This window comes from Dactylosporangium sp. CS-047395 (assembly GCF_050942185.1).
Classification (GTDB): Bacteria; Actinomycetota; Actinomycetes; order Mycobacteriales; family Micromonosporaceae; genus Dactylosporangium.
Genome location: NZ_CP192015.1, coordinates 4,238,381 through 4,296,051, shown reverse-complemented (window position 1 = coordinate 4,296,051; position 57,671 = coordinate 4,238,381). Strand labels below are relative to the sequence as shown.

The following is a 57,671-nucleotide window of genomic DNA, read 5'->3' as shown; positions in this document are numbered from 1 at the left end:
CTTGTCCGCGGACGGCCCCTGACAACCGAACAAACTCATCGAGTTCGGGCCGATCGAAATACACACGCCCACACGAGGCCCCGTGCAGAACGGCGGGACTGCCACTCGCGTGATCCGTTCAGACGACCGGCAACGCATCGTCAGATCTGACCGCTTGGCCAATTTAGTCCGCGGGCTGCCCCATGAAGTGTTGGTCGTTCTTCGTGCCGGGTGGCGGCAGGCACGAACACTACCGGCACGACGGCCACTGAGGGCGTGCATGCGGTTTGGCGCAAACTGGCATGCGGCCCGATCGTGGCCGGATCGGCGTCGGCAGCCGGGTGAGTGCACGAGGTAGTGGCGGCGCACCCGGCTCGTCGCGTGGCAACGCGTTTACCCTTGTACCAGTCTCGTCTGTCCGCGGGGTGTCATGCGGCGGCACGATGCGACGGTCGCGGCGGTCCGAGCGCGCCACATGACGCGTTGATCGCACCTGTTGGTGATCGGTGGCGGGAAAGGCGGGGTGAGGTGCGGTGACGACGTATGCGTGGGACACCCGGTCCGGGTTGTTGCTGGCGGTGTGGGCGGCCGGAGTCGGTCACCACGCGGCAATGGTGTGCCAGCTCGGCTCCGCCGCCGCTCCGAAGGCCGCAGCGGGGTTGTGCGACGCCCTGACGCAGCTGTCGCGGCACCTGTGGGACACCTACCAGCATCCCGCCGACGACGATCCCGACTCTGCCGACCTTCCCGACCTCTCTGATCTTTCCGACCTCTCCGATGTGATGACGCAGGAACGTGGTGAGGGATTCAGCGGTGTCCTCGCCGCGGTCGGCCGGCCGCGGCTGCCGGACGGGCACGGGCTGCCGATCGTGTCCTACGATCCGCTGCTCGAGTCCGCCCACATGGTCGGCCGGGCATTACACGAGCTCGGCGACGCCGAGGTGACTGTGGCGGTGACCGCGGAGGTCAGGGCTGAGATCGACGCGGTCGACCGGGCAGGGCTGGGCGATCTGTCCGGCCGGGCCGCGCAGGCGGTGTCCCTCGACCGGCTGGACGTGTCGCCGGTCCAGGTCGCCGCCGCGGATCGGCTGCTGCACGCCGATCCGCTGGGTAGCGATGCCCTGTTCACTAGCGTCGACCCGGCCGCGGCGTGCGTGGCCGCCGCGCACTGGCTGGTCGCCGCAGCCGAGTTCACCGCCGCCGCGGCCGGCATCGCACCGGCGGATGTTTTCGCCTACGCCGACGACCTCGAAGCGGTGTCGGTCGAGGTCCCCTCCTACGTCGTGGAGGTGGTCGTCGACCAGTCCGCGACCCCACGGGAGGCGGTGACCGGCCTGCTCAGCGAGGCCGACGCGGTCCGTGCCGGGCGGATCCCGGACCCGACCGCGCTGCTGCAACGGGTGGACGCCGCACGCGAGCAGATCCTGCGGGTCGACGTCGGGCACCGCGAGCACGCCCTCGCGGTCCTGCTGGACCGGTTGACGCCACTGGACCCGCAACGCCCAGCCCGGGACCTGCTCGAACACCTACTCAACGGGCTGCGGGCCTGCCTGCTGGTGTATCGGGCGGAAAAGGCGTGCGCCGCAGGCGTCGCGACCAGCGCCGCCGACGAGGACGATCTCTTCGACACCACAGCTGACCTGGCCGATGCGGCATTCACCGCCGCGATCCGGCACCAGGCCAGCAACGTCGGCAATCGCCTCTCCGGGTGAGAGCCCAGCATGCCTGCAATGGTCTTGCTGATTGAGGCGGGTCGGGCGCTGGGTGGCGGAGCCACCTCGCGCCGGTTCCGCTTCGGCGGCGGTCAGGGGTGCGGCCGGAAGGCGCTGGGCCTGACCCTCGCCGAGGTCACCGACCTCGTCCCGCGCATCGTGCAGGTACGCAGCGCTCAGGTCCCCTTTTCCTCGGATCCGCCGATCCGCCCCGGGGGATGCTCCTAAGGAGTGTCAAGCCGTTTGAGGTTTGATGGACCTGACGGGCGGCGTATCGCTTCATGCACCGGATGACCTCTCGGGAGCTCAATCCCTGCGCTCGTCGGCGTTGGGCGTAGTTCTGAGTCGGTTCGTGATGGCACAGCATGCTGAGCACCACGGTGTGCAGAGCGTTTTTGGCTGCGCGGTCACTGCCTCGTTGAGCCGGTCTCGGTCGGTGCGGCTGGAGCTTGCTGGCAGTGGAGCGACACCACATAGATGAGCGAGGGCGCCGTCGGATCGTAGGCGGCCCGGGTTGTCGCGGCGGTGACAAGCAGCTGGCCGGCGACCTCGATGCTAACGCCCGGCAGCTCGAGCAGTGCAGGTGCGGCCTCGGCGACCAGCTCGCCCAGTGCCTTGTCGGCCTTGCGGATCTCACCGTTCAACCTCTCGTAGCGGCGAGCGAGCGCATCGCCACCTTCGTCACGGTAGCGGGGTCGGCGAGTGTGGGCCCCGGCCGGAAACGAGAACAGGCGCGAATGAGTGCCGCGAGGCTGAGCGCACGCAGCTGTTCTCTGACCTGTTCTGGTGCTGTCACCAGGAGCGCCTTGACCTGATTGACTGTCTGCGTCCGTGCCTTGACGGCGCTGCAGCGGACCACGCGCAGCGCTCGGATCGGCTCGACTATGATCTCACCGACGGCCGGCTAGTGTCCCGCGTCAGAAATTCGTCGGCAAAATCGTGCGAGTGACTCGAGGATCTCTTCGGCGGTCTTGGTCCAGATGAACGGTCGTGGATTGCTGTTCCAGTCGGTGATCCACGATCGGATGTCTGCTTCGAGTGACTGCACGCTCTTGTGGGTGCCGCGGCGGATCTTCTGCTCGGTGAGGAACCCGAACCACCGTTCGACCTGGTTGATCCAGGATGAGCCGGTCGGGGTGAAGTGCATGTGGAAGCGGGGGTGCCGGGCGAGCCAGGCGCGGATCTGCGGGGTCTTGTGCGTGCCGTAGTTGTCGCAGACCAGGTGCACGTCCAGATCGGCGGGCACGGTCTTGTTGATGGTGGTCAGGAACTTCTTGAACTCCGCGGCCCGGTGCTGGCGGTGCAGTTCGCTGATCACGGTGCCGTCGGCGATGTTGAACGCGGCGAACAGGCTGGTGATCCCGTTGCGGTGGTAGTCGTGGGTGCGCCGCTCGGGCATGCCGGGCATCATCGGCAGCACGGGCTGGGACCGCTCGAGAGCTTGGATCTGGGACTTTTCATCGACACACAGCACGACCGCCCGCTCCGGCGGGTTGTGATACAAGCCGACGACGTCGACGACCTTCTCGATGAACTGCGGATCGGTGGACAGCTTGAACGTCTCCGCCAGGTGCGGCTTCAATCCGAAGTCCCGCCAGATCCTGCCGACCGTGGACTTCGACATCCCGGACCGTTCCGCCATCGACTTACGCGACCAGTGCGTGGCGTTGCGCGGCGTCTGCTCCAACGTCGTCACCACAACCTGTTCGATCCGGTCAAGGCCGATCGACGGCGGCCGCCCCGGCCGCTGCTCATCAATCAACCCATCGAGGCGGATCGCCACGAACCGCCGGCGCCACTTGCTGACCGTGTCCGGATGCACGCCCAAATTCGTTGCCACGTCGGCGTTCGAGGCACCTTCAGCACACGCCAGGACAATCCGCGCCCGCATCGCAAGCACCTGCGCCGTCTTCGCCCGCCGCGACCACCGAACCAGCACGGATCGCTCTTCATCAGTCAGCACCAGCGGGGTAGTGGGACGCCCGGTCCTCGGCATCCCACCATCCTACTCACACTTAACCGACGAACTTTTGACGCAGGACACTAGTGCTGGTGACCGATGAGGCCGGGCAGGTGCTGGGCCGCGACGGCACGCGGTGGTGGTCGACCGGGCACAACGAGACCCTCGTCCGGCACAGCCTCGACCTGCGGACGCTCCCCCGCTGCTCGGCGCGAACGTCGTGGCCGGCTCCCTGGCCGGTCCGATCCTCGCCGCCCTCGTGATCGGCGCCTTGGGCAGCCGCGCCCGCGACCGCAACTCGATCATCGGGGTGCTGCTGCCCTTCGGCCTCGGCCTCGGCGTGCTGTTCTTGGCGCTCTATAAGGGTCGGGCTGCGAACAAGTTCGGCCTGCTCACGGGCCAGATTGTCGCGCTGGATACGCCCCAGCTGACCTGGCTGATCGGCACCGCGCGATCGTGCTGCTCGGCCTGACCTTGATGTGGCGGCCGCTGAGCTTCGCCAGCAACGATTCCGACCTCGCCGCCGCCCGTGGCGTCCCGGTCGGCCTGTTGTTGTCGCTGTTCATGCTGCTGCTCGGCCTCGCGGTGGCGATGTCGGTCCAGATCGTCGGGGCGCTGCTCGTGCTCAGCATCCTCGTCGCCCCCGCCGCCGCGGCTATGCGGGTCAGCGCCACACCTGCGGTCGTCACCCTGCTCAGCGTCGTCTTCGCGATCGGCTCGACGGTCGGCGGTATGCTCCTGGCCCTCGGCGGCAGCTCCCGATCAGCCCGTACGTCATCACCACCATCTCGTTCGCCATCTACCTGGTCTGCCGCCTCATCGTTGCCCGCGTCCCGAGCAGACGTGCACGACGGCCGTCTCTTGCATGAATTCGCAAGTCAACATGTGTTGATCATGCCCCTCGCCATTGCCCTACCTCGATCCACCTGGGACATGAGCCGCTTTCTCACCGGTCCCGCGCGTGGCATGTTGAGCACCAGCGCGGCGGCCGTACAGCGGCAATAGCCGCGCTGGCGCAGACCACCTCGAAGCCCCACGGCCGGACACTGCCGGTCGCGGTGCTCCGGCATGCCCGAAAGAGGGACGTATGAATCGACGGAGGTGGGCAGCCGCGACGGCCGTTACGGCGGCGGTCCTGCCCCTGCTGGTCGTGGGCCCGACCGGCCCCGCCGGGGCGGCTCCGGCCGGCACCGGCAAGTTCAGCCTGGTCAAGTCGCTGACGCCCACGGGCGCAACGACCTCGGCCAAGACGACGACCAGCAAGATGGCCAAGACCGACCCGACGCTGCTGAATCGCACCGACTCCATGCCGATCTCGGTCGTGGTCAAACTCGACTACGACTCGGTCGCCACCTACGACGGCAACGTCGCCGGGTACGCGGCCACCAGCCCGTCCGTGACCGGCAAGCCCCTGTCGAGGGGTCAGTCGGAGCAACGCTACGAGCAGCGCATCGCCGGCATCGAAACCAAGGTGCTCGGCGACGTCGGCAAGCAGGTGCCGAACGCCAAGGTCGGCCAGCGCCTGCGCACCGTCTACGGCGGCGTTGCGCTGACCGTCCCGGCGAACACGGTCAGCAAGATCCTGGCCGTGCCGGGCGTCGTCGCGGTGCAGAAAGACGCGCTGAACCAGGCGCAGACCGACGCCAGCGCAGACTTCATCGGCGCGGCAGCCGTCTACCCGCAGCTGGATGGCGCCCCGAACGCCGGCAAGGGCGTCATCTTCGGGTCGCTCGACACCGGCGTCTGGCCGGAGCACCCGTCGTTCGCCGACAACGGCAACCTCGGCGCCCCGCCGGCCAAGGCCGACGGCACGGCGCGGACCTGCGACTTCGGCGACAACCCGCTGACCCCGGCGAGCGATGTGTTCGTGTGCAACCACAAGCTCATCGGCGGTCAGCCGTTCATGGCCACCTACAACGCCAACAACCCGCCCGAGGTTTACTCCACCGCGCGGGACTCGGGCGGGCACGGGACACACACCGCCTCCACCGCGGCCGGCGACCCGGTCGCCTCGGCGCCGGTCTTCGGCGTGGACCGCGGGCCGATCAACGGCATCGCGCCGGGCGCTTGGGTCTCGGTATACAAGGTGTGCGGCGTCAACGGCTGCTATGGCAGCGACTCGGCGGCCGCCGTCCAGCAGGCCATCCTGGACGGCGTCACGGTCATCAACTTCTCGATCAGCGGCGGGTCCAGCCCGTACACCGACCCCGTCGAGCTGGCGTTTCTCGACGCCTATGCGGCCGGGGTGTTCGTGGCGGCGTCGGCCGGCAACTCCGGCCCTGGTGCGGCCACGACCGACCACGTCAGCCCGTGGGTGACCACGGTGGCGGCGGCGACCCAGAAGCGGGAGTTCGACTCGACGCTGACCGTCGCGTCCAGTGACGGCACGTCGGCGACGTTCACCGGCTCGTCGATCACGGCTGCCGCCGGGCCGGCGCCGGTGGTTTCGGCGGCGGCCGCGCCGTACAGCGACATCCTGTGCGCGCACCCTGCTCCGCCCGGCCTGTTCGCCGGGAAGATCGTGATCTGCCAGCGTGGCGGCACGGTAAACGGTGCGGCGGTCGGCCGGGTGCAGAAGGGATTCAACGTAAAGCAGGGCGACGCGGCGGGCATGATCCTGTATAACTCGACGCTGGCTGACACCGAGACCGACAACCACTTCCTGCCGGCGGTGCACCTGGCCGACGGCACGGCGTTCCTCGCGTACGTGGCCGCCCACCCGGTGCTCACGGCCACGTTCACCGCGGGCCAGAAGCAGCAGGGCCCGGGCGACATCATGGCCGCGTTCTCCTCGCGCGGCCCGGGCGACCAGTTCATCAAGCCCGACATCACCGCGCCCGGCGTGCAGATCCTGGCCGGCAACACGCCCACCCCGGACGAGGTCGCCAGCGGCCCGTCCGGGCAGTACTACCAGGCCATCGCCGGCACCTCGATGGCCTCGCCGCACATCGCCGGCTCGGCCATTCTGCAGCGGGCCCTGCACCCGGACTGGACCCCGGGGCAGATCAAGTCGGCGCTCATGACCACCGCGACCACCTCGGTGGTCAAGGAGGACGGTCATACGCCGGCGGACCCGTTCGACTTCGGGGCCGGACGGGTTCAGGTCAACCGGGCGGCGAACCCCGGTCTCACGTTCGACGAGACCGCGGAGCGCATGTACGACCTCGGCAACGACCCGGTCAGCGGCGTCCAGCTCAACACGCCCGCGATCGGCGCCCCGGTCATGCCGGGTGCGCTCACGGTGACCCGGACCGCGAAGAACGTCTCAGGCCGGGCGCAGACGTACCGCACAGAGACCACGGCCCCGGCCAACAGCTCCATCACCGTCTCGCCGCCACTGTTCACGGTCAAGGCGGGCGCCACGGTCACGCTGAAGGTCACCATCAAGTCGAACGCGCCAGCCGGGCAGTACTTCGGCCAGGTGCGACTGGTGCCGGTCGGCGGCTCGCTGCCGACGCTGCACCTGCCGGTCGCGTTCGTGCCCAAGCAGGGCGGGATCAGCCTGGCCCAGTCCTGCACCCCGACGACAGTGAACTGGCTCGCCACGACCACGTGCACGGTCACCGCCGCCAACACCACGTTCACCGACACCACCGCCGACTTCGTCAGCGGCCCGACCGGCCTTAACACCCTGGTCGTGTCCGCGAACAGGGCTACGGTGAAGAACGCGCTCCAGGTGGAGAAGAAGGGCGTCGCCCTCACCGGCGCCGTCCCCGGCACGCCCAACGTCGCGCCCGGCGCCAGCCCAGCCGGCTACCTGCCCCTCGACCAGTTCGGCGGCACGATCATGACCCCAGTCGGTGACGAAGAGCAGCAGCAGTACACCGTCCCGCCGTTCCTGTACAACGGGATCACCTACAGCTCGATCTCGGTGGACAGCAACGGCTACCTGATCCCGGGCGGCAGCGGCGCCTCGACCGACAACGAGTGCTGCACCATCCCGGACATCCCCAACCCGGCCCCGCCGAACAACATCCTGGCCCCGTTCTGGACCGACCTGAACGGTGCAGGCGCGGAGGGCCTCATGGTCAACGTGCTCAGCGACGGTGTCAACAGCTGGACCGTCGTCGAGTGGCGGGTCAACGTGTTTGGCACGACCAGCGTCCGCAAGTTCCAGGTCTGGCTCGGCGGCAACGGGGTGCAGGACATTTCCTTCACCTACGACCCGGCCACCCTGGCCCTCCCGGGCGGCCAGCCCTTCCGGATCGGCGCGGAGAACATCTCCGGCACCGGCGGCAGCCAGCTGCCGGTCGGTACCCTGCCCGCCGGGGACCTCGTGGTGACCAGCACCACTCCGGTGCCGGGCGCCTCGGTCTCATACAGCTACACCATGATCGGCATCCTGCCCGGCTCCACGTCGGCCAAGACGTCGATGACCAGCCCGATCGTGCCCGGCACAACCGTGGTCACTACACCGCTGACCGTGACGAACCACCGGTAGCCGCATTGATGGACGGCCGGCCCTCGATCGGGGGCCGGCCGTTCGGCAGCCGGAAGCCGCTGACCGTCTCCCGCAGGCCGCTCGCCATGCCGGCCAGGTCGGCGGCCGCGGCCTTGGTGTCCGCGGCCGCCGCACTCGTCTCGTCCGACGCCTGCCGCACCGTCGCGATCCGGGCCGTGGCATCGGCGGTACCGTCGCCGGCCCGCAGCGCATCGCCGCGGATCCGGTCCCGGATGCCGTCCTGCTCCCCCACCGCCGTGGTGATCGCGTGCTGGGACGCGGCGATCCGCTCGATCGTCCCGGCCACCAGCGCCAGCGCGTCGGCTGCGCCAGCACTGTCGTGCTGGATCGCCGCGAGCCGCTGCCCGATGTCCTCAGTGGCCTGCGCCGTCTGGTTGGCCAGCTCCTTGACCTCGCCCGCGACCACGGCGAAGCCCTTGCCCTGCTCACCGGCCCGGGCCGCCTCGATGGTCGCGTTGAGCGCCAGGAGGTTGGTCTGCTCGGCGATCGTGGTGATCACCCGGGCGACCTCGCCGATCCGGGCCGAGGACTGCGCGAGCTCGGTGATGGTGGCGTTGGCCCCCTCGGCGTGCGCGACCGCCTCCCCCACGATGCCGGTCGCGTCGTGCGCGCTGCGGGTGATCTCGGCGATCGCGGACTGCAACCGGTCACTGCCCTCGGCGACCGATCGAACGCCGTCGCCGATCTGGGTCACCCGCTCCTGCGCCGCGGTCGCATCCGCCGCCGCCTGAGTCGCCCGCCCGGTCAGCGTGTCGCTCACCTGGGTCAGCCGCCGGGAGGCGTCCTGCAGCCGCTCGGCCTCGCCGGCCATCCGGTGCAAGGCAGCCCCCACCAAGTCGATCGTGCTGTTCACCGCGATGCCCATGTCAGCTAGGTCGTCGCGACCCCGGACCGGCAGCCGGCCGGTGAAGTCGCCGGCCGCGACCTGCTGCAGCACCCGCTTCGTCCGCGTCACCGACCCGCCGATCACCCGGGCCACCACGACGGTCGCCGCCGCGACGGTCAGCAGCACCAGTGCGGCCACGACCAGGATGCTCAGGCGGGTCTGCCGCGACCGCTGCTGCGCCGCCGAGCTCTCCCGGGCGGCGGCTGCGTCGACGACCCCACCGAGCTCGTCGCTCGCCCCGTCGAACGTCCCCCACTCGGCGTTGACCTCGTCGAGCGCGGCCGGCGCGACGACGCCGTCCGCGGCCACGATCGTGGCGGCACTGGCCAGCACCTTGTCGATCGCGGGAAGGAACGCGGTCGCCAGCTGCCGGTCGGTCGCGGCGTCCACATGCGCGGCCCGCAGCTCCTCGGCGTGCTCCCGCAGCTCGCCCGCGTGCTCCCGCAGCTCGTCCACGACCGGCGCCCGCCCGGCCGGATCACCGGCGTGGGCGAGGATGTTGGCGTCGGCGTAGACGACCGCGACCGTGTGCTGCGCGTCCAGCACCGTGGCCCGGGTCTCGGCCACCGCGAGCGCGGTCGCCGACTGGTCAGCCGCCCGGCCGGCCTGGACGAAACCGATGCCGCCGACGACCAGCGTCGCCAGGACGCCGAGGGCGCCCAGGGTTGCCAGCCGCCGGCCGATGCTCCATCGCATGTGCCACTCCCCCGCTCGAACTCCACCCGCACTATCGGCAGCCGCCATCGCGAGCTGAACCTTCCGAAACCCGAGCGGGCGGGTGGACGGCGACGTCAGACCTTCTTGACGCTCGTCAACTGGCCGGCGAGCTCCGAGCAGATCTTGGCGTAGGAGGCGTACGAGTACGGCGCCGCCCCCCACCATGATCAGCCGGGCCCGACACCAAAGATCAACAAGTAAACCCCAAGCTAAGGGGTGTTTGGTCAGCCCGTCTGTTCGTCGGTGTGGCGGTGGTCGATAGGGAGCGAGGCCTCCGGTAACTGGGTTAGCGACCAAGCAAACCTTCATGCGGAAACCTCGTGGCCAGCGTAGCGGTGACGAAGCGGCACGATCTCACCGACGCGCAGTGGGCGGTCCTGGCCGGTGGTGCTTCCTGCGGTGTCGGTGCGTGGGCGGCCGCTGAAGAGGTGCAAACGCCAGTTGACCGACGGGACCCGGTGGCGGATGCGGGCGGGCTCGCGTGGCGGGATGTGCCCGCGGTGTATGCGCCGTGGCAGACGTTGTACCGGCTGTTCCGCACGTCGCAGCGTGATGGGACGTGGCAGGCAGTGCTGACCGGGTTGCAGGCACACGCCGACGCGGCTGGCCGGATCCGGTGGGATGTCAGCGTTGACTCGACCAGTGTCCAGGTGCATCAGCATGCGGCCGGTGCCCGCGGAGACGGTGCCGGGCAGCGGAAGTCACCGGCGGTGTGGACGCCGAGCCCGGCGATCATGCGCTGGGCCGGTTGAGGGGTGGGCGAACCACGAACGTGCACCTGGCCTGCGTAGCAGGGCCGCACGGCGTTGTCGGTGTTGCTGACGGCTAGGCATCGCGGCGACAGCCCGCACCGGTCCTCTGCTTGCAACGCCACGCCGTCACGTGCGGTGTCAGCTCCCTCGAACGCCAACGCGGCATCATCACCCCATACGACTCGCCGTCCGCCACCAGGCCGACTTCACCATCGCCATCATCAGCCAATGGCTCTGAACGGACCATGAAACGCGCCCGAGAAGTCATCTGACGCATGTCGGCCGGCGGTGGCCGCAGCATGATTTCCAAAGGCACCGCATCTGGTGCACGGCACAGGAGAAGGGACCGACTATGCGGCTGTTGTTGATCGCGCCACCTGGGGCCGGGAAGGGCACCCAGGCTGCCCGGATCGCCGGGCATTTCGGCGTACCGCACATCACCACCGGCGAGCTGCTGCGCGACCATGTGCGGCGGGACACGCCGCTTGGCAAGGCCGTGCGCGCCAGCATGGACGCGGGGGCACTGGTGCCGGATCCGATCGTGCGCGACATGGTGGGCGAGGCGATGGCCGATGCCAAAGCCGCTGGCATCGGGTACGTCCTCGACGGCTACCCGCGCACCCGGCCGCAAGCCCGCGCGGCGCACCGGATCGCGGCCGAGCTGGGGATGCCCGCCCACGCCGTGCTGCACCTGCGCGTCGACGACGAGGAAGCGGTACGCCGTACGCTCGCCAGGGCCGTCGCCGAGCATCGCGCCGACGACACCGAGCGGGTGATCCGCCGGCGCCTGAAGCTCTACCACGAGGTGACGCAGCCCGTGGTGGACGGCTACGCGGCGCGGGGCATCCTGATCAGCGTCGACGGCACGGGAACCCCCGACGAGGTCACTGCCCGCGTGATCGAGCGGCTCGAGCGCGGCCAGGATCAGATCGGTGTCACACCGGTCCGAGGTTTTCCACCCGAGAGTCCGGCGAGAGAACACGTCCCGGACGGCGGCCAGCCAGAACACACACTCGCCACACGGAATTGCGGGCAGCGTCGGCGAAGCAGAGCCGGTTCGGTCGCGCCGCGGTGAAGTTGCGGTTGAGCAGTTCGGGCGCTGCGGTGTGCTTGTTTCACCCACTGGTGGGAGATCGACCCGCGATGTTGCGGACCCGTAGCAGGAGCCCGACCGTGAAGTGGTCACGCAGCCGGCAGTTCTGCTGGGCCATCTCCGTGGTCGGCCAATCGTAACGTTCACCGGCGTCGGCTTCGGCCTGCTGGATCCAGTTACGCCAGTTACGCAGCGCCGCGTGGCACGCCCAACTGCTCAGCCAGGCGCCGGATCGTCGGCTTCGGGACCGACTCGCGATACAGGCGCACAGCACGCGCTCTGAGCTCGTCGGGGTACTGCTCCGGTACGGCCACGGAGCTTCCTCCCCATGATCGTCGACCGATCCACGGGGAGGAAGCTCCGTTGAACCGGGGAACTCAGGTGTGCCGTTCGCCGTGGTCTCGTGGCACCATTGGGTACAACAGTCAGGCCTGAGGAGACGGGATTCGTGCGGTGATCGGTGCCAACGGTCCCCCGCTCGTCGATCAGGGCCCCGTCGACGAGCATGCGGACATCGGGCGTCCGGGACGCTCACGGCCTGTGGTCGATCTGCTGGGCCGCGCCGACGAGCTGGAGTTGATCGACGCATTGCTCACCGGGCGCAGCAGCATCGGCCCGGGCGTTCTACTGCGCGGCGACGCCGGCGCCGGGAAGACCGCACTACTCGATGTTGCCGCGTCGCGGGCGGAGGCGTCCGAGATGTGGGTGCTGCGTGCAACCGGGGCGCGGTTCGAGGCCGGGATCGACTACTCGGCGTTGCACCAGCTGATCTCCCCGCTGAGTGACCGCCTCGATCGCCTCGCCGGGCATCACCGCGACGTTCTTGCCCAGATCCTCGGACTCATACCAGGCTCCTCATCGGATCGGTTGGTCCTCGCGACGGCCGTGCTCGCCCTGCTGCGCGCGGCCGCTGCCGAGCGTCCGATGCTAGTCCTGATCGACGATGTGCCTTGGATCGACCGTGAAAGCGCGACGATCCTGGGGTTCTGCGTCCGCCGGATTGGCAGCGGAGCGATCAGATTGCTCGTCGCCGCGCGCACTGCCACAGGCGGCATCTTCGATCAAGTCGGGTTGCCCGAGCGGCACGTCGGGCCCCTGGCACAGCAGCCGGCCGCCGCGCTGTTGGATACCCGGCACCCGGGCCTGGCATCGCAGGTGCGCCGGCGGCTGCTGGCCGAGTCGGCCGGCATCCCGCTCGCGCTGGAGGAACTGCCCGCGTCGCTCACCGACCGGCAGCGCCGTGGCCAGGACAGGCTCCCTGCGTTCCTGCCGTTGAACAAGCGGCTGAGGGCCTCCTTCGCCGACCAGCTCCGGCCACTGCCGGCACCAACGCGAGAGCTGCTGCTGCTGATCGCGCTGGAAGCCGATGCTGGCCTGGCCACCATCCGAGCCGCCGCATCGGGTTGCATGGTCCTTGACGACCTCGCTCCAGCGATCGCGTCGAACCTGGTCCGCGTGACCACCAACGTCGTGGCGGTGTGCTATCCGCTGCTCCGCTCGGCGATAGCACAACTGTCCTCGGAAGGTCAGCGCCGCGCGGCGCACCTAGCTCTCGCCGCGGCCTTGACCGAGGACCCGTCCCGGCGGGCGTTCCATCTGGCCGCGGCCGCAATCGAGCCGGACGAGGCCGTGGCTCGCACGCTCGAGGATGCCGCTCTTGTCAGCTGGCAGCACGGCGCCCTGTCCGGCGCGGCGACGCAAGCATTGGGCCGCGCCGCCGTCAGCGACCAACTGCACGTCGCCTCCACCTCCGCCGTGGTGGCCGCGCTGGTGCGGGCCGGCGAGCTGAGCCCGCATCCGGCCGATCGGTGCCGGCGGCTGGTCGAGGCGGCGTTCCTGGCTAGTATGACGGGTCAGTTCGACGACGTACCGCGGTTGTTGGCCGCCGCCGGGCAGGCACCGGACTCTCCGACCGGGCTGGTCTTCGCTGTGACGGCATACCTGCTGACGGCGGTCGAGGGCGACGTCGACGCGGCCAACCAGTTGCTGGCACGGGCGCTGGACTACGTCGGCGACGCCCCCCGGACCAACGACTGGGACGCCTACGGAATCCTGTTCACACTACTGCTCGTCGGCGTCTACGGCGCGCGACCAAAGCCGTGGGAGCTGCTCAACGCCGCAATGGAACGGTTCGCCCCCGAGACCGTCGCCCCTTTCCAGCAGTGCTACGACGCGTTTGTGGACCCCGCTCACACCGCCGACACGGTCCGCGAGGGCCTGGCCCGCTCGTTTGCGGCGCTGCCCACTGACGCGGCACCCTGGCAGGTGCTGCCCCTGGCGTACGCGGCCATCGCGGTTGATGCCCTGTCCGACTACCGGTACCTGGTCCGGCGCATGGTCGAACACGAACGCGACGACGGTGCTATCACCATGGTCGTTGCCGGATTGCTGCTGCTGTGCCTCGACTCGTATCACCGCGGGGAGTGGAACGAGGCCGAGGAGCTGGCGCGGGAGGGGCTCGACCTAGCCGCAGCGCACGGCTACCACCTGCTCGAGGGCCAGCATCGAGTGCACCTGGCGTACATCGCCGCTGGTCGCGGGCACGTCCAGCTCGCAAAGACCCTCGATGAGATCACGACCTGGGCGGCGCCGCGGCGGGTCGGGATGACGCAGGAGTGCGCCGGGCACACTCGCGCCCTCGTGGCTCTAGGTCAGGGCGACTACGAGGCGGCGTACGCGCATGCGTTGCGGGTCAACCCGGCCGACGCGCCCAATCTCGGCGTCCCGGGCCGCTGGACACTGCTGGACCTGGTCGAGGCGGCCGTGCGTACCGGACGCACGGACGAGGCACGCACGCACGTCGCCGCCGCCTGGCAGGCCGGCATCGACCGCATCTCCACCCACACCGCGTTGATCACCACTGGAGCCGCGGCCCTGGCCGCGGACGACGAACACGCCGGTCCGTTGTTCGAGGCCGCCCTGGCCCTGCCCGAGGCTGACCGCTGGCCGTTCGAACAGGCCCGCATCCAACTCGCCTACGGACAACGGCTCCGCCGCACCCGGGATACCACCCGTGCCCGGCTCCACTTGCGTGCGGCGCTGGACACCCTCGACCGACTCGGCGCCCAGCCCTGGGCAACCCGCGCCCACAACGAGCTGCGCGCCACCGGAACCATCCATGTCACCGGACCAGACACCAGCGTCGCACTCACCGCGCAGGAAGGACAGATCGCCACGATGGCAGCTACTGGCCTGACCAACAAACAAATTGGCCAGCAGCTGCACCTGTCACACCGCACCGTAGGCGGCCACCTGCACCGCATCTTCCCGAAGCTCGGCATCACCTCACGCGCCGCCCTCCGCGACGCGCTGGAGTCCGGCACTTCGCGCCGATCCTGAACGACGCGTGGCTGGGCGTCGCCGCGCCGGGAGGCGGCGGCCCGGCCCGAGGCGCCCGCGTGCGGCCGGCGTGCAACTTCCACCTCGATCGCGGCGAACCGCAGGCGCCGGCACGGCCGCTCCTGTGCGCAGACCTTCGCGCGGTATCGTTAGCGCATCGACAGTCGCCATGCGCTTGAGCGGATACGGCCGCCGTAAAGACCTTCACGAGGCTCGCGGCCCTGACCGCGTCCTACGTCCTGCTCAGCACGGCCGTCGCCGCTGCCCTCCCCGGACCTCCCTACGCGGCCGCCGGATGCCAGGTGTACTCCCGCGTCGCCTCGTTCAGCCCGCACTCCGGCTCGATCGACATCCTCAAAACGCACCCGTGGTCGCCCTGACCACGCCGGCTCCGGGCCAGGTCTTCGCGGCCGGGACCGCCGTACCGTTCGCCGCGTCCGCCGACGACCCGGACCCAGGCGGGGGCGATCAGCCGCGTCGAGTTCCACGTCGACGGTGTCCGGCGCACCGTCGAGACCTCTGCGCCGTACACCGGCAGCGTTGCGGGCCTGTCCACCGGCCCGCACACGGCCACCGCGACGGCGTACGACAACGGCGCCCCGGCCCGATCGACGACGACAGCGGGCACGTTCACCGTCAGCTGGGACGGTGCATCGCGGGCGATCGGACTGCCGACACCACCGTGTCCGTCCACTATGGATCCTGCGGGGTGCGGGCGACCGTGTCCAACACGCGCCGCCGCCACACACCCGACGCGCCGAGGTCTTGGCCGTCGCCGGGCGTGAGTGCTCGCCGGGTGACCGCAGCCGCCTGCGGCCGGACTGAGCGTCTCGCATCAGGGGGCGGTGCCGAGCAGGGACCGAGTGACGGATTCGGCCTGGGAGAGCATCTCGTCCAGGGCGGTGACCAGGTGGGTGTCGTCCGGGTCGCTGCCGGCCTCGGCGGCGACGAGGACCGCGCGGCGCAGCAGCTCCTTGACGAACGAGGCGGTGACGCCGGACGCGCGGGCGGCCGCGTGGTCGAGGGCGGGCGGGGTGAAGGGGAGGCTCCGGGCGTACAACCGCAGCAGCCGACGGCGGGAATCCTCGTCCGGCAGCGGGATCTCCACCGCGAGGTCGACGCGGCCGGGGCGCTGGGCCAGGGCGGGTTCCAGGACGCTGACGCGGTTGGTGGTGAGCAGGAACGCGACGTCGGCGTCGTCGCCGAGACCGTCGAGGGTCTCCAGGACGCTGAAGAGCAGCGGTTGCGGGCCGTGGTGCAGCTCGCGCGCCTCGGCGACGAGGTCGCAGTCCTCGAGCACGACGAGCGCGGGTTGCAGCGCGCGGGCCATCCTGGCCGCGTCGGCGACGTAGGCGATGGCCGGCCCGGCGAGCAGGATCGCGGTGACGTCGGGCAGCGCGGAGAGCAGGTACCGCACCGTGTGCGTCTTTCCGGTGCCCGGCGGCCCGTACAGCAGCAGTCCGCGCTTGAGATGCTGCCCGGCGGCCCGCAGCCGGTCGCGGTGGCTGGCGATCCCGGCGACGTGCCGGTGCACGCGGTGCAGCACCCCCTCGGGAAGGATGATGTCGTCCGCGCCGAGCGCAGGCCGGCGATGGAAGACGATCTCGCCGATGCCCCGCTCATACTGCGAGCCGCCCAGCGACAGCACCTGCCCGCGCAGCACGGAGCGCTCCACCATGAGCGTGCCGACCGCCTCGATGAGCCGCGCGGCGACGCCCTCGGCCGGGGTGACAATCTCCATGGACGCAGCGGTACGGCCGAAGCGCTGATCAGGCTGCCGCTGGAGCACGGCGACGGGCGTACCCTCGAACGTGAACAGCCGCAGCCCGAACGACACCGCCTGCCGCGCGGCATCCGGCCCGGTCGCGACGCTGGTGTAGTCGACGGCGGCGAGTTCGAACTGCCCGTACCGCCCGGCGCGCTGCAGAATCTCGCTGAGCGAATGATGCTGGCGCTGCTCTCCCCCACCGACCCCGACGACCGTGCCGCTCGTGTCGCGCCGCTGCACCTCGTCGAGCGCGATGTCGAGATCGACGAACTGGTGCGCAGGCACGTTCTCGGTCACGACCGGCAGCCGCCGCGGGTCGGCGCCGAGATGGTCCGCGATGATCGGGACGAGCTGCTCGCCGTCCTCGCCGGCACGGGCGCGGTGCTCGCTGACGACCTCCTCCAGGAAGGTCTTGAAGGTGTCGACGAAGTCCGCAGTGCGTGCATCCATGCTCGCATCATGGTGCTTCCTCGGTACCGCAACGCGCCCGCAACGCCGCCGGCGTGCCGGATTTGTCGAAATCCGCGGCTCCTCCGCCGGGAGTGAGGTGCCCGCAGCGGGCGTCGGCAAGGCTGAGTCGGTCCGTGCGGTGCGACGTCAGGGGGAGGCGCGGCATGGACGATCGACGAGCCGGCGGCCGGTGGTCGCGGCTGCTGCTGCCGGCCGCGCAGCGCCGGACGATGGCCGAGCTGGCCGATGAGGTCGATCTGGACCGGGGCGAGCGGGCCGCGAAGCGGTCGGCGTTCTGGTCGATGCTGACCCTCGCGGCGGTGATCGCCGCCGCCGGGATCCTGGCCGACTCGACCGCGACCGTAATCGGCGCCATGATCATCGCGCCGTTGTCGCGGCCGATCATGGGCATGGCCCTGGGCATCGTGACCGCCGACCGGCGCCTGCTGCGGCATGCGGCCGCGGCCGTCGCCGGCGGGATCGTCGTGGTCGTCGCCATCGGCGTCCTCGCCTCCCTCGCGGTGCCGAGCGGCACGAACCTGCTCGCCAACACCCAGGTGTCCGGGCGCACCGCGCCGCGCCTCGCCGACCTGCTCGCCGCGGTCGCGACCGGCATGGCCGGCGCGGTAGGCCTGTCCCGGCGCGACGTCAGCGACGTGCTGCCTGGCGTCGCCGTCGCCATCTCGCTCGTGCCGCCCCTGGCCGTGGCCGGAGTCTGCCTCGGCCAGGGTGAACTCGCGCTCGCCGCCGGCGCCCTGGTGCTGTTCGCCTCCAACGTGCTGTCGCTGGTCCTGGCCGGCACGGCGGTGTTCGCCGGGTGCGGCTACGCGCGGCAGGGGCGCGGCCTGGTTCGCGCCTACCTGACCATCTCGCTGCTGATGGCGCTCCTGCTCGTCCCACTCGGCGCGAACACCGCTGCTAACCTCACGGTCAATGCCTGGACCAACCGGATAATCGCCGCCGCGACGCAGTGGGTCGCGCCCGTCCCCGGCGCGGAGGTCCGGACGGTCACCATCTCCGCCCACACCGCGGTCATCGACGTGCTGGCGCCGCAGCCGCTGCCGCCGGTCAGCGTCCTGGTCGACACGCTGCACGGGCAGGTGCCGGCCGGGGTCCGGATCGTCGTCACCGTCGCCGACGGCCGGCGCATCGATGCGGGCAGTGTCCGCTGACGACCAGGTGGCGGCCGTCGGCGGCCCGGTGAGCCGGCTCAACGAGTGGATGACGGGTCCGTTCATGACCGTCCAGGCGTTCCGAGCCGTTTCGTCATGATCCATCGACCGAATGGACTGTGATCAGGGCCAGGTGCTGCTCGTTCGCGGTTTGGCGTGGCAGGGTGGGCCGATGCCTTACACCGCGCAGATCAGCCGCTCCAGCCCGACCTGCTTCGTGTTTCTCGTCGACCAGTCGGCGTCGATGGACGACCGGATGGGCGGCGAGGACGCCCCTGGTGGCCAGGGCGGGCAGCGCAAGGCCGACGTCGTCGCCGATGCGCTCAACCGGCTGTTGCTGGAGTTGACGATCCGGTGCACGAAGGAGGAGGCGGTCGTCCGCGACTACTTCCACATCGCGGTCATCGGGTACGGGGCCCGGGTCGGGACGGCATTCGCCGGGAGTCTCGCCGAGCGGGACGTCGCGCCGATCTCGGTGGTCGCCGAGCAGTCGGTGCGCATCGAGCCGCGGACGAAGAAGGTGCCCGACGGGGCCGGGGGCCTGGTCGAGACGACGGTGCGATTCCCGATCTGGGTCGATCCGGTCGCGGACGGGGCGACGCCGATGACGCAGGCGCTGACGTACGCGCGGCACGTGGTCGACCGTTTCGTACAGCAGCATCCGGACTGTTTCCCGCCGGTGGTGCTGAACCTGACCGACGGCATGCCGACGGACGGTGACGCCGGGCCGGCCGCGGCGGCGCTGCGGGCGGTCGCCTCCTCCGACGGTAACGTGCTGCTGTTCAACCTGCACATCTCTGACGCCGGTGGGCAGAAGGTGCTGTTCCCCGATCACGACGGTGCGCTGCCCGACGAGTACGCGCGGAGCCTGTTCGCGATGAGCTCGGTGCTGCCGTCGCACATGCGCGGGTACGCGATGAGCCAGGACATCAAGGCCGGCGAGGCGGCGCGGGGCTTCGGCTACAACGCCGACATCATCGCCATCGTGCAGTTCCTGGAGATCGGCACCCGCGCGTCCGACCTGCGCTGACGATGGAGCTCGAGATCGCCGTACTGCACGTACCCAAGCGGGGGTCGAGCGAGGCCGAGTACGAGGACGCCTGGCACGCGGAGCCGCCGTCGGGAGACGTCGCGCGGCTGGCGGTCGCCGACGGGGCCAGCGAGGCGATGCTCGCCGGCCGCTGGGCGGCCGAGCTGGTCGGCGAGTTCACCGACGACGTGGCCTCGACCGCGGTGCGGGCCGCCGCCAGGTGGGATGCCGTCGTCGCGGAGTACGTGGCCGACCGGGAACAGCGCGAAAAACCGATCCGCTGGTACGAGGAGCCGGGTCTGGAACGCGGCGCCTACGCGACGCTGCTCGGCGTGCAGGTGCGTGCCGACGGTACCTTCGCGGCGTCTGCGGTCGGCGACTCGTGCCTGTTCCAGGTCCGTGCCGGCCGGTTGCTGCTCGTGTTCCCGATCGACGACCCGGCCGGGTTCGGCAGCGCGCCCGACCTGCTGCCGTCGCGGCGCCTGGACGCGGAGAAGGTCACAGCCGTCCAGCGGCAGGTCAGCGGCGGCTGGGAGTCCGGCGACGTGTTCCACCTCGCGACCGACGCCGTCGCCCACTGGATTCTCGCGCACGGCGGCCCGGACGGCGCCGCGGCGCTCACCGAGGGCGACATCGAGGGGCTGCGCGAGCGCGGCGCGCTGCGCGACGACGACGTCACCCTCATTACGGCCGTGGTCACGCAATGACGGCCCGGGCCTTCCCGTCGCGGTCGGACTACTTCGACGCGCTCCAGCACGCCGACAAGGCCCTGCTGGACCCGGTACTGCGAGCCGGTGAACTCCGGGTCGCGGTGGCGACCGGCCTGCCCGCGGTGATGGGCTCCGGCACGTTCGCGTCCGTGTTCCAGGTCACCGAGGCCGAGACGGGCAAGCGGTGGGCCGTGAAGTGCTTCACCCAGCACGCGGCCGACCAGCAGGAGCGGTACGAGCACGTCTCGGCCGCGCTCGCCGGGCTCGACCTGCCGGAGCTGACCGGGTTCGAGTACCTGGCGGAGGGCATCGAGATCCGCGGCGAGCGGTACCCGATCCTCAAGATGGAGTGGGTCGAGGCCACCAGCCTCATGACCTGGCTCGAGGCGAACTACCTGGACCGGGACCGGGTCGCCCGGCTCGCCGACGAGGTGCTCGCGCTCGCGGCGCGGCTGGAGGCGGCCGGGATCGCCCACGGCGACCTGCAGCACGGCAACCTCCTGGTGGCCGGCGACGACGGGCTGCGGCTCATCGACTACGACGGCATGTTCGTGCCCGCCCTGGCCGGCCGCCCGGCCAACGAGCTGGGGCTGCCGGACTACCAGTCGCCGCGGCGGACGGCGGCGGACTTCGGTCCCGGCCTGGACCGCTTCTCGGCTTGGTCGATCTGCACGTCGCTGACCGCGCTGTCGGTCGCGCCGTACCTGTGGGAGACCCTGCGCGCCCAGTACGACGAACGGCTCCTGCTCGGGGCGGCCGACTACGCCGCGCCGGGCGATTCGGCGGCGCTGCGCACGCTGCGTGAGCTCGGCGATCCCCGGGTCACCGAGCTGGCCGGTCGGCTGGCCGAGATGTGCGCCGCCGACCTGGCCGCGCTGCCCGCCCCGGCCGGTGCCGGCCTGCCCGCGGCCGCCGTGCTCGCCCCGGCCCCCGCGGCCCCGGAGTCCGCCGCCGCCGAGCCGATCACGTCGGCCCCGGCCGACGACCCCCTCGACGAGGCGGCCGCGAAGGTCGCCGCCCTGGCCGAGCGGGTCGAGCTGCGCCGGGCCCTGGCCGCCGAGGATCCCGGGCTGTACCTGGCCTCGCTGGCCGCCGCCCTGCACACGTACGGGTACTGGCTGGCCCAGCGGAACCGGCTCGCGGAGGCACTGGCCGCCACGGGCGAGGCGGTCGGCATCCGCCGGGTGCTGCCCGATGCCGCCCCGGCCGACCTCGCGTCGTCGCTGCAGAACCTGGGGGTGTACCTCGCCCGGGCCGGCCGGTTCGCGGAGGCGGCCGCGGCGGCCCGCGACGAGGTGGCGCTGCGCCGCGACCTGCCCGGCGGGGCCGGGAACGCGCTGTTCAACCTGGCCCTGTGGCTGCACCGGGCCGGGCGGCCCGAGGAGGCGATCGAGGTCTCCGGCGAGCTGCTGCACGTCCGGTACGCCAACGCCGAGGCCGAGCCCGACCAGTACGCGTACGCGCTGCGGCAGTTCGGCGCGCTCCTCAACGACCTGGGCCGGTTCGCGCAGGCCGCGCCGGCGCTCGCCGACGCCCTGGCCGCCTTCCGGGTGCACGGTGACGACGACGACGTCGCGGTGACGCTCGATCATCTGGCCTTCACCTACGGCAACCTGTCGCGGTGGGCCGAGGCGATGACGGCCAACGACGAGTCGCTGCGCATCCGGGCGACCCGGCCGGACACCGCCCCGGCCGATACGGCCCGGCAGCTGCACCGGCGCCGGGTCGGGCTGATGCACCTGGGCCGGCCCGCCGAGGCCCTGGTCGCGCAGGAGGCGGCGATCCGGGCGATCCGGCCGGCCGCCGCCGCCGATCCGGGGACGCACTGGCCGGCGCTGGCCCAGTACCTCGCGGCCCGGGCCCAGCTGCTGGCCGACGCCGAGCGGTTCGCGGACCTGGTCGACCCGGCCACGGAGGCCGTCGCGATCGGCCGCCAGCTCGTCGTCGACGATCCCGGGCAGCTCAAGAACCTCGCCTTCGCGCTGCGGATGCTGGCGCGCGGGCTCAGCGGGACCGGCAAGGTGGACAAGGCGGTCCAGGCCGCCTCGGAGTCGATTCTCATCGAGCGCCGGCTCGCCCAGAGCGATCCGCAGGCCGTACCGCGGGTCGCCGAGGCGGCGTGGCGGCTGGCCCTGGTGTACAGCGCGCACGAGCGCTGGGCCGACGCGATCCGGCCGGGCCTGGAGACCATCGCCATCCGGCGCAACCTGGCCGGGTCCGACCCGAAGACGTACCTCGGGCTGCTGGCGATCAACCTGCGGCTGGTCGGGTTCTGGCACGCCAGCCTCAACCGCTGGGGCGACGTGCTGGTCTTCGACGACGAGGCGATCGCGATCCGGCGGATGCTGGCGGTCGAGGATCCCGCCGGGAACCTTCCCGCGCTGGCCGGCCTGCTGGACCACCGCAGCATCACGCTCTGGCGCAGCGGTCGCGTGCCCGAGGGTGTACCGGTGTCGGCCGAGGCGGTCGCGATCTGGCGCCGGGTCGCCGCGGCCGACCCCGAGCACCTGCACGACCTCGGGGTCTCGCTCGGCGTGTGGGCGGACCGGCTGAACCAGAGCCGCCGGTACCTCGAGGCCATCCAGCCCCGGGCCGAGGCCGTGGCCCTGCGCCGGCGGCCGGGCGAGGACCCGCTGGATCTGGCCCGCAATCTGGAGCAGTACGGGTACTCGTGCCTGCGGGCGAGCTCGAACGTCAAGGACGGGCTGCGGGCGACCGGCGAGGCCGTCGCGATCCTGGACCATCTCGCCGCGACCGGGGTGCGGGTCCCCGCCGACCGCCGGCACGCGGCCGTGGAGAACCACGCGTGCCTGCTGGAGAAGCTCGGGCGGCATCGGGAGGCGGCGACCGTACGATCGCGCGGGTGACGGCTCGGCGGTTCGGATGACCTTGGCCCGCCGTTCGGCGTTGCCGCAGGTCCGGACCGGTCCGGCCGGATAACTTGCCCGACGGCAACGATCACCGCTCCCGGCAGAATGCTCGCCAGTTCAGCGGTGCCGGAGCATCGGCGCAGCTACATACGCTGCCGGGGCGGCTCGAGGAGTTTGGAGCGTCCGAGGTTGCCCGACAACGACCCGTTCTACGACCCGATCACCATCGCCTGGAAGCTCACCAAGATGAGCACCCGCGCCATGGTCACCGGGTTCCGGCTGGCGGGCCGGGCCGCGAGCGGCGGGCGCAACCTGTACCAGCGCGGCCGGGTAGCCGGGCAGCTCAACGCGTCCCGGGCGGCGATGGCGACCGGCGTGCTCATGCCCGGCGACCCGCCGCCGGCGCCGAGCGGGCACGCTTTCCTCGACTACCGCGGCATCGCCGGCGAGGCCGAGGCGCGGGCCCTGCCGCCCGGCGGTTTCCCGCTCGGCCGGCTGGTCAGCGACCGGCGCGGGCCGAGCACCCCGGTCGCGGTGCCGTTCGAGGTGCTGCGCCGCCACGCCGCGGTCATCGGGCCCAACGGCAGCGGCAAGACCCGCGGCGTCGTGCTTCCCTGGATCTACGCCGCGCTGAAGGCTGGGCACACCGTCCTCGCCGTCGACGTCAAGGGCGACCTGCTCGACGACGTCGGGCGGTACGCGGCGGCCCACGGCCGGCTCGGCGTCAAGATCGGCAAGTGGGACCTGTCCGACCCCGCCGGTTCGGTCCGCTGGAACTGGCTCGACGAACTCGTCGACGACGGCTCGCTCGACGCCGCCGTCGTGGCCGTCATCGGCCGGGAGAACAAACAGAGCAGCGCCGATCCGTACTTCTACCGCCGCGACGCCGCCCTCCTGCGCGGCCTGCTGCAGCTGCGGCCGCTGCTCGGCGTGCGCAAGCCGACCGTCGCCGACTTCCTGCGCCTGCTGACCGACCACGCCCGGCTGCACGCCCTGCTGCGCCGCAACCCGGCCCACCCGGGCGCGAACGAGGTCCTCACCGCGATCGGCGGCCTCGAACCCGACGAGCACACCCGGGCCGTGTCCGGCGTCGCCACGGCGCTCGCCCGGCTCACCGGGGCCGGTCTCACCGCGCTCGGCGACACGTCCGCCCGCGGCCAGGGCCTGAGCATGTCCGGCTTCCTCGACAGCGGGGCCCTGCTCGTCGTGACCGCCCCGCTCAGCCACGGCGAGCCGGCCAAGGTCGCATCCGCGCTCGCCCTGAACCTCATCGTGCAGCGGTTGTACGGCCGGTTCGGCCGTACCGCCCGCCAGGTCTTCCTGGTCATCGACGAGGCCCCGCGCATCGTGGACCGGTTCGCCTTCGAGGAGGTGCTGTCGGTCTCCCGCTCGGCGAGCACCTCGGTCGTCGTCGCCGCCCAGGACGTGGCCCAGTTCAAGGACGCCAACGAGCGCTCGGCCATCTTCGGCAACTGCGCCACCCTCGTGTCGCTGGCCGGTGCGTCGCCGGCCACGGCCGAGCTGGTCCGCCAGCGGTTGGGCACGCACACCGTGCCGGTGATCGCCACCGGTACCGCATCCCAGTCCGCCGGCGGCATGAGCCTCAACCGGTCGATGGTCAGCGCGCCGGTCCTCGGCGACCGCGAGATCACCCAGCCGCCGTTCGGCCCGCGGGGCGCGATCGCCCACATCGCCGCGCTCGACCGCGGCATCACCAACAAACCACTCGTCGTCGATCTCACCGACAACTAGGCACTGACGGACAACTCTGAGCACAGGAGCCACGCATGTTCGAACCTCGGGTGAACCCGGACAACCCCGAGCCGCGCGCCGCGTGCGCGCTGCTGCTCGACACCTCGGCCTCGATGGGCGGCCGCCCGATCGCCGAGCTCAACGCCGGCCTGCAGGTGTTCGCCGACGACATCAAGGAGAACACCCTCGCGCGCAAGCGGGCCGAGGTCTGCGTCGTCACCTTCGGCGGCCGCGCCGAGCGCGTGTCGGAATTCCAGGAGGCGCAGCACTTCCAGGCGCCGATGCTGACCGCGGGCGGCGCGACGCCGCTGGCCGAGGCGATCCTGCTCGGCCTCAGCGAGATCGAGCAGCAGAAGAACGCGTACAAGCAGAACGGCCTGGAGTACTTCCGGCCGTGGATGGTCATCATGTCCGACGGCACGCCGACCGACAACGACACCACGATCCGGCAGGCGGTCGACGCGCTGCGGGCGGCCCAGGCCCGAAAAGCCATCACCGTGTTCCCGATCGGCGTCGGCGACGAGGCGGACATGGCCTTCCTGTCGTCGCTGAGCACGGCCCGGCCGGCCGCGGCGATGCGCGACGTCAAGTCGTTCGCGAAGTTCTTCGAGTGGCTGTCGGTCAGCATGGCCCAGGTGTCGGTGAGCAACACGCAGGTCAGCAGCGACGCCGGGCTGGAGCAGTCCGTCCAGGTCGCCCTGCCGCCCACCGACGAGTGGCGATCGGCGTGACCGACGCCGTGGCGGACCGGGTGTGGACGGTCGTCGGCGGCACCGCCGCCGGCACCTCCCACCTTCGTTCCGGGCTGCCGTGCCAGGACGCCGTCGCCTGATGGCAGGGGCCGCCGGGGATCGTCGCGGCGCTGGCCGACGGCGCCGGCAGCGCGGCCGCCAGTGAGATCGGGGCGGCCGCCGCGGTACAGGCCGTCGTCGCAGCGTTCGAGCACCTCGGCGGCCGGGGCCGGCCCGGCGGGCCGCGGCTCGTGCGGGTCCTGCTGCGCGCCGCCCGGTTCGCGGTCCTGCGCGCGGCCGCGGAGCACGAGCGCCCGGCCCGCGACCTGGCCTGCACCCTCGCCGTGCTGGTGGCCGGGCCGGACGGGGTGCACGCCGGGCAGATCGGCGACGGCGTCGTCGTGGCCCGCACCGCCGCCGGACTGGACATCGCGGCACCGCCGTTGCGCGGGGAGTACGCCAACGAATCGACGTTCCTCACCACCGGCCCGGCGCTGCCGGACATCGAGATCACCTCGCGGCCCGAGTCCGACGTCGACGCGTTCGCCCTGTCCAGCGACGGCCTGCGGCTGCTCATCACGCACGCCGGCGGGCGGCCCTACGAGCCGTTCTTCGCCGACGTGTTCGTGCAGACCACGGCCGGCGCCACCGAGGAGCATCTGCGGCGCTTCCTCGGCGAGGTCGACGACCGTACCGGCGACGACAAAAGCCTGATCGCAGCGGTCCGCGCGGTGCCCGATGGCCGTTGACCACCCCTCGCTCGCCGAGGTCAACGCGACCCGGCGGGCCGGCGGCGGACGCATTCAGGCGACCCGCTACATCGCGTCCGGCGGCGAGGGCTGGGTCTACGAGCTCGCCGACGGAACCGCCCTGAAGTGGTACCGGCCGAAGGTGCTCAACGAGCGCGGCGCGGAACGGTTCGCGAAGCTCACCACCATGGTCGTCAACCCGCCGCGCGACCCCACGGCGAACCTCGGGCACGCCACCATCGCCTGGCCGACCGACGTCGTGGTGACCCCCGCCGGCGAGTTCCGCGGCTTCGTCATGCCGCTGCTCGACCGCTCCCGCAGCGTCGAACTGCACCGGATCGTCAACCCGTCCGACCGGCGCAGCCGCAACCGCGAACCGGACTGGCTCGGCGCCTTCGAGGACTGGGAGCGGCTGCTGCAGACCGCGATGAACCTCGCCGGCGTGACGGCCGCCCTGCACGATGCCGGCTACGTCATCGGCGACTTCAACGAGAGCAACGTCCTCGTCGACGACCGGGCCCTGGTGACCGTCATCGACTGCGACTCGATGCAGGTCCCGTCGGCCAACGGCGCGCCGTTCCTGAGCCTGGTCGGCAAGCCGGAGTACCAGGCGCCCGAGGTGACCTCGTTCAAGCGGCCGCGCACGACGCAGTCGGACGGGTACGCGCTCGCCGTGCTCATCTTCATGCTCCTCATGGAGGGCAAACACCCGTTCGCCGGCGTCTGGCACGGCGTGGGCGAGAAGCCGTCCCCGCGCGAACTCGCCCACCGCGGCCTGTACTTCGCCTCCGGCGACCCGACGCTCACCGCCCCGACCCGCACCCCCGACACCGCACTGCTACCGGCCGAGCTGCAACTGCTGTTCCGGCGGGCGTTCGCGGAGGGCGCCCGCAACCCGCGGACCCGGCCGACGGCCGCGGAATGGCGCACCGCGCTGGACGGCGTGCGCCGGACGCTGACCAGGTGCCAGGTCAACCGCACGCACAGCTACCCGGGCCACCTGACGTGGTGCCCGTGGTGCCGTCTCGACGCCGAGCGGAACAGCACGGGTTCGTTCAGCACGTCGCGGTCCTCCAGCACGTCGCAGTCCTACAGCACGGGCTACAGCACGGGCTCCTACAGCACGGGCACCTACAGCAGTCCTTCGCCGACCTACAGCGTTCCCCAACCCTCGGCACCCGCGCCGACACCGATCGCGGCACCGGCCGACAACAGCGTGCTCATCATGTCGGTGGTCTCCTTCGCGGCGAACTGCTGCTGCCCGATCATCTCGATCGTAGTGGCCGTCCTCGCCATGCGCCGGGCCCGCCAGTTCGGCGGATCGGAGCTGCTGCCGAAGATCGCCCTCGGCGTCGGCATCGTCTTCACGCTGTTCCTGCTCTGCTCGTACGCCGTCGGCGCCCTGAACGACACCGGCACCACCGGGAGCACGCCATGACCGCCCCGGTACTGCTCCCCGTCGGCTTCGGCCTCGGCATCTGGACCCCGGCCGGCGAACCCGAGTACTGCATCCGCCTCGCCGGCGAGGCCGTCGCGGTGTCCCCGGCCGAGTACGACCTGTGGTGGCAGAGCCGCTTCCACCCGACCGCCGGCGCCCTTCTCGACCAGGCCCGCACCGACGGCGTCCCCAGCCCGGGCGCGGCCGTCGAGGGACTGTTCGCCGCCGGCCTGCTCGCCGAACCCGACCCCGCGTTCGCCGCCGCGCACCGCCTCGTCACCACCGGGCTGGGCGGCGGATACGACGAACAGTCCGCCGACGGCCTGCTCGCCATCGCCGACGCCGCGGGCCGCCCGCTCGTGCGCGTCGACCCGGCCACGTACCTCTGCTGGGCCCTGAGCGACGGCACCGTGAGCCTCGCCGACGCCACGGTTGCGACCGGCCTCGACCCGGCCGCCCTCTGGCCGGCGCTGGCCGGGCTGCTCGAGGTCGGCGCCGGCTACCTCGATCGGATGGTGCCCTGATGCGCCGGTACCGCCTCGCCGCCTTCGCCGCCGGCCGCGCCTCCGACACCGCCCGGGCCGGGGAGTACCTCTCCTACGCGGTGGCGGCCGGCGCGGCGACCCGCGACCCGCGCGTGGCGGCACCGGCGTTCCTGGCCGCCGTCTCCCTGCGCCGCGTGGCCGACACCGCGGCGGCCGCCCAGAAACGGTTCCGCGACCGCGACCTGCAACAGGCCCGCGCCGCCGTCCTCCAGGCCCAGCGCGACCGCATCCGGCAGCAGCAGCAACGCCGGGAGCCGGCCCGCCCGGAACCGGCCCGCCCGGAACCGCCCGAACGCCGCCGCGACGACCGGCAACGCCCGGACCGCCGCTGAGCGCGGAGACACCGCCGCAACGACCCGCCGACGCCCGGACCGCCGCTGAGCGCGGAGACACTGCCGCAACCGGATGATGACGCCCATCCGCTCGCGGTCCGGCGCCGAATCCCGGTCATGGCAGTCGACGGCGGAGCGCGGGAAGAGGTCGCCGCCATCACCGGCACCTCCGGATGCCGGCGGGCGGCCCGGTCCAATGCCCACCGCGCGCCGGCCACCGGGTGCCGGCCGGGCTCGTACCAGCCGCGGTAGCGGTACCGCAGCCGCCAGACCGCCCTTCCGGCGCGGCGCCCACCGCAGCCCGTCCGAACGGCCGCTCCGTGGCCGTCATCGGCGCCGGTACCTCGTGTTCGCGCCCCGGCCGCCACGCCGCACCAGCCGGCTCGCTGTCCCGATATGCCAGGACACATCGCGATGTACCCGAAAAGTCATGGCGATTCGACCCATCCGATCCTCGCGCGGCCCCGAATCACCGGTGACCGAACCGCAACTGAGGGGATCACCCATGTACCGCACGAAGCTCGCCGCCATCGCCGCCTGCGCCGCCGTCGCATTGTCCCTCGCCGCCTGCGGTGACAGCAGTGACGACAGCACCCCCGCCACGACCTCGGCGCCGATGACGACCGCCGCCCCCGCCATGTCGAGCGCGCCGGCCATGTCCGGTGACCAGTTCGGGGCCGGGTGCGCGTCGGTGCCCTCCGATCCGGCCAACCCGGGCAGCTTCGACGCGATGGCCAAGGTGCCGGTCGCCACGGCCGCCTCCGGCAACCCCCTGCTGTCCACCCTCGTCACCGCGGTCAAGCAGGCCAACCTCGTCGACTCGCTCAACTCCGCCCCGGCGGTGACCGTGTTCGCGCCGACCAACGACGCGTTCGCCAAGATCCCGAAGGCCGACCTCGACAAGGTCCTGGCCGACCCCAAGACCCTGACCTCGGTCCTCACCTACCACGTGGTCTCGGGCAAGCTCACCCCGCAGCAGCTGGCCGGCACCCACAAGACCCTGCAGGGTACCGACCTCACGGTCACCGGCTCCGGCACCGCGTTCACCGTCAACGGCACCTCGATGGTCGTGTGCGGCAACGTCCAGACCGCGAACGCCACCGTCTACATCGTCGACACCGTCCTCATGCCGAAGATGTGACCCCGTTTCGCCGCGGACCGGGCCTGCACCGCCCGGTCCGCGCCGCCCCCGGCTGGAGGTGAAGTGGTGCGCAACCGTCTCCGGGCCGCCCTGTCCGGGCTGCTGGCCGCCGCGACCGGCGTCGCCGTCGCCGAGCTCATCGCGGCGCTGCTCAACCCGGCCGCAGGCCCGGCGGTCGCGGTCGGCTCGGTGCTCATCGATGCCGCCCCGACGCCGGTCAAGACGTTCGCGGTGCGCACCTTCGGCACCGCCGACAAGCCCGCCCTGCTCACCGGCATCGCTGTCGCCCTGGCCGCCGTGGCGGTCGCCGTCGGGCTCCTCGCCGCCCGCCGCCGCGCGTACGGCCTCGCCGGTGCCGCCGTCTTCGCCGCCGTGGGTGCCGCGGCCGCCCTGTCTCGGCCCGCCGCCGTCGCCGCTGACGTCCTACCCTCGATCGCCGGGGGTCTCATCACCGCGGCTGCACTGATCCTGCTCAACCGGCGCCCGGCCACGCCCGACCCGGCAGCGTCCGAACTGGCCGAGCCCGACCCGGCCATGCCCGAACCGGCCATGCCCGAACCGGCCATGCCCGAACCGGCCACGGTCGACCCGGCCACGGTCGACCCGGCCATGCCCGAACCGGCCACGGTCGACCCGGCCATGCCCGAACCGGCCATGCCCGAACCGGCCATGCCCGAACCGGCCATGCCCGAACCGGCCATGCCCGAACCGGCCACGGTCGACCCGGCTACGCCTGAACCAGCTACGCCCGAACCAGCCACGTCCGACCCGGCCACAGTCGACCGGCGGCGGTTCCTGGCCACTGCGGCGCTCATCGGTGCCGGTGCGGTGGTCGCCGGCGCCGGGGCCGCCGCCGTCCGCCGCAGCCGAGGCGGCGCCGCCGACCGCACCCGCGACGCCGTACGCCTGCCCGCCGCATCAGATCCCGCACCGCCGCTGCCCGCCGGGCAGGACCCCGATTTCGTCACCGCCAACCGCGACTTCTACCGGGTCGACACCGCACTCACCGTGCCCCGGGTCGACCTCGACCGCTGGCGGCTGCGCATCCACGGCCAGGTCGACCATCCGCGCACCCTGACCTTCGCCGACCTGCTCGACCGGCCCCTGACCGAGCGGCACATCACCCTGAACTGCGTCTCCAACGAGGTCGGCGGCCCGTACATCGGCACCGCCCGCTGGCTCGGCGTCCCCCTCGCCCCGCTGCTGCGCGAGGCCGGCATCCGCCCGGGCGTCGACCAGGTCGTCGCCCGCTCCACCGACGGCATGACCATCGGTACGCCGCTGACCACCGTCCTGGACACCCCCGACGTGATGCTGTGCGTCGGGATGAACGGCGAACCCCTGCCGCTCGAGCACGGCTTCCCGGTCCGGATGCTCACCCCCGGCCTGTACGGCTACGCCGGTGCCTGCAAATGGCTCACCGAACTCGAACTGACCACCTTCGACGCCTTCGACGCGTACTGGGTCACCCGCGGCTGGGCCCCCCGCGCGCCGGTGAAGACCGCCTCCCGCATCGACCGCCCCGCTCCCCTGTCGCACCTGCCGGCCGGCCCGGCCACGATCGCCGGCGTCGCCTGGGCCCAGGGCCGCGGCATCGCCGACGTCGAGATCCAGGTCGACAACGAGCCGTGGCAACGCGCCGAACTGCTCCCGGTACCCTCCCACGACACCTGGGTCCAGTGGCGCATCAGCTGGAGCGCCCAGCCCGGGCTGCACACCGTCCGGGTGCGGGCCACCGACGGGACCGGCGCCGTCCAACCGGAGCAGCGCGCCACCCCGTTCCCCGACGGCGCCACCGGCTGGCACACCGTCACCGTCACCGTCGACCCGTGACAGCGCCCAGCAACTGCGGGCCGAGGGATGGCCGATGACCCTCGGTGGCGCTGACCACCTCTACGCCCGGCCGCCGTCCCATCCGCGGCGTACTCACGTGGGTCGACCAGGCCTGCGCGACCATCGCACCGGCCGACCAGTCGTGCTCAGCTTCGCCGCGGCTCCCGGCGACCGCCCGCCCCATCCGGCATGAGGACGCACGCCGCACCCCCGCGCCGGCTCATGAGCCCAGGGTGCCGGTGAACCGGGCGGTGTCGCTGCCGATCAGGCAGGTCACGGTGTGGTCGTAGTTCTCCAGCCAGGAGGCGCGGCTGGGGAAGAGCCCGTAGAGCTCGACGGTGTCGTCGTCGAGGGCCTTGGCCGAGAAGCCCTCGAGCCGCTCGTTGCACCCGTCCTCGGCGAGCTTGTGCACCGCGTCCTCGCCCGGGTAGCCGCCGCGGCCGTCGAGGTCGAAGGTCGCGAAGACCTCCCAGCCGTGCTCCTGGGTGCACGGCATCCCGGCGACGTACGTGACGCTCGCCGACCGCGGCAGCTTGTCGATGCAGTCCCCGGTGCGCAGGTCGTCGAGGTCGACGTCGCCGGCCTCCACGATCGCGCCGCCGGGGCCACGATCGGCTTCGCTCAGTGCGACGGCGATGAAGATGCCGGCGAACGCGAGCGTCCAGAAGGCGGACAGCGCCAGCGCGGTGTAGGCCAGCTTCTTGCCCTTCTGCCCCCGGCTCGGAATCTGCCCGAGCGCCACGACGGCGAAGATGACGCTGAACAGGATCCCGCCGATGGCCCCGAGCACGACGGCGGCGACGGCGAACTGGTTGGTCTGCGGCACGGCGGCCGGTGGCGGCGGAAAACCGGGATAGGCCGGAGGCGGCGGAAATCCAGCATAGGCCGGGGGTGGCGGAGATCCAGGATAGGCCGGGGGCGGCGGCTGAACGTCAGGCTGGCGAGGGTATTGCGGGTATTGCGGGTACTGCGGGTGGCTGGCTCACGGTGGCGTCCCTCCCTGGACTGCCCGTGAGAATCGTTCGCACCGTCCGGGAAGTCAAGCGGCGGGCCGGGCGGCGATCGCCCGGCCCGCCGCGGGTACCGGGTCAGGCGTGGTTCCACCGCTGGTTGCTGCCGCCGTTACACGACCAGATCTCCAGCAGCACGCCGTTGGCGGTGCCGTTGGCCGTCGCGTCGAGGCATTTGCCCGAGCCGACGCCGACCACGGTGCCGTCGGCGTTGACGTTCCACTGCTGGTTGGTCTGGCCGTTGCAGTCCCAGATCTGCACGGCGGCACCGTCCTGCACGCTCGCGCCGGCCACGTCGAGGCACTTCGTCCCGCCGTACAGCTGCAGCTGTTTCGACGCGCTGAGCGTAAACGCCTGGTTGGCACCGCCGTTGCAGTCCCACAGCACCAATTGCGTGCCGCTGGTCTGCACCGCGCCGGGGACGTCGGCGCAGCGGCCGGACTGGGTGCCGCGCAAGGAGAAGGGCACCGGTCTGGTACCGCACGAGCTCATGCCGGCGCTGTAGGGGCACACGACCGTCGCGAAGCCGCCGCGGGTCGCCTCGGCGACGCTGAGGGTGTCGGCGTTCGTGACCACCCGTGTCTCGCGGACCAGGCCGGCGGTGCCGTCGCGGACGGTTTCGGCCAGGAACTGCCCGCCACCGAGGAACGACAGCGGCGTGGTGAAGGTCTTCGCGTTCAGCGCGGAGATGCCGCCGATGAACCAGCGGGTGCCGCTGCGGCGGGCGAGGTACGCCTCCTGGCCCGGCCGCCCGCCCAGCAGCCGGGTCTCGTCCCAGGCGGTCGGCAGCTGGTCGAGGATCCGCAGCGCCTCGGGGTGGGCGTCGTAGCTCTGCGGGTTGTCGGCCAGGTGCTGCCAGCCGGACTCGAAGACGATCGACGTGCCCAGTTCGTGGCCGTCGGTGGTGTCGCGGTTGGCCAGGCTGAACACGACCGGCGTGAAGTCCATGCTCGCGATCGCGTTGCGGGTGAACGGCAGGATCGTGTTGAAGTCGGCCCGAAGGTACTGTTCGGCGCCGAACACCGCCTCGGCCGTCATGACGTGCGGCCAGGTGCGCTGCAGGCCGCGCGGGGTGGCGGCGCCGTGGAAGTTCACCATCAGCTGCAGCTGGGCGGTGCGGGCCAGGATGGCGTCGTACCAACGCAGCGTCGGCTGGGTGTCCTCATAGATGAAGTCGGCCTTAATTCCGGCCACGCCCCAGCTCTTGATGAGCGGCAGCCAGTTCTCCCGCTGCGCGGACGTCTTCAGGTCGGCGGAGTTGAACCAGAGGATGACGCCGACGCCCTTGGACTTCGCGTACGTCACGACGGACGGCACCCAGCTCGACGACCAGCCCTCGTCGATGAGCACCGAGCTCCAGCCGTTGCGGGCGGCGAAGTCGACGTACTGGCGCTGCCGGTTCTCGTCCGACGGGCTCGCGTGCTCGGTCAGCCACGACCAGGCGACGGTGCCCGGCTTCACCCACGACGGATCGGCCACTTTGGACGGTGCGGCGAGGTCGTCGACGATCGTCGAGGACGTCACGGTGGCCAGGTCGCCGACGGCGGCGGTGCGCCACGGCGTGCTCAGCGGCAGCGTGCCGGAAATGCCACCGGCCAAGGCGATATTGTACGTCCCTGAGCCCGCGGCATGCGCGAGGTACGAGGCGGCGTAGCGACCGTCGAGGTCGGTTTCGGCGACGAGCGCGAAGCGGCCGCCGACCTCGAACAGGCCGGGGATGCGGTAGTTGTTGCCGGTCGGCGCGCCGCCGGCGGTGGTCTGGATCCAGCGGCCCTGGTCCTCGGCCTGCGGCGGGGCGAGCCACGCGTTCGACGCGGACGGCACGGTCCACGACGACGCCTCGCGGCTGATCGTCACCGCGCCGCTGCCGGGCAGCACGTACCGGTAGGCGGCGCCGGTGTTCGACGCCCGCACGACCACGTCGAGGCGGGCGCCGCCGGTGCCGGTGAAGGACAGTGTCGACTCGTTGTAGGTGGTGCTGCGGCCGCGCTGCTTGCCGGTCGTCATGGTGTAGGCCTCGGTGACGGTCCGGTCCGTGCGCGCCGTGAACGTCAGGTTGCGGGTCAGGTCGGCGGCGGTGGTGGCGATGCCGATCGGCGACGGCGATAGCACCGTTTGCCCGCCGTTGGACACCGCGAAGGTGAGGGCGCCGTTGTCGAGGCCGACCTGTGCGGTGGTGGTGCCCGCGGTCGGGCCGGTGACGGTCCACGTGGTGGCTGCGGCGGCGGGGCCCGCGACGGCGAGCACCGCGGTGGCCGGAAGCAGCAGCAGTACTGCCGCCATGGTGGTGATTCTCATGAGCGCGCCCATTTCTGGTTGTCGCCGCCGTTGCAGGTCCAGATCTCGAGCAGGGTGCCGTTGGCGGTGCCGGCGCCCGTCGCGTCGAGGCACTTGCCGGAGCCGACGCCGACGACGGTGCCGTCGGGGTTGACGTTCCACTGCTGGTTCGTCCCGCTGTTGCAGTCCCAGATCTGCACGGCGGCGCCGTCGGCGGTCGACGCGCCGTTCACGTCGAGGCACTTCGTGCCGTACACCTGCAGCCGTTTGGAGGCATTGGAGGTGAAGGTCTGGTTGGCGCCGCCGTTGCAGTCCCACAGGGCGAGCTGGGTGCCGTTGGTCTGCGACAGGGCGGGGACGTCGGCGCACCGGCCGGAGCCGACGCCGCGCAGGACGCTCAGCGTGGGGCCGGAGTTGGCGGTCACGCTGAGGTTGTCGAACTGGTCGGTCTGGTAGCCCACGACGCCGACGCCGGCCTGGCCGCTGCCGTAGGTGAAGTCGCCGGCCGTGCCGACGGTGGTGCCGTCGACGGCCGCGGTGATCTGCCCGCCGGAGAAGCCGAGCCTGAGGTTGTGCCAGGTGTTGAGGCCGAGCGCGGCGCGGGTGCCGGAGGCCAGGGTGGTGTCGGTGTTGGTGTTGGTGTGCCGCACGATCGACCACGCGCCGGTGTTGGACACGCGCAGCTGGTAGGCGGCCTGCCGGTTCTGCGGCCGGTTCTGGATGTTCGCCCGGCCGAGCAGGGTGACCGTGCCGGCCTGCTGCATGTTCACGTCGAGGCTGACGGTGTAGTTGGTCCAGCCCGGGTCGCCGATGAGGGTGTACGCGTCGCTGTCGTCCTGCCAATTGATCGGCCGTTGCGGCGCGACCTGCTGCAGGCAGGTGCCGGACCGGCCGGCCGCGCAGGCGCGGGTCTCGAACGAGCCCTGCATGTCCTCGGTGTACTTCGGCAACGTGCGCACGGCGTAGCCGTCGAAGGTGTCGGAGTACGGCAGCGCCAGGCCGTGCGCCGTGGGACTGGCCGCGGTGCCCTTGCCCTGCCCGCTGGTGGTGCTCAGCGTGTAAATACGGCCGGGTTGCAGGGTGAGGCTGTAGGCGCCGCCGGACGGGGTGATGTCGGCCTGCCGGACGAACCAGTCGGCGGGGTTCACCGACCCCATGTCGGTCGACCACACGTGTACGGTGCCGGTGCTGAGCCCGCCGGAGACGGTGACGTTGACGGTCTGCGCGGCGGTGGTGCCGCTGGTCTCGTACACCGTGCTGTAGTCGGTGTTGTTGGTGGACTTGAGCGACACATAGCTGCCGTTGGCCCGGTTGCCGCCGAGATAGCCGCTGGCCGAGGAGTTGAGGTACTTCCAGCCGGGCTGCGTGAACTGCGTGTAGTGCGCGCTGGCCCACAGGTTCCGGCCGACCCGGTAGGCGCCCGACCACGGCGAGCCCGCGTCCATCAGGCCGACGGTGGCGTAGGGCAGATTGGGCGTAATGGCGGCGATCAGTGGCCAGTTCATGTAACCGGAGATCTCCGCGTCGAGGTAGCCGCGGTTGAGCGTGCGGATGAAGGGCACCACGCCGGACATGTCGTCCTGCGAGCCGAACTCGCTGGCCCACAGGGGCTTGCCGCTGCTGCGGGCGTTCGTCGTCGTGCTGCAGGAGTCGGCCTGCGACAGGTACCCGCAGACATAGTGGTTGCCGAGCACCCCGACGGCGTTGCGCAGCGCCGGATCGGCGGCGAACTCGTCGGCCATCCCCCAGCCGCTGTCGTCGCCGACGATCTGCACCGCGCCGAAGCCCGCGTTGTTCAGGCCGGTCCGCAGGTTCTTGTACCAGCCGCTGTCGTGGCCGCGCTCGTTCCAGCCGCCGAGGTAGCTCACGGTGATGCCGTGGCCCTTCGCGCAGTTGAGCCACGCGATGTCGTAGTCGATCATGTCCTGGGACCAGAAGTTGCCGCCGCCGATCCAGCCCGGGGCGGCCCACGGCAGGGCGACGATGCGGATGCCGGGGTTGCGGGCCAGGGCCTGCTCGCCGAGCCAGAACTCGTAGCCGGCGTTGCAGTTGATGTCGCCGCGGACGTGTTCGTGGCTGGGTTCGGAGCCGTCGGTCGAGTTGGCGTCGCCGCCGATTTCAAGCTTCAGCAGCTGCACGGCGGCACCGTAGCCGGGCTTGAACAGGTAGTCGAGGATCTGGCTGCGCTGCGGTTCGGGGTAATCGACGAGCAGGCGCGAGTTGCCGCCCCCGCCGCTGATCGCGCCGACGCCGTCGAAGGTGCGCCCGGCGATGCCGCCGTTGACGTTGATCGTGGTAGTGGCGGCCCCGGCGGGTCCGGCGGTGAGTCCGACGAGGGCGGTGGCCAGCAGGCTCGTCGTCGCGAGGGCGACGAGGCCGCGACGGGCATGGTGCATGGAGCTCTCCTTCACGTCTGGCGGAACGGTGGGAGGAGCGGAACACGCATGTGATCGAATATGTTCGATGGCGTTTGATTGTGAGGGTGGCTGTTCCCACGCGGTTTTGTCAAGAACTGACAGGACCGGCCGGAGAAACTCCGGCAGCTCAGCGCTGGAGCGATTTCCGGGTTTTGGGGAAGAATGTTCGTATTCATGCTTTATTTGCCCCATGAAGAGCACCATCCCGGCCGCGCTGCGGACGACGGGCTGCGCCGCCGCCGCGATCGCGTTGGTCGCTGGGACCGCCATTGCCGTCCTGCCGGCAGCGCCCGCCGGCGCGGCCGGCGATCCAGCGCCACTGGTCATCTCGGAGTTCCGGGTTCGTGGGCCGAACGGAGCCAACGACGAGTTCATCGAGATCGCCAACACCTCCGGCTCGCCGCACACCGTCGCCGCGACGAGCGGCACCGGCTATGGCATCGCCGCATCCGACGGCACGACCCGGTGCACCATCCCCAACGGCACCGTGATCCCCGGCCGCGGGCATTACCTGTGCGTGAACAGCGCCGGCTATTCGCTGACGAGCTACCCCGCCGGCAGCGGCACGACCGCCACCGGCGATGCCACCTACACCACCGGCATCGCCGACAATGCGGGTATCGCGCTGTTCGACAACAACACCGGCGGCGCGAGTTACACGCTCGCCAGCCGGCTGGACGCGGTGGGCAGCACGAGCGAGACGAACACGCTGTACAAGGAGGGCACCGGCTATTCGGCGCTGACGCCGTTCAGCATCGACTACAGCTTCTACCGCAGCCTTTCCACCGAGTTGATCACCGGCCGGAACGTGCTCACCACCCCGACCCCGGGCGTGCCCAAGGACACCGGCAACAACGGGGCCGATTTCGTGTTCGTCGACACCAACGGCACCTCGGCCGGCGCCGGCCAGCGGCTCGGCGCCCCGGGGCCGGAGAACCTGAGCTCGCCGGTGTCCGGCGGCGGTCTCGCCGTGAGCCTGCTCAACGACTGCGCCTCGGACAGCGCCGCGCCGAACGCGGCCCGCGAGACAACCAGCAATCCGGCGAACAACTCGACCTTCGGCACGCTCACGTACCGGCGGACCATCACGAACACCACCGGCACGCCGATCAGCCGGCTCCGCCTCCGGATCGCCGACGTCCGCACGTTCCCGGCGCCCAGCGGCTACGCCGATCTGCGGCCCCGAACCGGGTCGGGCGGCACCGTCACCGTCGACCGCACGGCCTGCGGCGGAGCCAGCGCCGACGTGCCGGTCGTCGGCACCACCCTCGAGCAGGCACCGTCCCAGCCCAACGGCGGCGGCTTCAACTCGAGCCTGGCTGTCGCGCTCGCGCAGCCACTCGCCGCGGGGGCGAGTGTCAACGTGAACATCCTGATGGGGGTGCAGCAGACGGGCATCAACGGCGTCCGCTTCATCGCCGAGGCGCTTCCCGGCGCCGGGGCCGGAACACCGGCGCTGACGTGCGCCGGCGCCACGATCACGGACGAGGGGGCGAGCTACTGCAGTCTGGCCCCGCCGACGATTGCCGCACCGGCCGCCAACGCGGTGCTGACCAGCAATGCGGTCACGGTCAGCGGTACCGGTGGCACCGATGGCGCGACCGTGACGGCGTCGATCGTCGGGCCGGCCCCAGCCACGACGGTGACGACCTGCACCGACACCGCCGGCTCCAGCGGGTCGTGGTCGTGCACCCCGTCGTCGCCGCTGACCGATGGGGCGTACACGGTGAGGGTCGCGCAGCGCAAAGCGGCGGATGATCCCGCGGACACCTCGGCGCCGGTTGCCTTCACCATCGATGCGGCACCGCCCGTGCCAACGGTTTCGGCGCCGTCGGCGAGCGCGGTGCTGACCAACGGCGCCGTCACGGTCAGCGGCAGCGGCGGCAAGGACGGCGCCACGGTGACCGCGACGATCGTCGGGCCCGCGCCGGCTTCGACGGCAACGACCTGTACCAGCGGCGTCGGTTCTGGCGGCTCGTGGTCGTGCACTCCCGCGTCGGCGCTGGCCGACGGGTCCTACTCGCTGACCGTCAAACAGACCGACGCGGCGAGCAAGGTGTCGGCGAACTCGCCATCAATCTCGTTCGCGATCGACTCCGAAGCACCGGCCGTACCCACGGTTTCGGCACCTTCGGCCGGCGCGATGCTCACGAACGGCGCCGTGGCGGTCAGCGGCAGCGGCGGCGAGAACGGCGCCACGGTCACGGCCACGCTCGTCGGACCCGCGCCGGCTTCGACGGCAACGACCTGTACCAGCGGCGTCGGTTCTGGCGGCTCGTGGTCGTGCACTCCCGCGTCGCCGCTGGCCGACGGGTCCTACTCGCTGACCGTGAAACAGACCGACGCGGCGACGAACGCGTCGGGGAACACGGCGCCGGTGTCGTTCACGATCGACTCCGAAGCGCCGGCCGTGCCCACCGTCGCCGCACCGTCGGCCGGTGCCGTCCTGGCCAACGACGCCGTGACGGTCAGCGGCAGCGGCGAGAACGGCGCCACGGTCACGGCCACGCTCGTCGGACCCGCACCGGCTTCGACGGCAACGACGTGTACCACTACCGTCGGCTCCGGCGGTTCGTGGTCGTGCAGTCCTGCGTCGCCTCCGGCCAACGGGTCCTACTCGCTGACCGTCAAGCAGACCGACGCGGCGGGGAACGCCTCGACGGATTCGGCGCCGGTGTCATTCACGGTCGTACCACCGGCGCCGACGGTGACCGGCTTGACGCCGCTCGTGGGGCCGGCGAACACGGCCGGCACCTCGATCGTGATTTCCGGGACCCACTTGACCGGTGCGACCGCGGTGACGTTCGGCGGAGTGGCCGCGGCGTCATTCACGGTCGACAGCGACAGCCAGCTCACGGCCGTGGCTCCGGCCGGGCCGACGGGCTCCGTCGACGTCACCGTGACGACCCCGGGCGGCCCGGCGACGTCGACGATGAAGTTCGTCTACACGCAGACCGCCGACCCGGCGGTGCCGGCGACCGTGCCGGCGCTGGCCGGCGAGATCGTCAGTTCGGCCGGCACCAGCGGCGCCACCGTGACCGCTTCGCAGGACGTCACGTTCAGCGGGCGCAACTTCGCGCCCGGTTCCACGGTGACCGTCGTGCTCTATTCGACGCCGGCGGTGCTGGGAACGGCGCCGGTACTGATGGACGGCACCTTTTCCGTGACGCTGGCCATGCCGGCGGATCTCGCCGCCGGAACGCACACGGTGACCGCTTCGGGCTTTGACGCCTCGGGCAATCCGCGCTACCTGGGACTGGCGCTGAACGTTGCCGCGGCCTCGTCCCCGGCCACCGAACCTGCTCAGCCCAGCACTGGCGGCGCCCTGCCCGTGACCGGAAACGCCACGGCGACCGTCGCCGAGATCGGTCTGGGCCTGTTCATCATCGGCCTGATGCTGGCCACCACGGGCCGGCGGCCGAAGCTGTGGCGCCGCCGATCCTGACCTGATGCTGACGCCGCGCCGGTGCAACAGTTCGCTGTTGCACCGGCGCAGTCGTCTGCCGTTCGGATGTCAGAAGTATGCCACCCTGCGCTCCCCCGCCCTGAGCGCGGCAGAACTCTGACATCGCTGCTCCGCGATATTCCGTGGAATTTCGAGGCCGAGGCAGCTTTGCGGGATGCCGGTTACATAGTTGGAACGGTCGAGAAATGTCAGAGTAATGACATGGGACCAATCTGCTCTCACCTGCAGCAGCCGGCTGCGGACCCCGGCAGCACGCCTCCTTGACCAGGAACGGAGTTCCCGCATATGTCCACCACCAGCAAGCGGCTGCGCATGCTTGTCACCACGGGCGCCCTCGCGACGACCGTGGCCCTCGTGCTCGCCGGCTGTGGCGCGCGCGCCGGCGACGAAGCGACCGCCAGCAGCAAGTCGGCCGGACCCAGTTGCGTCGACACCTCCGGCGGCACCATCAAGCTCGGCTTCCTCAACTCCCTCACCGGCGGCATGGCGATCTCCGAGAAGACCGTCTCGAACGTGCTGCACATGGCCGCGGACGAGATCAACGCGGGTGGCGGCATCCTCGGCAAGAAGATCCAGTACGTCCAGGAGGACGGCGCCACGGACTGGCCGACCTTCGCGGAGAAGACCGAGAAGCTGCTGACCCAGGACTGCGTCGGCGCGATCTTCGGCGGCTGGACCTCGTCCTCCCGCAAGGCCGTGAAGCCGGTCGTGGAGAAGAACAACGGCCTCTTCTTCTACCCGGTGCAGTACGAGGGCCTCGAGGCGTCGCCGAACATCTACTACACCGGCGCGACCACGAACCAGCAGATCATCCCGGCGATGGACTTCCTCGCCTCCAAGGGGGTGAAGCGGCTGTTCCTCGCCGGCAGCGACTACGTCTTCCCGCGCACCGCGAACGCGATCATCAAGCTCTACGCGGCCAAGCTCGGCATCCAGATCGTCGGTGAGGAGTACGTGCCGCTCGACAAGGACGACTGGACCACGCAGGTGGCGAAGATCAAGGCGGCCAAGCCCGACTTCATCTTCAACACCATCAACGGCTCGTCGAACGTCGGCTTCATCAAGGCCTACTACGACGCCGGCCTCACAGCGGCGACGACGCCGATCATCTCGGTGTCGATCGCCGAGGAGGAGGCGCCGGCGATGGGCCACGAGGTCACCGGCCACTACGCGTCCTGGAACTACTTCCAGTCGCTCAAGACCGACACCAACCCGAAGTTCATCCAGAGCTGGAAGGCCTACCCCAAGAGCAGCGGCGTCACCTCCGACCCGATGGAGGCCGCCTACATCTCGCTGTACCTGTACAAGGCGCTCGCCGAGGCGGCCGGCTCGTTCGACGTCGACGCGATCAACGCCGCGGCGAAGAAGAACACCATCACGTTCGCCGCGCCGGAGGGCACCGTCACGCTCGACGGCGAGAACCACCACATCTCGAAGCCGGGTCACATCGGCCAGATCAACGCCGACAAGCAGTTCGACATCGTCTGGTCCTCCGACAAGTTCATCAAGCCCGACCCGTTCCTCAACGGCTACGACTGGTTCCCGGCGAACGTCCGCGACCAGCTCGTGAAGGCCGCGGGCTGATCGCTCCACCCCCGTTCGGACGCGGGGTTGCCTGTCGCTGCGGCCGGCAACCCCGCGTGCCCGGAATCCCTCCACGCACAGGAAGCGAGAGCACGTGGACGCATTGATTCCACCGCTGCTGAACGGCAGCGCACAGGGTGCGCTGCTCCTGCTCGCCGCGCTCGGTCTCTCGCTCACGTTCGGTCAAATGGGCGTGATCAACATGGCCCACGGCGAGTTCCTCATGATCGGCGCCTTCACCGCCTACCTCGTCCAGCAGGTCATCGACTCCAGCGATCTGTCGATCCCGCTCGCGCTGCCGGTCGCGTTCGTCGTCGCCGGACTGTTCGGTCTCCTGCTGGAGGCCAGCATCATCCAGTGGATGTACCGGCGGCCCCTCGACACCCTGCTCGTCACGGTCGGGGTCAGCCTGATCCTGCAGCAGGCGGCGCTGCAGATCTTCCCGTCCCAGGGCGTCCCGGTGGAGAAGCCGGGCTGGCTCGACGGGCAGCTGACCATCCTCGGCTACGACTGGCCGCTGCGGCAGGTGTTCACGATCCTGCTCGCGACCGTCTGCGTCGCCGCGCTGGCGGCCTGGCTCAAGTACTCCTCGTTCGGGCGCCGCATCCGGGCGACCGTGCAGAACCGGGACCTCGCCGAGACCGCGGGGATCTCCACGCGTACCGTCGACCGCCTGACGTTCTTCGTCGGCTCGGGGCTGGCGGGGGTCGCCGGGGTGGCCGCGTCGCTCGTCGGCGGCACGAACTCCCAGATGGGCGCGCAGTACATCATCCCGGCCTTCCTCGTGGTCGCCGCCGGCGGCATCGGCCAGCTCAAGGGCACCATCGTCGCCGCGTGGGCGGTGGGCGTCGGCCTGTCGTGCTTCGCCTACTGGACGACCGGCAGCCTCGCGCAGGTGCTCGCCTTCATCCTCGTGATCGTCTTCCTGCAGCTGCGCCCGCAGGGCCTGTTCACGGTACGGACCAGGAGTCTGGTATGACCAAGCTGAAGCCCTGGCTCTCCCTCGCCGGCATCGGGGTGTTCGCCGTCCTGCTCCTCGCGGTCGCCCCGGCCGTGCTCACCGATCACTGGCTCGGCAACCTCGGCAAGTACTGCTGCTGGGCGATGGCCGCCGTCGGCATCGGCCTGGCCTGGGGCCGGGGCGGGATGCTCGTGATGGGGCAGGGCGTGTTCTTCGCCCTCGGTGCGTACGCGATGGCCATGCACCTCACGCTGGAGACCGCCGGGGACGGGGTCCCGGGGTTCATGGTGCTCTACGACCCGCTCGCGCCGCTCCCGGCGTTCTGGGAGCCGTTCCGCAGCACGGTGTTCACGCTGCTGGCGATCGTGCTGCTCCCGGTGGTCGTGGCCGGCATCCTGGGCTACGCGCTGTTCAAGCGCCGCGTGAAGGGCGCGTACTTCGCGATCCTGACCCAGGCGCTCGCCGTCGCCCTCGCCACCCTGATCAGCTCCACGATCCGCGAGACCGGCGGCGACACCGGGCTCAGCGACTTCAAGTACTTCTTCGGTTTCGTGCTGCAGGACCCGGCGAACCGGAACATGGTGTACCTCATCACGGCCGGACTGCTCGTCGTGTGCCTGGTCGTGGTGTGGCAGCTCTACCGCAGCCGCTTCGGTGAGCTGCTCGTCGCCACCCGCGACGCCGAGGAGCGGGTGCGCTTCCTCGGCTACGACCCGGCCAACATCAAGCTCGCCGCCTTCGTCGGCGCGGCGCTGATGGCCAGCATCGGCGGGGCGATGTTCGTGCCCATCGTCGGCATCATCACGCCGGCCGAGATCGGCGCGGCCGCGTCGATCCTCATGATCGCGGGCGTTGCCTTCGGCGGCCGGGCCTCGCTCTTCGGCCCCGCGCTCGGTGCGATGGCGGTCGGCTGGGGACAGTCGAGCCTCGGCTCCACCTGGCCCGACGGCTGGACCTACATCATCGGCCTGCTGTTCATCGTCGTCATCCTCTTCCTGCCGAAAGGACTGTCCTCGTTGCCCGCCAGGTTCACCGCAGCGCGCCGGAGGCCGGCTCCTGAGCCCGCACCCGCACCCGCGACCGACGCCCGGCAGCTCGAGGAGGCGACGTCATGACCGGCGCCTCGCTCGTCGTCACCGACCTCCACGTCGAGTTCTCCGGCTTCGTCGCGGTCGGCGGCGTCTCCTTCGACGCGCACCCGGGCGAGGTCCGGTTCCTGATCGGCCCGAACGGCGCCGGCAAGACCACCTGCATCGACGCCATCACCGGGCTCTCGGCGGCCACCGGGTCGGCCCGGCTCGGCGAGCAGGAGCTGCTCGGCCGGCCGGTGCACAAGATCGTCCGGCTCGGCGTCGGCCGCACGTTCCAGACCGCCAGCGTCTTCAACGAGCTCACGGTGCTGCAGAATCTCGACATCGCCGCCGGACGCCACCGGCACTGGTCCTCGCTGCTGCGGACCCGCCGTGGCGTCGACCCGTCGATCGAGCAGGCGCTCGAGGAGACCGGGCTCACCGGCGAGCTCGCGACGCCGGCCGGCATCCTGTCGCACGGCCAGAAGCAGTGGCTGGAGATCGCGATGCTGCTCGTGCAGGACGCGCGGGTACTGCTGCTCGACGAGCCGGTCGCCGGCATGAGCCACGACGAGCGGACCGCAACCGGCGAGCTCCTGCAGCGCGTCGCGGCGAAGCGGATCGTGCTGGTCGTCGAGCACGACATGGACTTCATGCGCCGCTTCGCCACCCGGGTGACAGTGCTGCACCAGGGCAAGGTGCTCTCGCACGGCACGGTGGCCGAGGTGCAGGCCGACCCGAAGGTGCAGGAGGTGTACCTCGGCACGGCGGGCGCGGCGACGACGGCCGCGATGTCGGCCGTGCCGGAAGCGGCCGCTGTCGGGCATCACACGGAGGACTCACATGCTTGAGCTCACTGACATCGAGGCCGGCTACGGGCGCACGCGGGTGCTGCACGGGGTGACCGTGCCGGCCGGGAAGGTCGTGGCCGTGCTCGGCCACAACGGCGCCGGCAAGACGACGCTGCTGCGCGTCGCGATCGGGCTCATCAAACCGACGAAGGGCCGCGTGTACTTCGACGGCGAGGACATCGCGTCGCTCGCCCCGAACAAGCGCGTCGCGCGTGGCATGGCCTACGTGCCGCAGGGCCAGCAGGCGTTCGGCCAGCTCACCACGCTGGAGAACCTGCAGCTCGTCGCCGACGGCCGCCGGCGCGGCAAGGCCCTCATCGACGCGCAGCTGGCTCGCTTCCCGGCGCTGGAGCAGTTCGCCGCCCGCAAGGCGGGCCTGCTCTCGGGCGGGCAGCGCCAGCAGCTCGCGATCGCCCGCGCGCTCATCACCGAGCCGAAGCTGCTGATCCTCGACGAGCCGACCGAGGGCATCCAGCCCACGATCGTCGCCGAGATCGAGCGGACCATCGTGCAGCTGGCCGCGGAGGGCATCAGCGTGCTCCTCGTCGAGCAGCACATCGGCTTCGCCCTCGAGGCCGCCGAGCGGTACGTCGTGCTCGCCTCGGGCTTCGTCACCCAGACCGACGAGGGCGGCTCGGCCGCCGTCTCCACCGTGCGGGCCGCCATGGCGATCTGAGCCGACATTCCCGGTTCCCGGGCCTGCAACAGCTTCGTAACAACGAACCCGGAGGATGCCCCACGCCCGGCGCGTGAGGGGATGCCACTGTGAGCAGGACAGGCAACGCGCGCGCGGCCGCGGAGGACAGCCTCGAGGACTACGCCTTCCGATATGTGCCGCGCACCTTCCGGCGCTGGAGCGCGGCCTCCGTCGGCGCGACCGCCCTCGGGTCCATCGCGTTCCTCGCCGACTTCTCCATCGGCGCGAGCGTCGGTATCGACCACGGCACGCTCAATGCCGTGCTCGGCATCCTGTTCGCGTCGGTCATCATCGTCATCGTGGGCGTTCCCGTCGCCTACTACGCCGCCCGCTTCAACCTCGACCTCGACCTCATCGCCCGCGGCTCGGGATTCGGCTACTACGGCTCGATCATCACCACCGTGGTCTTCGCCGGCTTCACCTGCATCTTCTTCGCCCTGGAGGGCGCCATCATGGCGCAGGGGCTGCAGGTGGCGACGGGGACGCCGCTGTGGCTCGGCTACCTCATCTCGACCGTGGTCGTCATCCCGATCGTCATCTACGGCATGCGCGCGCTGGAGCGCCTGCATTTCTGGACCACGCCGCTGTGGCTCGCCCTCGCCCTGCTGCCGCTGCTGTGGATCCTCTTCTCCGACCCCGAGTCGGTGCGCGCCTTCACGTCGTTCAACGGTACCTCCGACGGCTCGATCCGGTTCGGCGCCGTCGTGTCCAGCGCGGCCGTCTGCTTCGCCCTCACCCCGCAGCTGGCCGAGCAGATTGACTACATCCGGGCCATGCCGCCCCGCACGCCGTCGAACGCCCGCTCGTGGTGGACGTCGTTCGCGTTGTCCGGGCCGGGCTGGGTCATCTTCAGCAGTACCAAACAAATGATCGGGGTGTTTCTCGCCGTCTATGTCCTGGTGAAGGTCGATCCCACCCTCGGGCACTCCGCGACGGAACCGGTCAAGCAGTTCGTCGGTATGTATCAGACCCTGTTCCCCGACTGGCTCGCGGTCGCCCTCGCCCTCGTCCTCATCGTGGTCGCCCAGGTGAAGATCAACGTGACGAACGCGTACTCGGGCTCGCTCGCCTGGTCCAACGTCTTCACCCGGGTGGCCAAGCACTACCCGGGCCGCACGATCTTCGTGCTGCTCAACCTGGTGATCGCCTACGGGCTCATGATGCTCGACGTCTTCACCCTCATCTCCTTCGTCCTGAGCCTGTACGCGAACGTCGTCATGGCCTGGCTCGTCACGATCGCCACCGACATCGCCATCAACAAGTGGGTGCTGCGCATCTCGCCGCGCTTCCCGGAGTTCCGCCGCGGCATGCTGCACGACTGGAACCCGGTCGGCCTCGTGTCGGTCGGCCTCGCCTCCGTGCTGTCGCTGCTCGCGTTCGCCGGGCTGCTCGGCCCCGCCGTCAAACCGTTCTCGGTGCTCATCGCGATCAGCGTCGCGTTCGTCACCACGCCGGCCATGGCCCTCACCACCCGGGGCCGCTACTACCTGCGCCGCCGCTCCGACGGCATCGACTCTCCCCTGTTCGACGAGCACGGCAACCCCTCCGGCGAGCGGCTGCGCTGCCACGTCACCGGGTACATGTTCGAACGACCGGATATGCTGGCCTCGGCCCAGCGAGGGGCGCACGGGCAGGTGCAGTACGTCTCGTCGCTGGCGCTCACGCTCGACGATTCCGATCGCTACGTGCTCCCGCCGGACGTCACCGGCTCCCCGCACCGGGCGACCGATCGAGGCAGGGGAACGTGATGGAAGAGCAGGTCGACACCGCGACCGCGATTCTGGCGAGCGCGGCGGTCCTGCTGCGCGAGCACACGTTCGACGACATCTCCTACCGCGCCCTCGCCGACGAGGTCGGCATCTCCGAGCGCACGGTCTACCGCCAGTACCCGACGCGCGCGCACCTGCTCGTCGCCCTGTCGACCTGGATCGAGCAGACCCATTTCCCGCTGCCCCCGTTCGTGACCGTCGCCGACTTCCGCGCCGCCGTGCACGAGCGCTTCCGCGCCTTCGACGCCTTGCCCGCCTACGCCTTCGTCGGCGCCCGGGCATCGACGATCTCCCTGACGCTCGACGCCGAGCCCGCCTTCATCACGCGCGCGATCGAGGCGATGCTCGACGTGTCGGCCGCGACGCTCAACCGGCGGGACCGGCGGCGGGTCGCGGCATCGCTGCGGTACTTCTCCTCGGCCATGTTCTGGGCCCGCCTGCGCACCGGCTTCGACCTGGATGCCGGCGAGATCTGCGACGCCTTCGACCGCGCCGTCGGCACGGTGCTCGCTAAGCTGCCCGATGCGGTGTGGGCCGAGCCGTGAGCAGCTCGACGACCGTGCCGGAGCTGACCGGCACGCAGGCGGCGATCCTGGCCGCCTACGCCGAACTGATCGAGGAGGTCGGCAGCGACGACGTGTCGTACCGGCTGGTCGCCCGCCGGGCCGGCATCGCCGAGCGCACGGTGTTCCGCAACTATCCCACCCGGGTCGACCTACTGCTGGCGACCGCGGTGTGGATCGAGGCGACGGTGTTCGTCCGCGAGGAGTCGCACTCGATTTTCGACATCCCCCTCGCGATCCGCGACGCGATGCAGCGCTACGACGAACGGCCGGAACTCGCGCACGTTGTCGCCGAGACGGCGATGCGCGGCGTGAACGGCGCGGCGCCGTCGCACGGCCGGGAGCACCTCGAGCGGCTGCTGGACGTCGAGGTGCCATCGCTCGACCCGGCGCAGCGCCGAGCCGTCATCGCGGCCCTGTCCCACCTCGACTCCGCCGCGACCTGGGTGACGTTTCGCCGGGAGTTCGGCATGGACCGGCGTGACATCGCCGACACGGCCGCTTGGGCCGCCGAGGCGGTGCTCGACAGCATCCGCGACCGCGTCGTCCCCTAGCCTCCGGGCCGCCGTCACGAGGGCGTGTGCGCGGATCTGAGACTGTCGCCGCGCTGCGAGGCGGCCGCCTGGGGGTGCAGGTCGGCGAGGCGCAGCTGGTGCGCGGGTGGTGACGGAAGGGCGATGCGGCTGGTACTGCGCTGATCCGCGGCCACGTGCAGCAGCTCGCCCGGGTCCAGGCGGCGCCAGTGCGGATCCTCGTCCATCGGCTCGCTGGCCACGACCGTCGACGGCGCGGCGGACAGGTCGCCGGAGCGGACCCGGACCCGGCCCGAGGCGCTGGCGTGCTCGAGGTAGCGGTGGCCGTGCTGCCCGCCGGCGGGGCGGTCCAGCACCCACAGCTCGTGGGTCTCCGGGTACCGCAGCGCCCACAGGTCGGTCGGGGTGGTGATGATGAGGTTCAGCGCGTACACCGGCAAGTTCGCCCCGATCCAGCCGGCCGCGGACGCGATCGCCCGGCCCAGGTCACCGTCCCGGCGGGCGTGCGCGGTGATCAGCGCGAACACCAGCTCCGAGTCGGTGTCGCCGTGCACCAGATCGGCGACCGGGGCGACCTCGTCACGCAGCCGGTCGAGGCCGCCGACCACCCCGTTGTGCGCGAGCAGCCGGCCGTCCTGCAGGAACGGGTGGGTGTTCTGCGGGCTCAGGCCGCCGGTGCTGGCGTAGCGGATGTGCGCCAGGAAGGTACCGCTGGCTTCCTCTTTGGCTTCTCGCGCGAACTCGGCGTCGGCGTAGGCGGCCACCGGGCGCTTGTGCACCACCGCGCTGCCGTCCGGCGCGAACACGCCCAGGCCCACGCCGTCCGGTTCGCGCCGGCTCTGCACGGCGAGGCTGTCCGGGGCGTCGAGGAGCCAGAAGGTGGCGGTGACGCGTTGCGGTACCGCGGAAAGCCCGAACAGCCGGCACATGCGCAGGTCCTCCCGTTGCAGGATCAGTGGTGGAACCCCGGCTGGCCGCCCGACGGGTGCAGTGGTCCCGGCTGAGCCTGCAACTCCGGCAGCAGCCGGCGCAAGTCGTCCAGCAACAGGTCGGCGAGGTCGTGGGTGAAGCCGTTGCGGACCACGATCCGCAGGACGGCGAGGTCGGTACGGTCGGCCGGGAACGTGTACGCCGGCACCAGCCAGCCGTGCTCCCGCAGCCGCCGCGACACGTCGAACACGTCGAACGCGCTGACGTCCCCGGTCGTGGTGAACGCGAACACCGGCAGCTCGTCGCCGCGGCTGAGCAACCGGAACGGGCCCAGCGCGGCGATCTGACCGGCCAGGTACACGGCCACGTCCCGGCACGCCTGCTGCACCGCCCGGAAGCCGGCCCGGCCGAGCCGGAAGAAGGTGTAGTACTGCGCGACGACCTCCGCGCCCGGCCGGGAGAAGTTCAGCGCGAACGTCGGCATGTCCCCGCCGAGATAGTTGACCTCGTAGATGAGTTCGGCCGGCAGCGCGTCCCGGTCGCGCCACAGCACCCAGCCGACGCCGGGGTAGACCAGGCCGTACTTGTGCCCCGACGTGTTGATCGACGCGACCCGGCCGAGCCGGAAGTCCCAGGCGAGGTCCGGGTCCAGGAACGGCGCGATCATCGCACCGGAGGCGCCGTCGACATGGATCGGAACATCCCATCCGGTACGGCGCTGCAGCCCGTCCAGCGCCGCCGCGATCTCGGCGACCGGTTCATAGCTGCCGTCGAACGTGGAGCCGAGGACCGCGACGACGCCGATGGTGTTCTCGTCGCAGTGCGCCACCGCTTCCTGCGCCGACAGGTGGAACCGGTCGCCCTCCATCGGCACCAGCCGCGGCTCGACCTCCCAATAGTTGCAGAACTTGTCCCAGCACACTTGTACGTTGGCGCCCATCACCAGGTTCGGCCGGCCCGCGCTTCCCGGCTTCTGGCGGGCGGCCCACCGCCGCTTGAGCGCCATGCCGGCGAGCATCCCGGCCTCGCTGGAACCGGTCGTCGAACAGCCGATCACGTCGGCGGGCACCGGGGCGTGCCACAGGTCGGCGAGGATGCGCACGCAGCGCCGCTCGAACTCGGCCGTCTGCGGGTACTCGTCCTTGTCGATCATGTTCTTGTCGACGCACTCGGCCATCAGGCGCGTCGCCTGCGGCTCCATCCACGTCGTGACGAACGTGGCCAGGTTCAGCCGGGCGTTGCCATCCAGCATCAGCTCGTCGTGCACCAACTGCCAGGCCGTGTCCGCCGGTACCGGATCCTCGGCCAGCGCCTCGCGCGGAGCGGCCACCTCGTCGGCCAGCGCCGGGTTGGCCACGGTCGTGAACGGGTTCCCGCCACCGTCGGCGTCCCTGCGCCGCGGCGGGCGGCCACTGTGCAGCACCATGGGCAGCTACCGCCGCGGTGCACGCCGGTCGCGGCGCTGCTCGAGCTCCGCCTCGCTCACCAGCGTCTGCATCGACTGACCCGGCGTCATGATCATGGTGGCCAGGAACCGCAGCCAGGTGTCCGGCTGGTTGTTGGCGGTCTGGTAGTGGATGAGGTCACCGCCCGGCTCGAACACCGCCTCACCGGCCCGGACCACCCGCTCCGGCTGGCCCTCCAGCTCGAAGGTCATCTCACCTTCGAGGACGTAGGCGGACAGCGGTCCGGAGTGCCGGTGCGGCGGGATGCTCTCCCCCGGCGGCACCTCGATCAGCACCGTCATGAGCTCGGGCGAGTCGGGGATGAACGGCGGCGACTCGTCGAGCAGCGTCGTCCGCGTGATCGGGTCCTCGCGCATGCATCCATGCTCGCCAAGCCCCTCCGCGTCCACCCCCATCCGCGCGAGGTGACCGCGTTTGATCAGGTGCGCACTCGCTGAATGGACGGCCCGGGCCCTCCGTACGGGTGACCAAGACAAACGGAACGTATGAGTGGTTTGTCCAGATCCGTCCCCGGAAACTACTTAAAGTAGCCACATCGTCACAACAACACGGGGGGATTGCAATGCGGAACATTCAGCGCGTACTGACGCTGGCCGGCATGACCATGGCGGCGGGAGCGGTCGTCGGCATGGGCGCGCAGGCGGCGTCAGCTGCGACGGTACCGAGCGAGCGGTCGACGGTCACGCAGCCGCACCCGGGCGGCCACGACAACGACCGCAACGGCGGCGACCACGGCCGGCCGGGCCCCGACGGGCGCTGGCACGGCAACTGGGACGGCCACCGCAACGGCAACTGGGTCCAGTCCTGGACCGTGCGCACCTTCCAGAGCAAGCGCGCCTGCAACGTCGCAGGCTGGATCGGTGAGCGGCGCGGAGCCTGGGACGACTCGGACTGCTACCGCGTCGGCCACAGCGGCCGCTACGTGCTCGTCGCGCACGAGTACGGCGGCCGGCACCGCCGCTGACCAACCCGATGCCGGCGCCCGCACGCGCCGGCATCACCGCCGTCGGGTCGAGGCCCGTCGACCCCGTACGGCACCACTGATGGCCGGGATGCGGACCTCCGCATCCCGGCCATCGGCATGTTCAGCGGCCGAGGTATGCCGCGAGGCCACCGAGCTCTTCGCTGGCGATGAACGCGGTCCGCACGTTGAGGATCGCCTCCTCGACATGGGCGGGGCATCCCCACGCGGCGTCGCCCCACGAGTCCGCGATCTTGATTTCGGCCGGGTCGGTGCAGCCGCGGGTACCACCGAGTTGGCAGCGGTCCGGACGGGATGTGGCGGCTTGGGCGGCCGCGGCGGCGCGCATCCGGGCGGCGAGCTCCGCCGCCGCGGCGGCGCGCTGCTCGGCCTCGGCGCGCAGGACCTGCTCTGTGCGGACCGCCTCGGCCAGTTCGTCGCGGGCCGCTTCGGCTCGCGCTTCGGCGGCCGCTCTGGCCTGTTCGATGTGGTGGCGTTCGATCGCGAGGGCCGCGGTGCTGGCGAAGACCCGGGCGAGGGCGAGATCGGTGTCCTGCGGGACGCGCGGCGTGCGGTGGTACATGGCGAACGTGCCGAGCAGGGCGCCGTCGCGGGCCAGGATCGGTGTGGACCAGCAGGCGGCGAGGTCGGCCCGGGCGGCGAGGTCGTTGAACTCGGCCCAGAACGGGTCGGTGGTGATGTCGGTGACGATGACCGGCTCGCGGCGGTGCGCCGCGGTGCCGCAGGACCCGACCCCTTCGCCGGTGGCGATGCCGTCGATGGCCTCGTTGTAGAAGTCGGGCAGGCTGGGGGCGGCGCCGTGCCGCAGGTGCCGCCCGTCGGCGTCGGCGAGCAGCACGGAGACGAGGACCTCCTGCGGCGTGAGGTCCTCGATGCTGCGGGCCATCCCGTCGAGGACTTCGGCCAGCGGCGCCTGGCGCGCGATCTGCTCCAGCAGGGCACGGTGTTCGGCCATCAGCTGCTGGGCGTGCTTGATCTGCGTGGTCTCGACACCGATCACCAGGATGCCGGTCGTGGTGTTCGCGCTGTCCCGGTGCGGCTCGTAGGTGAAGTCGAAGTACGCCTCGCGGGCACCCGGGCCGTCGCCCAGCACGACGCGGACGTTCCTGCCGGTGTAGGGCCGGCCCGTGCGGTACACGTCGTCCAGGAGCGCGATGAAGCCTTGACCGGCGAGCTCGGGCATGAGTTCGGCAAGGGCGACGCCGGTACGGGCGCGTTCCTCGCCGATGGTCGCGAAGAACGCCGGGTTCGCCGCCTGGAGCAGGTGCGTCGGCCCGGCAAGGGCCGCGAACACGGCGGTGGACTGGCCGAACAGGGCCGGGAGGTCCTCATCCGGGCCGGCTGGCCGCTTGTCCCGCGCCGCTTGCATGTCGTGGCCGCCTCTCGTCTGTGGCCGTGCGGAACGACCTGTGACAACCTGGCCGGGCACGAGTATTTGCCGTACAACACGGAACCTACGGCATGGCGGCCGATCCGGCTCGGCCGGCGGTCGCCGACATTCGGCCGGGCACGCGTCCAGGACGTCCTGCCGGTCCGGACATCGGCCACCGACCACCTGGCGGGCAGCCAGATTGCTACCGCGTTCGGTGCCTACACCGGGCTACCGGGCGCCGGCGGCATGCTGGTGCGCCCGCACGGCCGAGGAGTCCACACACGGTCCACTCGACCGGCTGGCCGTCGTCGTGGACCTGCGCCGCGGCCAGAATCCGCGCCCAGGTGCCGTCCGCGGTCCATCGCCGCAGCCGCTCGTGGCACGTTTCCACGGCCCGTACCGTTCCGGCACGTCCCACCACGGCGCGCCGTGCCCAGCTTCCACAGAATCCCGTGGACCACTTGGCTGTGATCACGTGACCGCCCCGAAGCCACCCCGAGCAGCGTCACCGGTACCAGGACCATCATCGCCGCCGGTGACAGCAGCCCGTAGCAACTGCGGCGATGCCCGGCCGGTAGCCCAGGGTGGAGAAGCAGTCGCCACCGATCAGGGCACATCACCATCCACCAGGCGGCGGTTCGCGGCAGGTCGGCGGCGGGCCCGCGTGCTGTAACGGTCGTTGATGTCCCGACGGGAACCTGGCGTGGATCCGGTCATCGCGGGTCGGTCCCGCTTGGGTCGCTGAACGTCGCAGCTTCGGTCGAGGTCGCGCGGATGCCGTCAGGGCCGTTGATGAACCGCTCGCCCCAGGGGGTGAGATGGCGGGGGTCGAAGTCGTTGACCATGTCGAGGGTGTGGTTCTGGGTGTCGTTGCCGCTCCACGACCAGCCGAGATATCCCGTGCGGGTAGTGCTGCAGATCGACATGATCGCGTCTTCGTCCGGGTCGCCGTAGGGGTGGGTGGCGGCGAACTCGCCGACCACGACCGCGAGCCTGCGCCGCGTGTATGACGTGAGGTAGTCCTCGACCTTCTGCCATGTGTTGTACGGGCCGTACATATGGATGCTGAACGCAATGTTGTGCGCCGGATCAGCGGCGAGCAATGCGGCGGCGTTGTCGCTCATCGTGTGGGTCTCATCGGCGCCCCAGTCCGGCGCGTCGACCATGAGCAGATGCTTGAAGCCGGCGTCGCGTAGCCGCCGGACGGCGCTGACGGTGTCCGCGGACCATGTGGTGGTGACGTGGTAGCCGGCGGGTTCGTTGCCGATGTTGAGGATGACATACCGTTCTGCACCGAATAGCACGGATCGTAGCCTCAGCCAGGAGTCGACGGCCTGGCCGAGAGTCGCCGCGCCGGGTTCCTGCCCCCAGCCCATGGTGTCGTGTATGTCCAGGACACAGATCAGCCGATGCAGTCTGCACTGCGCGACGATGGCCTTGACCTGCCCCTTCGGGGTCGCTGGCCATACCTCACCGCCTGCCAGAGCTACCCGGACGGTGTTCGCGCCGGTCGCCTTGATGTCGGCGAACACCTGACGCCGGTCGGCATGCCACAGATAACTGTGATTGATCCCGCGGATCACGAGGTCATGACCGTCAGCCTCAAGGATCCGGCCGTCCCGGACCCGCATCCCTACGGTGCTCGACGGACTCGCCAGGACCGTGACCGCAGCGGCGAACACCACAACCGCGCTCGCGGCCAGACTGAACATGGTGACCTGCCAGATCAGTCCGCCACGGGGTATCCGCGGAAGGCTGAGAAGCTCCTGCACCACCGGCAGGTACCCGAACAGTCGTCAGATAGCAATCCCGCCCGGATGACCGCCCAATTTTGCACCAGGCGGGCAGCGCAACCGGTCCCACCGGTGGGTGAGGTTTGCGCGATCTCCGGGCGGGCAAGCGCCTGTTCGTTGCCGGCATGGTCCGCCGGTGACATCACGTCCAGCGGCCCGGGGGCGCGCCTGCTGGACGGTCGTTCACCGTCGGCGGCCGGACCAGCCGGGGCCGGCCGCCGACGCCATCCGACTTTGGTTCGACGCCGTGTTCCGCGGCCCTGAGGCCTGTTCAGCCACGTCGTGTATCGGGGCGGTTCACGCGGCTGCGGCTAGGGCGCGTTTCAGAAGTGGGGCTGGGGCCAGGTTCCGGCGTGGCGGTGATCGATAACTGAAGAGGTCTCCGGTAGAGGGTTCAGCGACCAAGCAGAACTTCATACCGGAGACCTCGTGGCCACCTTAGCGGTGACGAGGCGGCACGACCTGACCGACGCGCAGTGGGCGGCGCTGGCGCCGCTGCTGCCTGCACAGCCGTCGATGGGTCGTCCGCCGAAGTGGGACAGACGGCAGCTCATCGACGGGATCCGCTGGCGGATCCGGGTCGGTTCGCCGTGGCGGGACGTCCCGGCCGAGTACGGGCCCTGGCAGACCATCTACGGGCTGTTCCGCCGCTGGCAACGTGACGGCACCTGGGACGTCGTCCTCGCCGCGGTGCAGGCGCGCGCGGACGCCGCGGGCCGGATCGGCTGGGACGTCAGCGTCGACTCCACGACCAGCCGTGCGCACCAGCACGCCGCCGGCGCCCGCCGTGACGGCCACCTGCAGCAGGAACCACCCGGCGGCGTCCACGACGAGCCCGCCGACCACGCACTCGGCCGATCGCGTGGCGGGCTGACCACCAAGACACACCTGGCCTGCGAGCAGGGCCAGAAGGTCCTCGCGATGATCGTCACCGCCGGGCAGCGCGGTGACAGCCCCCAATTCATCCCGGTCCTGCGCAAGATCCGCGTCGCCCGTGTCGGTGGCGGACATCCGCGCACCCGACCGAACCTGGTCCTGGCCGACAAGGCCTACACCTCGAAAGCCAACCGCAGCCATCTACGCTCCCGCGGCATCACCGCGTGCATCCCCAGCAAGGCCGACCAGGACGCCCACCGCAAAGCCAAAGGCTCCAACGGCGGACGCCCACCCGCATTCGACCCGATCCGCTACCGGCAACGCCACGCCGTCGAGTGCGGCATCAACCGCCTCAAACGCCACCGCGGCGTCGCCACCCGCTACGACCAACTCGCCGTGCTCTACCAAGCCGTCCTGACCATCGCCATCATCAGCGAATGGCTCTGACGAGCCTTACGAAACGCGCCCTAGGCCGGTCGTGATGTGGACCGGAAGTTGCCGACTTCGTCTTGGCCTGCCGGATCGCCGATGAAGTTGAGCAAGCGCTGGCTTGTTCGCGCTGGCCGAGTAGGAGTCGTTCGACGCGCAGCCAGCCACCGGACGATGCCACTTTGACGGCGATGGAGTGCGCCTCCGTCATGCGTTCCACGGTTCGTACACGCATGAGGACCGCAAGGAGACCTCCTCGCGTGCCGTTTCTGCTCGACGACGGGCTTCGGCCAGTCGACGGTGGTGGGAGCTGATGCCCAATCGCACCAGTCGGCATGGGGAAGGCCGCGCCGCATTGATGGGCTTGGGGTCTCCACCTCTTCCACCCCCAGATCCGTTCGCCATCCATGACAAGACGGGCGAGTTCGCGAGCTCCGGCAAAGAGTGATCAGGCGCCATCGGCCTTGTCGGTCCGCGGACCACCGCCCTCTTACCATGACCCCCGCCAGCAGCGAGCCCGGCCGCGGGCCGAGACCAGCCGCGGCGACCCGGTGGCGCTCGTCGCGGCGCCCGGACAGCTTCGCCCCGTGTACGGCTGCTACGCCGAAGCCGTCAATCGCTTGGCCGCCCGGATACTTACGGGGTTCGGCTGACGGCGAGGACTTCGCCCAGGCCATCTTCGTCCCAGCCCGGATGGGCCGCGACGGTTCGACCCTGCCCGCGGCTACCTGCTCGGCACCGCCTACCGTAGGTCGGCGACCAGCTCCGCTCGCTCCGACGGCGTCGGCCACGCCCGAGGGCGGGGCTGGCTCCTCGGCATCGCCCACCGCAAGATCGTTGACCGGGCCGTGGAACGCCCGCCGCCACCACATGCCTGGGCCATCACCGTGACGGCGGCAAACCAGGCGCTGCCGACGGGCGGGATTGCGGCTGGTGTGAGGGCGAGGTACTGGATCGCAGATGAGAGACCGAGAGCGAAAGTGGCGGCGGCCGGTCTGGCGGCTCTCCAACCCACACCGGCGCGCCTTCTCTGTTGCTCCAGTCCAGTCACAGCTGGGGCTCGAGGACTCGGTTGTGATCCTCTGTCGAGGTTCCGTAGGATGAACTGATGACGTTCTGACGCTGAGCGAGGCCTCGGACGACTAAGAGTTCGACCGAGTTCGGCGGCAAGGTCCTACATCAGGGCCATTCTGATCTTATCCCA

46 protein-coding genes and 2 pseudogenes (2 of these 48 running past the window's edge) are annotated in these 57,671 nt (G+C 70.9%); 33 read left to right on the top strand and 15 right to left on the bottom strand.

Annotated features, from left to right (window positions below):
• The 3 genes from ACQP00_RS20130 to ACQP00_RS20120 form a co-directional block, all read left to right on the top strand.
• Nucleotides 1–22 carry the end of an AAA family ATPase gene (locus ACQP00_RS20130; protein ID WP_433221263.1) on the top strand. The gene continues 3,059 nt to the left of window position 1, outside the view, so only the last 22 of its 3,081 coding nucleotides appear in the window; its start codon lies off the left edge, out of view; the stop codon is at nucleotides 20–22.
• 490 nt (nucleotides 23–512) lie between these two features.
• Nucleotides 513–1,691: a hypothetical protein gene (locus ACQP00_RS20125; RefSeq protein WP_433221261.1), complete on the top strand. Its 1,179-nt coding sequence runs from the start codon at nucleotides 513–515 to the stop codon at nucleotides 1,689–1,691.
• 18 nt (nucleotides 1,692–1,709) lie between these two features.
• On the top strand, nucleotides 1,710–1,919 hold the full coding sequence (locus ACQP00_RS20120; RefSeq protein WP_433221259.1) for a hypothetical protein: 210 nt from the start codon (nucleotides 1,710–1,712) through the stop codon (nucleotides 1,917–1,919).
• 179 nt (nucleotides 1,920–2,098) lie between these two features.
• Here ACQP00_RS20120 and ACQP00_RS20115 read toward each other — a convergent pair whose 3' ends face one another.
• Together ACQP00_RS20115 and ACQP00_RS20110 are read right to left on the bottom strand one after the other, a co-directional pair.
• Entirely contained in the window at nucleotides 2,099–2,335 is a 237-nt protein-coding gene (locus tag ACQP00_RS20115; protein WP_433221257.1) for a hypothetical protein, read from the bottom strand.
• Nucleotides 2,336–2,595: 260 nt separating this feature from the next.
• A complete protein-coding gene (locus tag ACQP00_RS20110; RefSeq protein WP_433221255.1) occupies nucleotides 2,596–3,687 on the bottom strand; it encodes an IS630 family transposase in 1,092 nt (363 codons plus the stop codon).
• A gap of 56 nt (nucleotides 3,688–3,743) precedes the next feature.
• On the opposite strand from ACQP00_RS20110, the gene ACQP00_RS20105 reads away from it, so the two are divergent.
• The 4 genes from ACQP00_RS20105 to ACQP00_RS20090 all read left to right on the top strand — a co-directional run bounded on the left by ACQP00_RS20105 (nucleotide 3,744) and on the right by ACQP00_RS20090 (nucleotide 8,092).
• Nucleotides 3,744–3,914 carry a hypothetical protein gene (locus ACQP00_RS20105; RefSeq protein ID WP_433221253.1) on the top strand — a complete coding sequence of 57 codons (171 nt, stop codon included), beginning with the start codon at nucleotides 3,744–3,746 and terminating at the stop codon, nucleotides 3,912–3,914.
• Nucleotides 3,911–4,123: a hypothetical protein gene (locus ACQP00_RS20100; RefSeq protein ID WP_433221251.1), complete on the top strand. Its 213-nt coding sequence runs from the start codon at nucleotides 3,911–3,913 to the stop codon at nucleotides 4,121–4,123. The genes ACQP00_RS20105 and ACQP00_RS20100 overlap by 4 nt, the downstream gene beginning before the upstream one ends.
• The gene (locus ACQP00_RS20095) at nucleotides 4,108–4,656 is read left to right on the top strand and encodes a metal ABC transporter permease (protein WP_433221249.1); all 549 of its coding nucleotides are present in this window, start codon (nucleotides 4,108–4,110) and stop codon (nucleotides 4,654–4,656) included. The genes ACQP00_RS20100 and ACQP00_RS20095 overlap by 16 nt, the downstream gene beginning before the upstream one ends.
• A gap of 82 nt (nucleotides 4,657–4,738) precedes the next feature.
• The gene (locus ACQP00_RS20090) at nucleotides 4,739–8,092 is read left to right on the top strand and encodes a S8 family serine peptidase (RefSeq protein WP_433221247.1); all 3,354 of its coding nucleotides are present in this window, start codon (nucleotides 4,739–4,741) and stop codon (nucleotides 8,090–8,092) included.
• Here the strand turns inward: ACQP00_RS20090 and ACQP00_RS20085 are convergent.
• On the bottom strand, nucleotides 8,061–9,695 hold the full coding sequence (locus ACQP00_RS20085; RefSeq protein WP_433221245.1) for a methyl-accepting chemotaxis protein: 1,635 nt from the start codon (nucleotides 9,693–9,695) through the stop codon (nucleotides 8,061–8,063). The two genes, ACQP00_RS20090 and ACQP00_RS20085, sit on opposite strands and share 32 nt — an antisense overlap.
• A gap of 341 nt (nucleotides 9,696–10,036) precedes the next feature.
• Between ACQP00_RS20085 and ACQP00_RS20080 the strand changes: the two are divergent.
• The 3 genes and pseudogenes from ACQP00_RS20080 to ACQP00_RS20070 form a co-directional block, all read left to right on the top strand.
• Nucleotides 10,037–10,564 (top strand): annotated as a pseudogene (locus ACQP00_RS20080) (transposase); the annotation flags it as partial.
• Between the two features lie 256 nt (nucleotides 10,565–10,820).
• Complete coding sequence (locus ACQP00_RS20075; protein ID WP_433221243.1) at nucleotides 10,821–11,543, top strand: adenylate kinase; 723 nt, start codon at nucleotides 10,821–10,823, stop codon at nucleotides 11,541–11,543.
• A 558-nt stretch (nucleotides 11,544–12,101) separates the two neighbouring features.
• A complete protein-coding gene (locus tag ACQP00_RS20070) occupies nucleotides 12,102–14,900 on the top strand; it encodes an AAA family ATPase (RefSeq protein WP_433221241.1) in 2,799 nt (932 codons plus the stop codon).
• Nucleotides 14,901–15,180: 280 nt separating this feature from the next.
• On the opposite strand, the gene ACQP00_RS20065 is transcribed toward ACQP00_RS20070, so the two are convergent.
• Nucleotides 15,181–15,528, bottom strand: coding sequence for a hypothetical protein (locus ACQP00_RS20065; RefSeq protein ID WP_433221239.1), 348 nt, complete (start codon nucleotides 15,526–15,528; stop codon nucleotides 15,181–15,183).
• A gap of 207 nt (nucleotides 15,529–15,735) precedes the next feature.
• Nucleotides 15,736–17,118: an AAA family ATPase gene (locus ACQP00_RS20060; protein ID WP_433221237.1), complete on the bottom strand. Its 1,383-nt coding sequence runs from the start codon at nucleotides 17,116–17,118 to the stop codon at nucleotides 15,736–15,738.
• 164 nt (nucleotides 17,119–17,282) lie between these two features.
• On the opposite strand from ACQP00_RS20060, the gene ACQP00_RS20055 reads away from it, so the two are divergent.
• From ACQP00_RS20055 to ACQP00_RS20000, 12 genes are all read left to right on the top strand, one after another.
• Nucleotides 17,283–18,290, top strand: a complete 1,008-nt coding sequence (locus tag ACQP00_RS20055; protein ID WP_433221235.1) for a TIGR00341 family protein — start codon at nucleotides 17,283–17,285, stop codon at nucleotides 18,288–18,290.
• Nucleotides 18,291–18,462: 172 nt separating this feature from the next.
• Entirely contained in the window at nucleotides 18,463–19,320 is an 858-nt protein-coding gene (locus tag ACQP00_RS20050) for a hypothetical protein (protein WP_433221233.1), read from the top strand.
• A gap of 2 nt (nucleotides 19,321–19,322) precedes the next feature.
• Nucleotides 19,323–20,027, top strand: coding sequence for a protein phosphatase 2C domain-containing protein (locus ACQP00_RS20045; RefSeq protein WP_433221231.1), 705 nt, complete (start codon nucleotides 19,323–19,325; stop codon nucleotides 20,025–20,027).
• Nucleotides 20,024–22,897, top strand: coding sequence for a protein kinase domain-containing protein (locus ACQP00_RS20040; protein WP_433221229.1), 2,874 nt, complete (start codon nucleotides 20,024–20,026; stop codon nucleotides 22,895–22,897). Before ACQP00_RS20045 ends, ACQP00_RS20040 begins: the two co-directional genes overlap by 4 nt.
• A 192-nt stretch (nucleotides 22,898–23,089) precedes the next feature.
• Nucleotides 23,090–24,652 carry a type IV secretory system conjugative DNA transfer family protein gene (locus tag ACQP00_RS20035; protein ID WP_433221227.1) on the top strand — a complete coding sequence of 521 codons (1,563 nt, stop codon included), beginning with the start codon at nucleotides 23,090–23,092 and terminating at the stop codon, nucleotides 24,650–24,652.
• 35 nt (nucleotides 24,653–24,687) lie between these two features.
• Complete coding sequence (locus ACQP00_RS20030; RefSeq protein WP_433221225.1) at nucleotides 24,688–25,383, top strand: vWA domain-containing protein; 696 nt, start codon at nucleotides 24,688–24,690, stop codon at nucleotides 25,381–25,383.
• A 119-nt stretch (nucleotides 25,384–25,502) separates the two neighbouring features.
• Complete coding sequence (locus tag ACQP00_RS20025; RefSeq protein WP_433223916.1) at nucleotides 25,503–26,132, top strand: protein phosphatase 2C domain-containing protein; 630 nt, start codon at nucleotides 25,503–25,505, stop codon at nucleotides 26,130–26,132.
• Complete coding sequence (locus tag ACQP00_RS20020) at nucleotides 26,122–27,570, top strand: hypothetical protein (RefSeq protein WP_433221223.1); 1,449 nt, start codon at nucleotides 26,122–26,124, stop codon at nucleotides 27,568–27,570. Before ACQP00_RS20025 ends, ACQP00_RS20020 begins: the two co-directional genes overlap by 11 nt.
• Nucleotides 27,567–28,094 carry a hypothetical protein gene (locus tag ACQP00_RS20015; RefSeq protein WP_433221221.1) on the top strand — a complete coding sequence of 176 codons (528 nt, stop codon included), beginning with the start codon at nucleotides 27,567–27,569 and terminating at the stop codon, nucleotides 28,092–28,094. The genes ACQP00_RS20020 and ACQP00_RS20015 overlap by 4 nt, the downstream gene beginning before the upstream one ends.
• A complete protein-coding gene (locus ACQP00_RS20010) occupies nucleotides 28,094–28,447 on the top strand; it encodes a hypothetical protein (protein ID WP_433221219.1) in 354 nt (117 codons plus the stop codon). The genes ACQP00_RS20015 and ACQP00_RS20010 overlap by 1 nt, the downstream gene beginning before the upstream one ends.
• Nucleotides 28,448–28,952: 505 nt before the next feature.
• Nucleotides 28,953–29,588, top strand: a complete 636-nt coding sequence (locus tag ACQP00_RS20005) for a fasciclin domain-containing protein (protein WP_433221217.1) — start codon at nucleotides 28,953–28,955, stop codon at nucleotides 29,586–29,588.
• Between the two features lie 66 nt (nucleotides 29,589–29,654).
• Nucleotides 29,655–31,421, top strand: coding sequence for a molybdopterin-dependent oxidoreductase (locus tag ACQP00_RS20000; protein ID WP_433221215.1), 1,767 nt, complete (start codon nucleotides 29,655–29,657; stop codon nucleotides 31,419–31,421).
• 220 nt (nucleotides 31,422–31,641) lie between these two features.
• Here the strand turns inward: ACQP00_RS20000 and ACQP00_RS19995 are convergent, their stop codons facing one another.
• From ACQP00_RS19995 to ACQP00_RS19985, 3 genes are all read right to left on the bottom strand, one after another.
• Entirely contained in the window at nucleotides 31,642–32,247 is a 606-nt protein-coding gene (locus ACQP00_RS19995; protein ID WP_433221213.1) for a septum formation family protein, read from the bottom strand.
• Nucleotides 32,248–32,509: 262 nt separating this feature from the next.
• Nucleotides 32,510–34,729, bottom strand: coding sequence for a glycoside hydrolase family 97 catalytic domain-containing protein (locus tag ACQP00_RS19990; RefSeq protein WP_433221211.1), 2,220 nt, complete (start codon nucleotides 34,727–34,729; stop codon nucleotides 32,510–32,512).
• Nucleotides 34,726–37,104 (bottom strand): ricin-type beta-trefoil lectin domain protein, encoded by a 2,379-nt coding sequence (locus ACQP00_RS19985; protein WP_433221209.1) that lies wholly within the window; start codon nucleotides 37,102–37,104, stop codon nucleotides 34,726–34,728. Before ACQP00_RS19985 ends, ACQP00_RS19990 begins: the two co-directional genes overlap by 4 nt.
• On the opposite strand from ACQP00_RS19985, the gene ACQP00_RS19980 reads away from it, so the two are divergent.
• From ACQP00_RS19980 to ACQP00_RS19940, 9 genes are all read left to right on the top strand, one after another.
• Nucleotides 37,103–40,570, top strand: a complete 3,468-nt coding sequence (locus ACQP00_RS19980; RefSeq protein ID WP_433221207.1) for an Ig-like domain-containing protein — start codon at nucleotides 37,103–37,105, stop codon at nucleotides 40,568–40,570. The two genes, ACQP00_RS19985 and ACQP00_RS19980, sit on opposite strands and share 2 nt — an antisense overlap.
• 306 nt (nucleotides 40,571–40,876) lie before the next feature.
• Entirely contained in the window at nucleotides 40,877–42,175 is a 1,299-nt protein-coding gene (urtA, locus tag ACQP00_RS19975) for an urea ABC transporter substrate-binding protein (protein ID WP_433221205.1), read from the top strand.
• 94 nt (nucleotides 42,176–42,269) lie between these two features.
• Nucleotides 42,270–43,154: an urea ABC transporter permease subunit UrtB gene (gene urtB, locus ACQP00_RS19970; RefSeq protein ID WP_433221203.1), complete on the top strand. Its 885-nt coding sequence runs from the start codon at nucleotides 42,270–42,272 to the stop codon at nucleotides 43,152–43,154.
• Nucleotides 43,151–44,251, top strand: coding sequence for an urea ABC transporter permease subunit UrtC (gene urtC / locus ACQP00_RS19965; RefSeq protein ID WP_433221201.1), 1,101 nt, complete (start codon nucleotides 43,151–43,153; stop codon nucleotides 44,249–44,251). The genes urtB and urtC overlap by 4 nt, the downstream gene beginning before the upstream one ends.
• The gene (gene urtD / locus ACQP00_RS19960) at nucleotides 44,248–45,057 is read left to right on the top strand and encodes an urea ABC transporter ATP-binding protein UrtD (RefSeq protein ID WP_433221199.1); all 810 of its coding nucleotides are present in this window, start codon (nucleotides 44,248–44,250) and stop codon (nucleotides 45,055–45,057) included. Before urtC ends, urtD begins: the two co-directional genes overlap by 4 nt.
• A complete protein-coding gene (locus tag ACQP00_RS19955; RefSeq protein ID WP_433221197.1) occupies nucleotides 45,050–45,733 on the top strand; it encodes an ATP-binding cassette domain-containing protein in 684 nt (227 codons plus the stop codon). The genes urtD and ACQP00_RS19955 overlap by 8 nt, the downstream gene beginning before the upstream one ends.
• Before the next feature lie 89 nt (nucleotides 45,734–45,822).
• Nucleotides 45,823–47,502, top strand: coding sequence for a purine-cytosine permease family protein (locus ACQP00_RS19950; protein WP_433221195.1), 1,680 nt, complete (start codon nucleotides 45,823–45,825; stop codon nucleotides 47,500–47,502).
• Complete coding sequence (locus ACQP00_RS19945; RefSeq protein WP_433223914.1) at nucleotides 47,502–48,068, top strand: TetR/AcrR family transcriptional regulator; 567 nt, start codon at nucleotides 47,502–47,504, stop codon at nucleotides 48,066–48,068. The genes ACQP00_RS19950 and ACQP00_RS19945 overlap by 1 nt, the downstream gene beginning before the upstream one ends.
• Nucleotides 48,065–48,640, top strand: a complete 576-nt coding sequence (locus ACQP00_RS19940) for a TetR/AcrR family transcriptional regulator (protein ID WP_433221193.1) — start codon at nucleotides 48,065–48,067, stop codon at nucleotides 48,638–48,640. Before ACQP00_RS19945 ends, ACQP00_RS19940 begins: the two co-directional genes overlap by 4 nt.
• A gap of 14 nt (nucleotides 48,641–48,654) precedes the next feature.
• On the opposite strand, the gene ACQP00_RS19935 is transcribed toward ACQP00_RS19940, so the two are convergent.
• Genes ACQP00_RS19935 through ACQP00_RS19925 form a run of 3 tightly spaced genes read right to left on the bottom strand, consistent with a single transcriptional unit; the run spans nucleotide 48,655 to nucleotide 51,371 of the window.
• Entirely contained in the window at nucleotides 48,655–49,548 is an 894-nt protein-coding gene (locus ACQP00_RS19935) for a class II glutamine amidotransferase (RefSeq protein ID WP_433221191.1), read from the bottom strand.
• A gap of 23 nt (nucleotides 49,549–49,571) precedes the next feature.
• Nucleotides 49,572–50,975 (bottom strand): glutamate decarboxylase, encoded by a 1,404-nt coding sequence (locus ACQP00_RS19930; protein WP_433221190.1) that lies wholly within the window; start codon nucleotides 50,973–50,975, stop codon nucleotides 49,572–49,574.
• Between the two features lie 6 nt (nucleotides 50,976–50,981).
• Nucleotides 50,982–51,371 carry a cupin domain-containing protein gene (locus ACQP00_RS19925; RefSeq protein WP_433221188.1) on the bottom strand — a complete coding sequence of 130 codons (390 nt, stop codon included), beginning with the start codon at nucleotides 51,369–51,371 and terminating at the stop codon, nucleotides 50,982–50,984.
• Nucleotides 51,372–51,577: 206 nt separating this feature from the next.
• On the opposite strand from ACQP00_RS19925, the gene ACQP00_RS19920 reads away from it, so the two are divergent.
• The gene (locus tag ACQP00_RS19920) at nucleotides 51,578–51,979 is read left to right on the top strand and encodes a hypothetical protein (RefSeq protein ID WP_433063082.1); all 402 of its coding nucleotides are present in this window, start codon (nucleotides 51,578–51,580) and stop codon (nucleotides 51,977–51,979) included.
• Nucleotides 51,980–52,100: 121 nt separating this feature from the next.
• Here ACQP00_RS19920 and ACQP00_RS19915 read toward each other — a convergent pair whose 3' ends face one another.
• The 3 genes and pseudogenes from ACQP00_RS19915 to ACQP00_RS19905 all read right to left on the bottom strand — a co-directional run bounded on the left by ACQP00_RS19915 (nucleotide 52,101) and on the right by ACQP00_RS19905 (nucleotide 55,141).
• On the bottom strand, nucleotides 52,101–53,366 hold the full coding sequence (locus ACQP00_RS19915; protein WP_433221186.1) for a GAF domain-containing protein: 1,266 nt from the start codon (nucleotides 53,364–53,366) through the stop codon (nucleotides 52,101–52,103).
• Nucleotides 53,367–53,600: 234 nt separating this feature from the next.
• A pseudogene (locus ACQP00_RS19910) lies at nucleotides 53,601–53,866 on the bottom strand (transposase); the annotation flags it as partial.
• Nucleotides 53,867–54,082: 216 nt separating this feature from the next.
• Nucleotides 54,083–55,141 carry a cellulase family glycosylhydrolase gene (locus ACQP00_RS19905; protein WP_433221184.1) on the bottom strand — a complete coding sequence of 353 codons (1,059 nt, stop codon included), beginning with the start codon at nucleotides 55,139–55,141 and terminating at the stop codon, nucleotides 54,083–54,085.
• Between the two features lie 450 nt (nucleotides 55,142–55,591).
• Between ACQP00_RS19905 and ACQP00_RS19900 the strand changes: the two genes are divergently transcribed.
• A complete protein-coding gene (locus ACQP00_RS19900; protein ID WP_433221182.1) occupies nucleotides 55,592–56,485 on the top strand; it encodes an IS5 family transposase in 894 nt (297 codons plus the stop codon).
• Nucleotides 56,486–57,641: 1,156 nt separating this feature from the next.
• Here ACQP00_RS19900 and ACQP00_RS19895 read toward each other — a convergent pair.
• Nucleotides 57,642–57,671 carry the 3' end of a hypothetical protein gene (locus tag ACQP00_RS19895; RefSeq protein WP_433221180.1) on the bottom strand. The gene runs 531 nt beyond the window's last position, so only the last 30 of its 561 coding nucleotides appear in the window; its start codon lies beyond the right edge, outside the window — the gene reads right to left on this strand; it ends in the stop codon at nucleotides 57,642–57,644.

What these genes read in the sequence shown, in the direction of transcription:
- ACQP00_RS19935 (WP_433221191.1), bottom strand. Translation starts at nt 49,548, where the DNA reads ATGTGCCGGCTGTTCGGGCTTTCCGCGGTACCGCAACGCGTCACCGCC.
- ACQP00_RS19925 (WP_433221188.1), bottom strand. Translation starts at nt 51,371, where the DNA reads ATGCGCGAGGACCCGATCACGCGGACGACGCTGCTCGACGAGTCGCCG.
- ACQP00_RS20060 (WP_433221237.1), bottom strand. Translation starts at nt 17,118, where the DNA reads ATGGATGCACGCACTGCGGACTTCGTCGACACCTTCAAGACCTTCCTG.
- ACQP00_RS20110 (WP_433221255.1), bottom strand. Translation starts at nt 3,687, where the DNA reads ATGCCGAGGACCGGGCGTCCCACTACCCCGCTGGTGCTGACTGATGAA.
- ACQP00_RS20120 (WP_433221259.1), top strand. Translation starts at nt 1,710, where the DNA reads ATGGTCTTGCTGATTGAGGCGGGTCGGGCGCTGGGTGGCGGAGCCACC.
- ACQP00_RS19945 (WP_433223914.1), top strand. Translation starts at nt 47,502, where the DNA reads ATGGAAGAGCAGGTCGACACCGCGACCGCGATTCTGGCGAGCGCGGCG.
- ACQP00_RS19990 (WP_433221211.1), bottom strand. Translation starts at nt 34,729, where the DNA reads ATGAGAATCACCACCATGGCGGCAGTACTGCTGCTGCTTCCGGCCACC.
- ACQP00_RS20075 (WP_433221243.1), top strand. Translation starts at nt 10,821, where the DNA reads ATGCGGCTGTTGTTGATCGCGCCACCTGGGGCCGGGAAGGGCACCCAG.
- ACQP00_RS20010 (WP_433221219.1), top strand. Translation starts at nt 28,094, where the DNA reads ATGCGCCGGTACCGCCTCGCCGCCTTCGCCGCCGGCCGCGCCTCCGAC.
- ACQP00_RS20045 (WP_433221231.1), top strand. Translation starts at nt 19,323, where the DNA reads ATGGAGCTCGAGATCGCCGTACTGCACGTACCCAAGCGGGGGTCGAGC.
- ACQP00_RS20015 (WP_433221221.1), top strand. Translation starts at nt 27,567, where the DNA reads ATGACCGCCCCGGTACTGCTCCCCGTCGGCTTCGGCCTCGGCATCTGG.
- ACQP00_RS20030 (WP_433221225.1), top strand. Translation starts at nt 24,688, where the DNA reads ATGTTCGAACCTCGGGTGAACCCGGACAACCCCGAGCCGCGCGCCGCG.
- ACQP00_RS20005 (WP_433221217.1), top strand. Translation starts at nt 28,953, where the DNA reads ATGTACCGCACGAAGCTCGCCGCCATCGCCGCCTGCGCCGCCGTCGCA.
- ACQP00_RS19930 (WP_433221190.1), bottom strand. Translation starts at nt 50,975, where the DNA reads ATGGTGCTGCACAGTGGCCGCCCGCCGCGGCGCAGGGACGCCGACGGT.
- ACQP00_RS19985 (WP_433221209.1), bottom strand. Translation starts at nt 37,104, where the DNA reads ATGCACCATGCCCGTCGCGGCCTCGTCGCCCTCGCGACGACGAGCCTG.
- ACQP00_RS20085 (WP_433221245.1), bottom strand. Translation starts at nt 9,695, where the DNA reads ATGCGATGGAGCATCGGCCGGCGGCTGGCAACCCTGGGCGCCCTCGGC.
- ACQP00_RS20055 (WP_433221235.1), top strand. Translation starts at nt 17,283, where the DNA reads ATGGACGATCGACGAGCCGGCGGCCGGTGGTCGCGGCTGCTGCTGCCG.
- ACQP00_RS19915 (WP_433221186.1), bottom strand. Translation starts at nt 53,366, where the DNA reads ATGCAAGCGGCGCGGGACAAGCGGCCAGCCGGCCCGGATGAGGACCTC.
- ACQP00_RS20090 (WP_433221247.1), top strand. Translation starts at nt 4,739, where the DNA reads ATGAATCGACGGAGGTGGGCAGCCGCGACGGCCGTTACGGCGGCGGTC.
- ACQP00_RS20040 (WP_433221229.1), top strand. Translation starts at nt 20,024, where the DNA reads ATGACGGCCCGGGCCTTCCCGTCGCGGTCGGACTACTTCGACGCGCTC.
- urtA (WP_433221205.1), top strand. Translation starts at nt 40,877, where the DNA reads ATGTCCACCACCAGCAAGCGGCTGCGCATGCTTGTCACCACGGGCGCC.
- ACQP00_RS20020 (WP_433221223.1), top strand. Translation starts at nt 26,122, where the DNA reads ATGGCCGTTGACCACCCCTCGCTCGCCGAGGTCAACGCGACCCGGCGG.
- ACQP00_RS20050 (WP_433221233.1), top strand. Translation starts at nt 18,463, where the DNA reads ATGCCTTACACCGCGCAGATCAGCCGCTCCAGCCCGACCTGCTTCGTG.
- urtD (WP_433221199.1), top strand. Translation starts at nt 44,248, where the DNA reads ATGACCGGCGCCTCGCTCGTCGTCACCGACCTCCACGTCGAGTTCTCC.
- ACQP00_RS19955 (WP_433221197.1), top strand. Translation starts at nt 45,050, where the DNA reads ATGCTTGAGCTCACTGACATCGAGGCCGGCTACGGGCGCACGCGGGTG.
- ACQP00_RS19920 (WP_433063082.1), top strand. Translation starts at nt 51,578, where the DNA reads ATGCGGAACATTCAGCGCGTACTGACGCTGGCCGGCATGACCATGGCG.
- ACQP00_RS19980 (WP_433221207.1), top strand. Translation starts at nt 37,103, where the DNA reads ATGGAGCTCTCCTTCACGTCTGGCGGAACGGTGGGAGGAGCGGAACAC.
- urtC (WP_433221201.1), top strand. Translation starts at nt 43,151, where the DNA reads ATGACCAAGCTGAAGCCCTGGCTCTCCCTCGCCGGCATCGGGGTGTTC.